Here is a 57,671-nt window from a genome sequence, read left to right on the forward strand (position 1 = left end):
TTCATAGCTGATCGTATAGGTGCCAGCAGGGGTGCCCGCAGGGACATCGAGCAGACCCGTGGCCGGATCGAGCACCGGAACCGGCGCGCCAGGGCGAACCGGAACCGCAGGGCTGGTGATGGTTGCGGTGATATCGGCTGTATCAACCGGCGCTCCGTTGAGCGTATCATTGGCAAAGACATTGATAATATCATCACCGCCAGCCGCGCCGTTCACCGCAGGGGGTGTTTCAGGGGCAACCACCAGCGCCGATGCCACAACCTCAACGCTGATCGTCGCGGTTTCGCAATTGGCGGGGTTCAATGCCTCGCAGATCTGATACTCAAAACTATACGTCCCAGCAGCCGTACCCGCCGCCACATCGACATTGCCGGTGGCCGGATCAAACGTCAGACCCGAAGGCACGCTCGATCCCGGCGCAACGCTCAGCACCGCATTGGCCGCAGAGGCTGCAACACCATTGATGGTGTCGGAGGTAAACGCATTCACAACCGCTGTCGCACCGCTCGCACCGTTCACACCGCTCGCGCTGTCATCAGAAGCAACAATTACAGCATAGACTGTATCGCTATCGGTAGCGGTGTTGTTGGCTGTATTGGTATCGTTGAAACCCGAGGGAACGGTCACGGTCGCCGTATTCTGCGCTGTTTGCGCGGATGCCGCGGAAGCCATGCTCACGGCCAAAAACGGCAGGGCGCTGCAAAGCATACCCTTCTTGAAAGCAGAAGACTGGGCAAATTGTTCGTTACTAAAAGGCATGATCAATCCACTTCGCAGGAATATGTCAGAGTGAGAGCGTCACCATTTTCCAGTGTACCCAGCGTGATCCCGCCAGAGGTCAAATTACCGACGGTGAATGTACCCGCCGGAACGCCATCGCCTGCAAGCGTAACCGGGTTTGCCGCAGGACATGTGAGGCCTGTGCCGGGGGTGTCTGTCACCACAGCGCCGGTGACCGCTTCTGGTCCGCTATTGGTGACAGTCACCGTGTAGGTTGTTGATGTACCGCTGGTGAGAATGTCGTTGGGTTGATCGACCTCGCCATTGGTGCCCGGTGTGTTTGTTTTGGTCAGCACCAGATTAACCTGCGGCTGCGTAATGGCCACGATGTGATCCTCTACTTCGCCGTCAGGCGCAGCGGATACGGCATCAAGTCCGGATGCGCTGGAGAAACGCAAGCGGACAAGCCGGTTGCCTATCATTGCGGTATTGGGGACATTGGCGGTGATGCCGATAACTCCGAGAGCTGCCGAGGCATCCTGGGCGGAACCATCGGTCAGATCGCTGGCAATGCGTTCGCCCGCAGCGAAAACGCCATCACCGTTCCAGTCGACCCAGGCCTGCATCCGGCCTGTACCGGGAACGGGCTCTGTCACAGCGACGTCAATAATTTTGCTTTGGGTGGTTTTAAGGCCGGTGAAAACCACGCCGTCCTCGTCATCGGCAGCGGGTCCGAACGTATCATCACCAGTTGCGCCAGCGCCGGACCGGGGGCCTGCATCGGCGTCAATTGTTGGCCCGATCAAAAACTGGCCGGCCGCGGGCACAAGTCCCAGACCCGCAGTATTGGGCACTTGTTGAAAACTATGCACAGGGGTTCCTGCGCTGGCCGGGCCATCAGAATAGTCGCACGGCAGGATAATGCCCAATGCGACTGCTTGAATCCCGCCATTTGTCGTAATGTAAATATGCGTTCTTGTGGCGCCAAAACTTCCAACCACCGGGGCATGACTTGGCTGAAAACTTTTCGTCAATGAAAAGCCAAGATTACCGAAGCCGCTAGTGGTGTAATTGGATCCGTTGATATTCTCTATCAATGCCCACGGGCCGCCATTGGTTACAACGCCAACCGCTTCACCGGGTCCGGTCGCTTCTCCATCAAGAAAGACCAGATCAAGCGGCCTCGACACGCCGTCCAGAGTGTAAGCCCATGTGATAACGAAATTCACGTTACCGGTGGTTCCGCTGTACAGGCTTTCCCCGTTTCGTGGTCCGTTATAGCCCTGGTAAACGGCATTGCCGGAAAAATTGTTGAGATCGCGCGGACGGATATTGTTCCCGATACCGGGGTCTGACATTTGGCTGAAGGTGGCGGTGATGGAGCCGCGCCCTGCACGGCAGGTTGGCAGAGCGAAATTGACGACATCGCCGTTCTGTATCCCGTCGCTCAGCGACGAGCCTTCCCAATCGAACAGCGCGAGACTGCCCTTGTTCACGCCGTTACCGCTATTGGCATAAGTGATCGTGCCGGTGCCTGTTGTCTGTGCCTGGACAGCCACACAGGGACCAAAGGTTGCAGCCACCGCTGCTCCGGTCGCCAGCAATAGACGCATCGTCTTTTGAACCTCTGCAAATCCCAGTGGTTCGCGGGCGTCTGGACGCGCATGACGAGAGATTACTGTATCAGTGGCGATTGCTGACGGGTTCACGTTCAATTCTCCTTTGTAGGGCGTATTTGGGCCCTCGCTTGAAAGAATTGGTAACGGAGGTTGGTTAATTTTTTGCTAAATTTGCCCGTAGCACGGGGGAGTGCGGCAGGTTTTACTACTTGTTACAAAGCGGGCTTTCCCGATTGGCAAATCCGCGTGTCTGGCGTTAATTTTTACCCGCGCGCTGGCCGGCCGGGGCGTCTCGTATTGCGCAAAGCGTTAAATAATCAGGGCGTTCAGCAATCACGGTGTTGCCCGGGCGGTATCGGAGGCCTGAAACCTCGAACATACCATGCCGCGCGGTTCGACCGGAGGGTTCGCCAATGTCGCTGCCAGTACCCGCCCACTGGCAAACGGCGGGGTGTTACCCGCACTGACTTAATCTGCGACCCGGTTGGCCCGGTTCAAAGCTGCGGGGGTATCTATATCAATCAGGGTTTCTGGCGGGGCCGCAACCCATGCGGCGCGGCGCAGCATTGCGCGGGCACCAATATCGCCCGAAATGCGCGCCAATTGGGGCAGAAGGGCATATCCAAAAATGGCCGGAGGCATCGGCTGACCGTTTTGACCAGCGCGTGTGGCCGTTACAGAAAGAGCATCTGCCCCGTCTGACTGCGCGATGAGCGCGCGAAAATGTGTCTGCGTGACTAATGGCATATCTGCCAGACAGATCAACAACCGGCGCGCGTTAACGGAACTGGCCAACTCTGCAGCCTTCGCCACCGAGGTGCCCATGCCGCTCTCGGCATTATTGTTCACTGCGAGAGTGAAGCCGGCCCGTTGCCAGGCAGGGCGGCATGCATGCGCATGTGATGCGGTGATGACCCACCGGTGGGCAAATGACAAAGTGGATAGGGTGCGGCACACCTGCACGCCGAGCATTTCCCCGCGAAATTTCGCTGCGAGCTTATCCTGCATACCGAACCGCCGGGAATGCCCCGCTGCAAGGACAGCCACCGAAACCGGGCCGGGCTCAACCATATTCATCGGCAAAATCACATTGCTGATAGGTGCCGATGATTTTGGCGAGAACAGACAATGCAAGCGTATCGGGGTTTCGGGCTGAGTGGAACATGCCCGCAGGTCCATCAATTGTGGAGACAGCTTCGGGCGAAAGACCGGCACGGTGTAAGTGCTCGCACCGTGCGGCGTGAGCGGCGCGGCTTCCCATCGCGCCGATATAGAAGCCGGGCATTTCCAGCGCGCGCGCCATCAACTGCGCTTCCCACTCGTGATCATGAAACAGGAAAATCGTGGCTGTCCACGGGTCGGATGCGAGCAGGTGCGTATCGGCAGTCATCTGCAAGACGGCGACCTGGGCTGACTGGCTTTCCAATCGCTTGGCCAGCAGAACGTCAGGCGTGAGAATCCGTGACGGCATATGCATTGCGCCCGCCAGCCGCGCTAGCGATTCTACTGCTGCGCCGTGCCCGATGATCTGCAACCGGGCGCATGGCCAGTGCCCGATGGTTGCGGTCTGTTGCCGCGCATCAAAGGCTGTCGCTTGCCAGTGCGATGCAAATTCCATGTCAGCGCCGCGTGCGGGGATGGTGAGCGAGAAAGGGGTGCGGCGTGACAGAGCCTTGCGGCACTGCGCAGCGAGACTGTTTTCGCTCAGCGGTTGAAAATGAATATCGAGCCCGCCGCCGCATGGCAATCTGATATCCAAAAATCGAGAGCCTGCGCCGAAGCGGGTGATGCGCGGTTTGCCATCGGCCAATGTTGCCATAGCTTCTGCCACCACCGCATTTTCAATACAGCCCCCCGATAATGATCCGGTGAAGCGGCCATCTCTGCCCACTGCCACATGGGCACCCGGATCGCGCATGGAGGTACCCTCCACCGCAAGCACAGTTACCAATACGCAATCCTCGCCTCTGGCCAAATGTCCGATCAGGAATTCAAAAATGCGCTCTCGGTCCATTGATATACATCTGTGCAGTGCGGATTAGTATGACTGTGCAGGGGCGGCATTTGCGCCCTCTGGGGCCGGGCTGGATGCGCCGGGTTGCGGCGTTGCCCGCGGTATCGGGGCCGGGGCCGGTTCCCTCACCACAATCTGCTCAACCGGCGCTTGCGCGCTAGAGTCGCAGGCGGCGAGGGCCAGGAGCCCCATGAACCCCATGAACAATATAACGACCGGGAATGTTTGCTTGGTGGACACGGGTGTCACGGCCTTCCAATTCAGCTAAAATGTTTGGCAACGGGCAATTCGCGGATGCGCTGGCCGGTTGCGGCGAAAATGGCGTTGGTGAGCGCCGGGGCTGCGGGCGGAAGCCCCGGTTCGCCCCCGCCGCCCAGAGTGTCAGGCGCACCATTGATGATCCGGGTTTGGATCTCCGGCGCATCGTCCATCCGCATCATTGGATAATCGTGGAAATTGCTTTGCATTACTGCGCCATCTTTCAAAGTGATCGCGTTATAGAGCGCGGCAGTCAGGCCGTAGATAATTCCGCTTTCCATTTGTGCGATCAGACCATCCGGGTTCATCGCAAAGCCGGCATCAACGCAGCAATATACTTTGGTAACGCGCGGCATTGTGCCTGTCATATCGACGTCCGCGACCTGTGCCACGATGGACCCGAATGACCGCGCAGTGGCGATGCCTCGCCCATGCCCCTGGGGAAGCGAGCTGCGCCAATTGGCCATCTGTGCTGCGCCTTCCAGAACCGCGCGGTGGCGCGGGGACTTGTGGAGCAGCTGGCGGCGGAATTCAAACGGATCGGCGCCTGCCGCATGCGCCAGTTCATCCACGAAGCTCTCCACGAAAAACCCATGCTGGCTGTGCCCGACAGAGCGCCAACTGCCAAACCGCAGCGGCGATGGAACATCCACACTGCGGATGGACACATCGGGGATATCGTAGAATTCTATTAACGGCGCCTCGCCAGGCTCGTCATTCGTGCAATGGAGATTGTTCCAGCTTACCGCTTTGCCGCTATTATCCAAACCACCGGAGAAGCGGCTGATATCTGCGGGCCGGTAGTAATCATGCGCGGTGTCCTGCTCGCGCGACCAGATCATTTTCACAGGATAACCGGCGGCTTTCGCGATGCGCGCAGCCTGCAATACATAATCATTTTCTAGCCGCCGCCCGAACCCGCCGCCAACCATGCTGATATGGACGGTAACATCCTCCGCGCTGACTCCGGCGCCTTCAGCCGCAGCTTTGCGTGCAAGCAGAGGCATCTGTGTGCTGGTCCAGATATCGCATCGCCCATCGCGCACCCATGCGGTGCAGTTCATTGGCTCCATCGTCGCATGGGCGAGGTAGGGCACGCGGTATTCGGCGTCGATTACGGTTGCGGCATTGGCAAGAGCGGCGCTGGCATTGCCCCGGCTCATTTTGGTGTTGCCGCCATCCATTCCCGCATCATCCAATGCAGCGGTAAAGCGGGCGAACACAGCCTCGCTATCCAACGCATCATTGTCAGTCGCGGTATACGTCGTTTCTATCGATCTCAGCGCCTGTTCTGCGTGCCAGTAACTGTCTGCGATGACCGCAATGAAATCCCCCATGTTGAGGATTTGCAATACACCGCGCATGGACCGGGCAGCCGTTGCATCCATGCTAGCCACCTGCGCACCGCTGACAGGGGCGGCCCTGATCGCGGCATATTGCACCGGCATGTCAGCTGGACCGCCGTCAATTCCGTATTGCGCTGTGCCATCGACTTTCGGCGGAATGTCTTTCCGCAATGCCGATTTGCCCATGAGCTGAAAATCTTCAGCGCGTTTGAGCCGCGGGTTGACCGGAAGATCCTGTTCCGCCGCCGCTGCGGCGAAATCGGCATAACGCGCCGACCGGCCGCTGGCAGTGTGGCTGAGCATGCTGCGCGCGGTCGTGATTTCACCAGGAGACACATTCCAGGCCCTGGCGGCGGCGGCAATAAGCATTTCGCGCGCTGCTGCACCGGCCACACGCATGCCGCGTTGTCCGGTGGCCCTGACTGATGAACTGCCGCCAGTTACATAGGCATCCGCGAGACGGGAAATTTGGGTGAACAGCCCGTCATATGTCGGCTCCATCATCTCGCTGCCTTCAAGCCCGGGCGCGATGAAGACACGCACTGCTTCATGCGACACGTAATTGCCGTCCGCAGGTGCACTGATCATTTTGACCTGCTCCCAATTGGCATCCATCTCGTCGGCCAGCATCTGCGCAATCGTGGACATCGCGCCTTGCCCCATTTCGATATGCGGAATGATCGCGGTAATAACATTGTCAACGCCGATTTTTATCCAGCTATTGACCAATATTTCGCCGGGCCCGTCTGCAACCACCGGGCCGAGCCTATCGACCGGATTACCGGTGCGCACGCCAACGCCGATCAACAAAGCGCCCCCTGCCACCACCCCGGCGCCGATAAAGCCGCGGCGCGTCCATTTGGCGGCTGTGCTGCGCTGCGGCCCGGTTTGCGGAGTGCCGCTCATGCACTGTCTCCGCCCGCAGAGGTGCCGATCCCGGCGGCGATTTTTATGGCCTTGCGAATGCGCCCATACATGCCGCAGCGGCACACATTGCCGCGCATGGCGGTGGTAATCTGGTCATCGGTCGGACGCGGCGTGTCGCGCAACAAAGCAGCGGCGGACATGATCTGGCCCGATTGACAGTATCCGCATTGCGGCACCTGTTCGCTGATCCACGCCCGTTGCAGATTGCCCGGCGTTCCCTCCGCGTCTGCAAGACCCTCAATCGTCGTGATCGATTTGCCGCCTGCTTCGGAAATCGGAACCGAGCAGCTGCGGATCGGGGCACCGTCCAGATGGACCGTGCAGGCGCCGCATTGCGCTATACCGCAGCCAAATTTGGTACCGTTCAAGGCCAGCTTTTCGCGTAAGACCCACAGGATCGGCATGGCTGGATCGGCATCGACCTCTACCGGCTTGCCGTTTACAGTCAGAGAAATCATCAAAGCCATCGTGGTTGCGCCTTTGCATAGCTGTGCAGCCCTTATGCCATAACGGTAAAGCAAATCCAGCCAGCGAATGTGTGAAGCGGACGGCGACTGACCGCTATTGACTCATGTTTCTTTCAAGTCTTTGTAACATTTTGGCGGCAGGCAAGGGGGGTGCATTGTCTGGAAATCTGAAGGAAGGCGCGGCGCCGCAAAGCCGGTTTCGCGCATTTTTGAGTTACAGCCACGCCGATCAAGCGGCGGCGCAAAGGCTGCACCGCAAGCTGGAATCCTACCGGTTGCCGCGCCATCTTCGTGGTGCAGTCAGCAATCTGACACACGATGGCCGGATCGGCGCGATTTTTCGGGACCGCGAAGATTTGCCCGCCGCACAGGATTTGACTGCCAGTGTGAAAGAGGCGCTGGCGGCTTCGGAAACCTTAGTGGTGGTGTGCTCTCCCGATGCCAAAGCCTCGGTCTGGGTCGCGCGCGAGATCGCCTTTTTCCGGGATATCCACCCGGACCGGCCAATCCTGGCGGCGTTGCTGCGCGGCGACCCGGAGGACGCCTTTCCTGAACCATTACTTCATGGCCGCGAACCGTTGGCCGCGGATTTGCGCAAGGAAGGTGACGGCGCGCGGCTCGGCTTTCTAAAAGTGGTTGCTGGAATTGCCGGGGTGCCGCTGGACGCGCTGATCAACCGTGATGCCCAGCGCCGCGTCCGCCGTGTGACCGCGATCACAGTCGCTGCGATCGCCGCAATGATAGTGATGGCTTTGATGACGACATTTGCAATCCAATCCCGCGATCAGGCTGTAGAGGCGCAAATGCGTGCACAAGCGCAGGCGGAAACCACGCAGCAACTCAATCGCTTTTTCGTGAACGATTTCCGCAGGTCCTTATTGGGGCATGGGCGCATAGATATTGCAATGGAGTTTTATCCTAAAGTGCTGGAATATTGCACCAAGCAAAACCTGCAAAATATTGGTGGCCAAACCGGCCCAGCAAACTGCGCAGAGATCATGCAGATCATGGGCGCAGACTATGTCCAGTCAGGTGATCTCAAACTGGCGCGGAAATTTTTTAACCAGTCGCATAGATGGACCGCCAGCCAGCTTGCTGCGCGGCCATCCAACAGTCGGGATCTGTTTAATCACGCCATGAGCGAGAACAGACTGGGCTTATTGTCTGTCGCCGAGGGCGCGCGGCGACAGGCCATCGAAGAATTTACCCGGGCGCGGGAGCTTTTGGAGCAGGGTGGCCGCAGCACGAGAGCCACCAGAAAATGGCTCCAGCAGATTGCGTATGTGCATGGAAATCTGGGATCCAACATTCTGCAGATAGGCGGAGATCCCAAGCAGGCACTCGTTCATTTGCGCAAGGCAACACAGGCGAATGAGCAATTACTGTCTGTGCACCCTGACAACACGTGGACTTTATATGACCAGAGTTTTCAGCTCCAATGGCTGGCCGATGCATTGTTTAGAACCGGTGCAAATCGCGCAGCACGCAGCGCCACCCGGCAGTATTTTATCATCAATCAAAAGCTGGTTGCTGGCGACCCGGACAACGCACAGTGGCAGGAACAGGAAATGCAGCTGCTCGTCCGGCATGTTGAAATCTTGGATAGGGAGGGGCTGGACGGTGACCGGCAAAGCTTACTCGCGCGGGCAGATGCGATAGCTAGAAAATTATCTGCGCATGACCCCGGCAATGCGGCCTGGTCTAACTATGCGGCGAAAATCGCGACACTGAAAAAGGAACAAATCTGATGGCAAAATCACAAAGCAACGGCGCTCGCGGCGAGAAAATCTACGTCTTCAAAATCGATTGGGCCCACGCGACGGGAACGGTTCATTACACCTCCGCTTTGGTGTCCCAGTCGCAGGATGTGTCCAAAATTGAGCGTCAACTTAATGCAAATTATGATTTTGCAGACGGTCTCGTGCCAGCCGAGGATGTGACGGTGGGCTTCAATACGGCTCATGACCGACAATTGGATATCAAGATTGATAAACCTTCTGATAAGATGCGCTTTATTTTCCAATTGCCGCCATCCGGGGAATTTGACCTTAGATTTTTCAAATCCTCGTCGTTTTCTGCCGTGCGCACCCGGCCGCGTCTCAAAATGCGCAAAGTTTTTCAGGATGTTCGTACTTCAAATGACCGCAAGACGGCTTCATTCCTCTTGAATATAAAGGCGCTGAAAAAAACGAGGCTGTGCAAGCAAGTGGAGCGCGAAATGTCCTCACACAGAGACAGAATAGCACTACACGAGAAGCCTTCCATTGCATTGCCTTTGGGGTTTGATCTGGTCGAGGATAAGACTGGCCTGACCGGATGGGTTTTGCCGCGTGACAGCCACAACAAGTCAATACTGGTTCATGGCGGACCTCACCCGCCAACGTCTGCATTCATCACGATCCCGCTAAACGCTTAGCACGGTGCGTATGAACCCATACCCCGCCATCATTCGTCTTGCGCGCTCGGGTTCGCCCGGGCGCGCTTGGTCGATGATGAAGGAGCACGGGCTGCTCGATGCCGATGCCGACCCGCGCGCGCTGACATTGCAGGCCCGGTTGGTGAAAGATCGCGCAAAACATGCAGAAGCCGGCGAACGCGCACGCCTATATGCTGATGCGGCTGCGCTGTATGCAAAGGCGGGGGCGCTGGATAATGCCAGCTATCCGTTGATCAATGCTGCGTCACTGTCTTTACTCGCGGGAAAAACGGATCAGTCAGTGAAACTGGCGCGCGATGTTCTGGCGGCGCTTGATGCCAATCCTGATGAGGCCGAAACGCCCTATTGGCGCGAGGCGACGCGGGCGGAAGCTTTGCTGCTGCACGGTGATGAAGTGGGCGCGCGCACGGCGTTGCGACGGGCGGTGGCGAAACAGCCTGCCGCTTATGAGGATCATGCCGCGACCATAGGCCAGTTCGAACTGCTATGCGAAGAAATGGGTTTTGAGGCGGGCTGGCTCAATCAAATCCGGCCGCCAAATGCGGTGCAGTTTGCAGGATTGATGCACACGGCCATGTCGGAACAGCCCGCCCAGCGTGCCATTGCCGATTGGCTGGAGCGTGAAAATATCGGTTTTGGCTATGGCGCGCTCGCCGCCGGAGCGGATATTTGGATTTCGGAAGCGTTGGCCGAACGCGGTGCCAAATTGCATGTCATCCTACCGTGTGAGCTGACCGCCTTTCGTGATCTGTCCGTGACCCGTCTGGATTTTGGCTGGGGTGACCGGTTCGACCGGTTGATGAGCGCGGCGAGCGATATCACCGTTCTAAATGACGCAGCTGCGCCGAGTGGTGCTGCGGTACAGCGCGGTGATGAAGTCGCGCTGGGGATGGCAAAGCGTCACGCCGCAGCGTTGCGGTCTGAGGCCAAACGGCTGCGGATCGTAGGCGCTGGCGATGCACGCACGCCCCCGGCCCCTGACATGTCGGCACCCACGGCGATCGTGACCGCCACCCGCCAGCCGCCAAAAAGGCACCAGCCTTCCATGTCCGGCGGCGCGCTGCGCTGGTGCGTTGCCAGCGGCGGCAATATCGGCATATTCAAAACACCGGCAGAGGCGCTCTTGGCAGCAAAACGTTCCGCGACAGCTGTTGCAATCGACTACGCTGTCGCCGCTTCGGGGGATATCGCGCCGCTAGTTGAGCAGCGTGTGACCGCGATGGTGGATTGCGCAGAACAGGGACAATGCCTGGCCACACAGGAAGCCGCTTTCGCGCTATATGCTGCCAGCACCGAAATGCGTGTCGAAGTTGCAGGAGAGATGCGGTGGAGCGGCGGAGCGGTGCCGCTGTTCGCCATTATCTGACGCCTAGATAATTTCCTGCTCCAGCATCCGCAGCGATGTAACAGTCCAGTGACTTTTGGATTTCTGCAACAATCCGCGTTCTTGCAGTTTACTAATCGCGCGGGATGCCGTTTCGCGTGCCGTTTGTGCCTTCACGCCCAAAGCGGTCACCACCGGGGCAGGCGTTATCCTGCCTGAAGGATCGGCTTGATCGAGCAATTCCTGATACACTCTGCCATTGGCAGTTAGCGTAACCCGCGCGGCCATACGGCCCAGAACATTGCTCAATTGCCGCGCGAAAAGCGCCGCGAGACCTGAACCGATGGCGGCACGGGACTGCGCCAATGCGTGTATTTGGGCAGTGCCGATGACGATCATCTCGACCGCGTCTTGCGCGATAACTTCCACATCATGGGGCGCATCGAACGGGAAGGCACCGAAAATTTCGCCCGGCTCAACTGTGGCAATTTGCGTATATTGGCCGTCCTCACTCAATGCGCGCAGCGCGACTGCGCCGGAAATGACGAATTGGCAATGCGATGATATGTCGCCCTGATAGGCAAGCGTTGTGGCAGGCTGCTCGGTAACTATCCGTGTATTGTGATACAGCTCTTCGGCATCGTCCGGCCCGCAGCCAAGCAGTGCTTGCAAAACCGATATGTGTTCTGACTGGTCCAAGATACCCCCTCTGGCCGGCAGACCGACAATGAGCGGATGGAATGACAAGCGTCAACCGGAAAGCATATTGGCGGCGCCATGTTTATGCCTATTGACCGCGTGCAATTGTCAGGCACAAGCATGCGCATGACCAACGCGCATAATTCGGTACCGTCCAGCCCCAGCCATCCTGCGATATTTGTGCCAAGCGGTAACGTGAATCTGGCAGAATTCCTGTCGGTCAATCAAGATCTAATCGCTGAAGGTTTGGAGGCCAAGGGCGCGGTACTGTTTCGCGGATTTGCCGTAGCTGATGCAATCGCATTCGATGCCGCAATTGGCGGTTACGGCGGCGAGAATTTCTCTTATGAGCAATCGCTGTCCAACGCTGTGCGGGTGAATGTCACTGCGCGCGTATTCACGGCCAATGAGGCCCCGCCGACGACCGAGATTTTTCTTCATCACGAAATGGCGCAGACGCCGGTTTACCCCTCCAAACTGTTTTTCTATTGCGAAGCTGCAGCAGAACAGGGCGGGGCGACCCCGCTGTGCCGGTCCGATTTATTGTTGGAGCGGATGCAAGCAGAATTGCCTGGTCCAGTGGCGGAATTTGCAGATAAAGGGGTACGTTATTCCAACACGATGCCTGCCGATGATGATGCGGTATCCGGCCAGGGTCGCAGCTGGAAATCGACACTGAGCGTGAATGACCGGTCCGGGGCCGAGGCGCGCTTGTCCCAGCTCGGCTATAGCTGGCAATGGCAAAATGATGGCGCGCTGCGAGTGACAACGCCGCGACTGGAGGCCATGCGCCAGACAGCGGATGGCCGCAGCACATTTTTCAATCAGCTGATCGCCGCCTATCGCGGCTGGTCGGATGGCCGCAATGCGGCCTCGCGTTCAATTACCTTTGGCGATGGCGGTGTGATTGACCATGACGCAATGCTGCACGTTATCAGCATTGCAGACGATCTTACCTATGATCACAACTGGCAGACAGGTGACGTGGTGCTGGTGGATAATTATCTGGTCATGCACGGCCGCCGGCCTTTTCGGGGTCAACGGCGCGTCTTGGCTTCGCTACTGCGATAATGCCGTCAGGGCCCTGTCTCTAGGGAAGCTGCTGCCCCATTGCGGCTTGCAGCACATCATACCAGGCGGTGCGGGTCCAGGTGACTGTATGAATGTCGCGGGCATCGGCGATACGGGCCGGTGTCTGACTGCCGATGATCGGGATTGGCCGGGCAGGATGCGCCGCGATCCAAGCGAATGCGACGGCGGCGCGCGATACGCCGAAGGTCTCGGCCACAGTGTCCAACGCGGATGCAATCGTTTTTTCGCGATCCGTTGCTGGGTCTGCAATCCGCCCGCCGCCGAGCGGTGACCATGCCAGAACCGCCATGCCGTGCTGCATCGCGGCATCGAATTGACCGTTCAAAAGCGGATCCAAACATAATGGCGAATATTCCGGCTGTGTGCTGACCAGCGGTATGTCCATCGCGCTGCGCAGGGCGTCTGTCTGCGCGGGGGTGAAATTGGACACGCCGACTGCGCCCACTTTGCCCGATGCCACAGCAGTTTGCAGTGCCTCTGACAATTCGCCGGGATGCGTCAGCATATCGGGCCGGTGGACCTGCCACAGATCAATATGCTCTACGCCCAAGCGAATTAGGGAGGCGTCAATTGCGCCAGCAATATAATCGCGTGAGGAATTATACGGCGTGCCCAGCACAATCCCGCCTTTAGATGCGAGTACCATTTGATCGCGCAGTGCAGGGGCATCAGCCAGGATCTGTCCCAGTAAATGTTCCGAATGCCCGAAACCACCGGGCATGTCGCAGCCATAAATATCTGCTGTGTCAAACAGAGTAATCCCCGCCTCAAACGCAGCATCTACGCGCGCTCTGGCGGTTTTGAGATCAACATTCCCGAACCGCCACATCCCCCATGCGACGCAGGATATTTCGGGTCCGCCAGCATAGAGCGGCCGAGTTGCGGGCAAAGTGGGCAGAATAGCGTCAGTCATGCAAAAACATCCGGATCACAGAAAGTATCAAACAATGCGGCAAACGGACTACCCTTGCGATAAAATACAGGCGGCGCACCTAGCGGAGCGTCAATAGTCAGCCACGTGCCGCCCGCATAGGAGCGTGCGGACCATAGATGCAACCAATCATCGCCTTCCGGCAGATAGACCGGCCATTCTTCGGTCTGCGGCTCGATCACCGGAACCACGAGCACATCGCGGCCGAGCAGATAATGGAACTGTAAATCGAGGCAATTGAGGTCCTGCGGATAATGCAGGAATAATGGCCGCTGTAATGGCAGCCCGCTATCTGACGCTTCATCACATAGCGCGCGCATATATGGTGCCAAGGCGGCATGCACCCGTGTCATATAGGCGAAGTGAGACAGGATTTCCGGTGTGCTGTCCACTTGCAGATTCTCTTCAGGCCGATTGCCCTCATGGCTGCGCATGACCGGTGTAAAGGCGGACAGCTCCGCCCATCGCATAATCAGTTCTGCGCTGCGTATATTGCCATTCAGACTGGTATACCCGCCAATATCGCTATGGTGGTATGCATTGCCGAGAAGGCCAGCAGACAAGGCCGCGCAGATCGCGGTGCCGATCCCGTCATGGCGCGAAAAATCAACTGACTGATCGCCTGCCCACAGCAGAGGGCAATGCGCACCAATACCGCTATGTCCGGCGCGCATGAAGAACAGCCTATCGCCAGCATTACCCGCCTGAGCGATGGCGCGCGCATTGGTTTGCGCCCACAGAACCGGCCATTCATTATGCGCAAGCAACGGGTCTGATCCGTTAGCAAGGCGCGCATCGGCAGGCAGATACTCGCCAAAATCAGCCATCCAGCCGGACATACCTGCATCCAGCATTTCACGCTGCAGAATACGGTCGATAAACCAGTCGCTTGCGGCCTGATGGGTAAGGTCGATCATCGCGCAAGTGAATTCGCCAAAATCGACCAGATAAGGCTCGTCGCGGGTCTGGTGTAATACCAGATGGCCAAGCTGTCTGGCACGTTCATACAGCGGGCCATCAATGGCGAGATAGGGATTGACGTAGCCCAGGAAACGGATGCCGCGCCCACGCAACTGTACGATCCGCTTGGCCAAATCAGGATAGCGGGTGTCATTCACCTGCCAATCCCAGAACAGCCGCTTTCCAAAACTGGTTTCGCGAATGCCAGCCCAATCTTCGCACCACAGGCCCGTAACCGCCACGCCCGCATCGATCATCGCATCCAAGCGGGTAAAACTGTTGGTGCCATCCTTCAGGCCGACAATGACACCCGATATTGCCCAGTCAGGCAGCGGCGGCTGTTTGCCAAACCGATCCGCCAACTGGCTGACAAGGCCGGTCAGCGCAGGCGCAGAAAACAGTTCCAGCCGGGCCGGAACATCCCATATTTCGAGCAGGTGACGATCCGGCGCAGTAAAATCGAATTCTGCATAGGCGCGGCTATCTGCGTGCAGCGCGTAGCGGCGCGATGATAGAAATGTCGGCTGCGGATAATAGGTTGTCCAGTAATCGCCCATATGCGCGGCCGTGGTCAGGCTTTCGCCGCGCGCGGCCACCGGATCGCGCCCGACGCCGGGCTCGCCCGTCCACAATGGAAAGCGCCGCCCGCGTAAATTGAGGTAGGACATCTGCTCGCCGCAGCCCCACACGCTTTCATCACGCTCCGCCTCCAGTGCCAGCCACAGGCGGTTGATCGCAGGATCATGGCTTGCGAGCGCAATGTGGCCGCGGTGAATACGCAGTGTCAATGCGGGATCGGATGCAGCGTCATGCGCCAGAACGATAGCGTGGCCGGATACGTCGGCGTGACGCAGCGGAATTGTTCTGGTGACAGTGTCGGACAATGCGAAATGGCCGCGATCCGATCCGATATCGGGCGTTCCCTCGCCAATTGTGAAAGCCGGCCGGTAACAGCGGTGCGCAATCAGGACCACATCGCCCAGCACAATATCAAACCCGTCTGCCTGGGCAACGATCTTGATCAAGCAGCGGGCCGCCATTGATCGCGTTTGACCATAATTTCGGTAAACAGCTCTGATGCCATCTGGCGATCGAGCCAATCGCGTAATTTCGGCAGCGGCTGTCGGTCAAACCAGGCGCGGTCGGTTGCCGCGAATTGCCGGATAAAGGGCATGATCGCGGCATCGGTAAGCGTGAGCCTATCACCGCACAGAAACGTGCTCGCTTCCAGCCGCCTTTCCAAGTTCAGCAGAATCTGCGATGCGGCAGCTCTGTGTTCTTCGGCATCGGTGCCGTGGCGTGAGGCGTATTTGTAGCGGTCTAGATGGTGTTTGAACGGGCCGTCATTGGCAGCGATAATTTCTGCATCGTCGCCGGCCAGCCAGCCATCGGGATCATTCGTAGCCAACACCCACCGCATCACATCAATGCTTTCGTCGATGACTGTCCCGTCTTGGAGAACGAGCACAGGCACTGTCCCCTTGGGTGAAGCGTCGAGCATTGCCTGAGGCTTTTCGCGCAGTTTCACCTCGCGCATCTCGCAGCGCGTACCGCTTACCGCAAAAGCCATCCGCGCGCGCATGGCATAGGGGCACCGGCGGAAAGTATAGAGTACCGGTTCAGTCATGGCCGCCGGAAACAGTGTCTGATGCGGGTTTCGGCTTTTTGACCGGCTTGACCCCGATATGCCCTACGCCGCGCTGCCTGGCGAGCAACGCCTGTTTTTGCCGTTCGGCATAACGGGCACGCTGAGCGGCGGTCCGTTCGCCGTGGCATGCAGGACAGGTCACGCCGCGCTGGTAGAGATCGGATGCCATATCGGCGTCGGTCAGGGGAATCCGGCAGGCGCGGCATAGCTGATACGATCCCGGTTTCAGACCGTGTGTGACGCTAACCCGTTCATCGAAAACGAAGCATTCGCCTTCCCAGCGGCTTTCATCCTCCGGGACCTGCTCGAGATAGGACAGGATGCCGCCTTTCAGGTGATACACCTCGTCCAGGCCTTCGCTTTTAAGAAAGGCGGTCGATTTTTCACAGCGAATGCCTCCGGTGCAGAACATTGCAATTTTAGGTGTCCTGCCATCTGCTTCAAACTCGCTGCGCCTGGCGCGGAACCAAGCGGGAAAATCGCGAAAGCTGGATGTTTTGGGGTCAATCGCACCAGCAAATGTACCGATGGCGACCTCATAATCATTGCGTGTGTCAATCACGATAACATCGGGGTCGTCAATCAGCGCATTCCAGTCATGGGGTGCAACATAGGTTCCGACATCGCCTACCGGATCAAGATCGGGCTGGCCCATCGTTACGATCTCCTGCTTGATCCGCACTTTCATCCGGTAGAAGGGCATAGACGGTGCGCGCGATTCTTTTATCTCGATGCTGTTGCAACCAGGCAAGTCACGAATGTGATCCAGCACTGCTTCAACCCCGGCATCACCGCCCGCAATCGTACCGTTGATGCCTTCGGATGCGAGCAGTAGCGTGCCTTTGATGCCGGATTTTTCGCATAATTCCGCCAGGGGTTCCTGGATGGCCGCCGGATCAGCAAAGGGGGTAAACTGATACAGCGCAGCGACCCGAAATGGCAGAATATCAGTCGGGGTGGTCATGGCAGACAATATTACGGGTTCTGGCCTTCAATGCCGATCAGTTCGATGGTGAACAACAATGTCGCGCCGCCCGGTATTGGCCCCTTACCGCGCGGGCCGTAAGCCAGATCGGATGGGGTAGCGATTTCGATTGTATCACCCACACCCATTTTCGGCACAGCCAATTGCCATGCAGGGATCAGGGCGCCGAGCGGAAATGTTGCTGGCTGACCGCGCTTGAATGAACTGTCAAACTCTGTGCCGTCAATCAGGGTGCCGGCATAATGCAGCGTCACAGTATCGCGCACTGTCGGTTTTGCGCCGCTGCCATCGCCTTTTACCCGGCGCCACATCAGCCCGCCTTCGATCCAGCTCCAGCCATCGCTCGCCTGGAGAGAGGCCAGAGCAGCCTGCTGGGCGTTGTGCCACGCCGCTGTCTGTTCGGGTCGCTCGGGCTGCGTGGCTGCCAATGCGGCAACCGAAATACCCGCCAATGCCAATGCAGCGAAGGTGATTTTGATATGATTTTGCACGTGTATCTGCCCTTAATTAATTGAGCCATTTCTTTGCGCAGCGCGCTCGTAAAATGCAAGGAAAGGCTTGGCTGGCATTTTCCGATGTACAAAAACCGTCCTTGCACACGCGGCGGCTTGGCTGTCATATATACGGCAAAGCACAGCCAGCGCAAAAGACTGCGCATGAGAGGACTTCTGCCATGACCGAATTCGTCAAGCGCCCGCAAACCGACCATGTCACGCATTGTTCCGGCGAACGCTATGCTGCGCTGTACGAACACTCTATTGCAGATCCTGATGCATTCTGGCTGGAGCAGGCGCAGCGACTGGACTGGTATGAGGTCCCCACCAAGGGCGGTGAGTGGAGTTTCGATCCGGCAGATATTGCCTGGTTCGCCGATGGTTCGCTGAACCTGTGCTATAATGCGGTTGACCGCCACCTGGCCGAACGCGCTGACGATATTGCGCTGATTTTTGAGCCTGATGATCCTGCTGATGGCGGCCGTTCACTGACATATGGTGAGTTGCACCGTGAAGTGACCGGCATGGCCAATGCCCTGAAAGCACTCGGCGTGACCAAGGGCGAACGCGTGACGGTTTATATGCCGATGATTGTCGAAGGCGTCTTGGCGATGCTCGCCTGTGCGCGGATCGGGGCGATCCATTCGGTCGTTTTTGGCGGCTTCTCGCCAGAGGCTCTGGCGGGCCGGCTGATTGATTGCGGCAGCCGCTTTGTTATCACAGCAGATGGCGGTTTGCGCGGCAATAAACCGGTTCGGTTGAAGGCCAATGTCGATGCGGCTCTGGAGCATAAGGATGTCAGCGTTGCCGGAGTGCTTGTGGTCAAGCACACTGGCAGCGATGTCACAATGATTGGTGAGCGCGATCATTGGTATCATGATCTGGTCAGCGATGCGGAATGTCCGTGCGCGCCGATGAACGCCGAAGACCCGTTATTCATTCTCTATACCTCCGGGTCCACGGGAACACCCAAGGGGGTGCTGCATACCACTGGCGGTTACGGCGTATGGACCGCCGCCACGTTCCATTATACGTTTGATTACCAACCGGGCGAGATTTACTGGTGCACTGCTGATATTGGCTGGGTCACAGGCCACAGTTATATCGTCTACGGCCCGCTGATGAACGGCGCGACGAGCGTCATTTTCGAAGGTGTACCCCACTTTCCTGATCATGGCCGGTTCTGGGATGTGGTGGACAAGCACCATGTCAATATCCTCTATACCGCGCCAACCGCCATTCGTGCCCTGATGCGCGAAGGCGATGAGCACGTGACGCGCCGCGAGCGGTCATCGCTTCGGCTGCTTGGCAGCGTGGGCGAGCCGATTAATCCCGAAGCCTGGCGATGGTATTTCGATGTGGTGGGGGACAAGCGTTGCCCGACTGTCGATACTTGGTGGCAAACCGAAACTGGCGGCGTGATGATCACAACCTTGCCCGGTGCGCATGATATGAAGCCGGGATCAGCAGGGTTGCCGTTCTTTGGTATTACGCCGCAACTGGTCGATAATGACGGCACTGTTTTGGCAGGAGCGGGCGAGGGTAATCTGTGCCTGACCAGCAGTTGGCCGGGCCAGGCGCGCAGTGTCTACGGTGATCATCCGCGGTTCGAGCAGACATATTTCAGCACATATAAAGGCAAATATTTCACCGGTGATGGCTGCAGACGTGATGCTGATGGCTATTACTGGATCACCGGACGGGTGGATGATGTGATCAACGTGTCAGGGCACCGTATGGGGACTGCCGAGGTTGAAAGCGCGCTCGTGTTGCATGATCTCGTCGCCGAAGCGGCTGTGGTGGGTTACCCGCATGATATTAAGGGTCAGGGTATCTATTGTTACGTTACGTTAAATGCCGGTGTGGACAGTTCAGAGGAACTTCATGCTGAACTGCGCCAGCATGTGCGCAAGGAAATCGGCCCGATTGCCACGCCTGACCATCTGCAGTTCACTGACGGCCTTCCCAAAACCCGGTCGGGAAAGATCATGCGGCGGATATTGCGCAAGATTGCCGAGAATGATTTTAGCTCTCTGGGAGATACATCAACGCTGGCTGACCCGTCACTGGTGGAACGGCTGATCGAAAATCGTCAGAACAGTTAGGCCCGATGGCTTGGCTGGCGCGGCGGGCGGGGCACCAGTATCGGAGTTTTCCGGCGATATTCCTGATACGCTGGATCATCGCCCCACCGGTTTTTGGCTGATTTATCGAGCAGCGGAATGCCGCTTACTTTGGTCAGTAGCAGAGTGACGAATATGGGCGATAGCAATACCAGCCAGCCCCAGCCAGACAGAAGCGGCAGCGCGATGATCGTAATGCCGGTCCACAGCATGATCTCGCCAAAATAATTGGGGTGCTGTGACCATGCCCAGAGGCCGGACTGGATAAATCTGCCAGTGTTGCCGGGGTTTTTGCGAAACGCATGTTTCTGGCGGTCGGCGATGGTTTCTATCGCGAACCCGCCTGCCCAGACCAGCGTGCCGATCCAGAAAAACAGGTCCAGCGTGCCGCGATCCGCTGCGGTGATTATCGCGAGCGCGGCAGCGGCGGTAAAAATCGCCCAAAGTGCCTGCAAACTCCATGCGACCAGAAACCGCGCCGGGTTCACTTTAATCTGGTCAAAGCGCGAATCATGGCCGCTCTGCTGGATGCGGATGAACAGAAAACTGCCCAGCCGGATACACCATATAGCGACCATCACAGCGGCGATGATGGCTTTGATCTCGAGCGGGCCTGACAGTATCACAGCGGTTGTAATAACTGCCAGATAGGTAAGCGAACCGACAAAGTCGTAATATTTCTCAGTTCGGGCAAGCGCGGAAGGAATATAAGCGAGCCAGTTCACCGCAAATGCGACCAGCGCGCACAAATAGAGCACCGGATATCCGTTCCATTGCGCTCCGCCCGTTCCGGCGAACCAGGAAAAAGCCAGTCCCAGAACTGTCACGATCAGAACGATAACCATGCTGATGAGCGAGCGTTTGGCGTTGGTCATGAAACATCCCTGTGCAGTGCGGCGGGAATTCCTATGGACCTACCGGTCCGAACGGCAATATCCCAGCGGCGTCAGCTTCCCAACGGCGCCAGAACCGTCCGGTTCCGCCGCCCGGTCAGGGGCTGCGCAGCTTGGCGGTCTGCAGGAAGCGGGCCAACGGCCTGCCAGAGTGCGACATGATGCTGTCTATGGCCCATAATTGGCAAGCATGCGCTCCCACGCTCCCTATGCGGCACGCCCGCCACCGGCAGTTTCTGCCAATGGCGGGCTGCGGTGTTTACAGACCGGCGCGTGAAGGCTGATAAACCCAGCGAACCGTCAGGTCGCGGATAGGGCAACGTGCCGTTTCATATGATGGTCGACATTCCCCAATTCGGAATCGAAAACGGTCAGCCGTTTGAAATAGCTGCCAATTGCCAGCTCATCGGTCATTCCCATTCCGCCGTGAATCTGGATCGCGTCCTGGCCGATCCGCTGGGCCGCTTGACCCAGACGGACTTTTGCAGCCGAAATCGCGCGTTTGCGCTCGTCGGGTTCTGCATCCAGTTTCAGCGTTGCCAGATAGGTCATCGATACCGACTGTTCATATTCAATGAACATGTCGACCATGCGGTGCTGCAGCACCTGGAATTTGCCAATCGGCGAGCCGAACTGCTTGCGCTGGCGTGAATATTCCACAGTCATTTCATATGCGCATTTCATTGCGCCGCACGCCTCAGCGCACTGCGCGGCAATGACTTCATCGGTAACGCGCTCTATCAGGGGTAACGCCTTGCCTTCTTCACCAATCAATCCATTGGCCGGAACGCGAACATTTTCGAAATAGATTTCTGATGCGCGGCGGCCATCGACCGTTGGATAATCGCGCGTGACGACCCCGTCTGTATTCTTGTCCAGCACAAATACTGAAATACCGTCAGAATCGCGGCGTTCGCCCGATGTCCGCGCGGTGACGATCAAATGCGTTGCCCAAGGTGCAGCGATGACGACAGCCTTGTGGCCATTGAGCATGTAATGGCCACCGTCCTTCTTGGCTGTGGTTTCAATATCAGCAAGGTCATAGCGGCCGCGCGGTTCGGCATAGGCGCAGGCATAGATCCGGCTGCCATCGACGATGCCGCCAATATGATCTTCTTTTTGCTCGGGCGTGCCGGCATGTTTGAAAAAGCCGCCAGCACAAACGACGGTGGAGACGTAAGGTTCGACCACCAGGCCGCGGCCGAACTCCTCCATAACAATCAGCGAGTCGATGGCGCCGCCGCCAAAGCCGCCATCGGCTTCCGAGAAGGGCATGCCAAGGAGGCCAAGTTCTGCGAGCTGTTCCCACAATTCGGGCCGCCAGCCGCTGTCGCTTGCCACCACCGAACGCCGCGTTTCCCAATCGTAATTCTCGCGCACAAGCCGCGTCAGGCTGTCGCGCACCATTGTCTGTTCTTCGGTAAAGTTAAAATCCATCACTTCTCTCCGGTTCGGCGGTGACCCGCCCCGTATTCAGCCGCTATTACAGACCCAGGATCATCTTGGTAATAATGTTACGCTGAATCTCATTGGATCCGCCATAGATCGATGTCTTGCGCATATTGAAATAGGATGCAGCAGCGTGCTGCGCATAATCCGGCCCGATCGGGTAATCATTCGATCCGGCATCGCTGACGCTGCGGTAATAGGGTGTCCCGTAATGGCCCACGGCTTCCAGCGTCAGTTCGGTCAGCCGCTGTTGGATTTCGGTACCCTTGATTTTCAGGATTGAGCTTTCCGGACCGGGGCCGCGGCCAGCCTCCTCGCTTGCCAAAGTCCGCAGTTCGGTGATCTCGAGCGCGGCCAGATCAATATCCAGCTGGCTGACTTTGCGCGCGAAATCAAAGTCCTTGATCAGCGGTTTGTCATCGAGGAGTTCCCGGCCGGCTATCTCGCGCAGTTGTTCAACGCCGCGCTTTGACCGCGCTACCCCGGCGATGCCTGACCGTTCGTGGGCGAGCAGGAACTTGGCATAGGTCCACCCCTGATTTTCTGAACCGACCAGATTTTCGACCGGCACTCGCACATCGGTCAGCCAGGTCTCATTGACCTCATACCCGCCATCAATTAGCTTGATCGGGCGCACTTCAATGCCCGGCGTTTTCATATCGATCAGGATAAAACTGATGCCCTCTTGCGGTTTGGCGGCATCGGGATCAGTCCGGCACAGGAAAAACCCCCAATCGGCATGCTGCGCCAGTGTGGTCCAGGTTTTCTGCCCGTTAATGATGTAGTGATCGCCATCGCGCACAGCAGTGGTCTGCAGGGATGCCAGATCGGATCCTGCGCCGGGCTCGCTATAGCCCTGGCACCACCATGTTTCGCCGCTGCGGATGCCGGGCAGATGCTGGGCTTTCTGGTCTTCGCTGCCGAATGTGTAAATTACAGGTCCCACCATAGAGACGCCAAAAGGTAATGGCATAACCGCATTTACCCGGGCATTTTCTTCAGACCAGATATAACGCTGGGTCGGGGTCCAGTCGGTGCCGCCATATTCTTTAGGCCAGGCTGGAACGGACCACCCTTTATCGCCAAGAATTTTGTGCCACGCTACCAGATCTTCAGGCGCCATGTCATCGCGCAGACCAGTTTCGGCGGCCTGCTGCGGATAATTCTCGGCAATAAATTTTCGCACCTCATCACGAAAAGCAATTTCTTCAGGGCTGAATTCCAGATTCATGGGGCGACTCTCCTAAGATACATGGCAAGCTACTTACACAACTGTCAGGAGCTGAAAAGGTCCCAAATACTGCCGCAGCGGGGATCGACAAAACCTGCGGCGTGTGGTGAATTGCACAGATGCCAGCGGACACATTACTTCAGGCCATTGACGGGCTTAAGAGCGAGTTGTCCGCGCGCTCCACTGAAATTGAGGATGCGCGCCGCTTGCCTGCGGATATAGCGGGCAAGCTGGCCGTTGCGGGCCTGTTCAATATGCTGAAGCCAGCAGCACTGGGCGGGCTGCAAGTGTCCCCGCAAGATATGTCACGCGCGTTGATGCACATAGCCGCCGCGAATGCTTCGGCGGGATGGTGCGTAATGATCGGCACCACATCGACCTTGGCGGGCGCCTATCTGGACCGGGCGGCAGCTGATGCGGTTTATGGCGAGCCGCTAGATATTCATGGCGGAGTGTTTGCGCCAATGGGCAGGGCGGAGGATATGGGCAGCCATTATCTGCTCAATGGTACATGGCAATGGGGATCAGGCTCTGCCAATTGCGCGTGGCTCAGCGGCGGCGCGATGATTTTCAAAGATGGCGAATTACAGCGCAGCGATAGCGGCGCACCCAGGCACCGAATGATGTTCTTTCCCGCAGACCAGGCCGAATGTATCGACACCTGGCATGTTGCGGGGCTGGGCGGAACAGGCTCGGGCGATTTCAAGGTCACGAATGTGCGCATTCCCAAAGACCGTAGTGTATCCTTCATTGACGATAGCCCGCGTGATCCCGCACCGCTTTACAAGTTCCCGCTATTCGGTTTGCTGTCTTTGGGCGTGGCTTCGGTGACGCTCGGCAATGCCAGGGGAGCGTTGGATGAAAGTGTTGCACTGCTTAAGGCCAAACGTACCGCTGGCGGTGCGCGCAGCCAGTCGCAACGAGCGACAGTTCAGGCTGACATTGCCTGGGCGACGGCAGCCTTGCACGGTGCGCAAGCATGGCTGGAAAAGACCGTCGATGAGGCCTGGCGGGAAGCCCTGAGCGACGCGCCTATCTCGGTCGCGGCGCGTGGGCGGCTACGTCTGGCCTGTGCCACTATGTCGGAGGTTGCGGCGGATGTATGCAAAACCGCCTATACGCTTGGCGGCGGCAGCTCGGTGTATCTGGCCAGCAGTTTGCAACGCCGTTTCCGCGATGCCCATGTGATGACGCAGCATCTGGCCGTGTCATCCGCCACCTTCGAACTCGCCGGCCGCGTGCTGCTGGACGAGCCTGTCGATACAGCAATGCTGTGATAAGCCCGTCGGGCTATTGTCGCTTAGCTATTTGTAATTTTCCCGCCGGTCGCCAAACTGGCGCACGCGTTTGCGCCACGTGCGATAGCTGGATGGTTTGAGAGTTCTGCGCATCAAAGATTTCACATCGCTGTCAGACAGACCGTACTCCTGCTCGATAGTGGCGAAGCTGGTATGATCGCTCAGCGCCATTTCAATTATTGCGCTGATATCCGCATCGCTGAGCTGCCGGTTTGCAGCCATTATGCGGCGCTTTCTGCCACTGCCTGTTTTGGTGCCAGTTCCGGTTCTGCTTCTGGCGCACTGGCGAACATGCGCTTGAGCCTGTCCACTGCCCGCATTTGGAGGATTGCGAGTGCAGGGATCAGCAACACCAGCAGCACGGTGCCGAATAAAACGCCGAACCCCAGACTGGCTGACATCGGGATCAGGAATTGCGCCTGCAGGCTGGTTTCGAAAGTAATTGGCGCAACGCCCAAGAACGTCGTGATCGCGGTCAGCATGATTGGGCGGAAACGCGATTTGGCAGCCTCGACAACCGCTTCACCTCGTTCCATGCCGGAATCCAGATTTTCATTCATAAAATCGATCAGCACCAGCGCACCGTTGATGATGACGCCGGACAAGGCGATGATGCCAAACATCGAAAGAATGCCGAGCGGTATGTTCAAAATAAGATGGCCCAAAAGTGCGCCGATTATGCCAAACGGGATTGCGGCCATTATTATGAGAGGTTGAACATAGGACCGGAAGGGTACAGCGAGCAAACCATAGATCACCACCAGCGCCAGCAAAAATGCGCTACCCAAAGCGCCAAAGCTCTCGGCCTGCTCCTCCTGCTCTCCGCCAAAGCTGTATTGTAACGAGGGGTAATCTGCGGCGATCGCTGGCATGATCTCGTTGTCCAGCAACTCGGCGGCCTCCTGGCTGGTGACCACTTCATCATCCAGATCAGCGATGACTGTGGCCACGCGCCGTCCGGCTTCGCGGCGGATAACCGCAGGCGCTTCGGAAAACGATACATCTGCAAGACTGCTGAGAGGCGCTTGCCCGCCCGGAACGCGCAGCTGATAGCGTTCGATATCGGCAATCGAATTGCGTTCCTGTTCCGGCAGACGGACATAAACGCGCACATCTTCGCGGCCGCGCTGCACCCGCACGGCTTCGGCGCCGAAGAACGCCGCGCGTACCTGGCTGGCAACGTCCTGCAAGGATACGCCCAACGTCTGGGCTGACGGTTTCAACCGCAATTCAATCTCCTGCATGCCTTCATCCTGATCGCTCTCAATATCGAACACGCCGCTTACCCGGCCCAGTGCACTCATCAGCTGTGCCGAGGCGCGGTCCAGCGTTTCCTGTTCGGGATGTGATAATTGCACATTGACCGGATCACCTGCTGACAGCAGCGAGGATGAAATCGCCATCGAACGCGCTTCGGGTACCGGGCCCAGCTCTTCGCGCCATGCTTCCTCGATTGCAGCGGAAGAGACATCACGTTCGTTGGCTGATACCAGACTTAGTTGAACATTCGCGAGGTTGGGCCGGAAAGTCTCGCTAAACCCGTCAGGGCCGCCGCCCCCGCTGGCTAGCCCGATGGTCGTGTATGTTGCTTTTAGGAAGGCGGCATCTTGTGCCTCCCCATCGGTGAAACGCTCCAGCGCGCGTTCGGCGGCTGCTTCGATCCGTTCGGTCACTTCGGCAGTGCGTTCAACCGTGGTGCCCGCTGGCATTTCCAGCGACGCAGACACCGTGTCCGCCTCTATATTGGGGAAGAAGGCGAATTTGATAATGCCGCCCGGCAGCATGGCGACCACCACGATCAGCAAGGCGACCCCGGCTGACAGGACAAAATAGGGTGCCGCGACGGTAAAGCGCAAAGCCCGGTCAAGCGGGCCGTTTACAAATGCTTTGAACCGGCGGTCAACCGCGCGCTGAATACCTTCGATCTTGGACAGGATGCGGTTTTTGGATCGTGTGCCCACTTCGGGCAGATGGCTGAGGTGATAGGGGAGCACCAGCAATGCCTCGATCAGAGACAGGCCGAGCACAGCGATCACCACGAGCGGTATATCCGCCAGAACCTTGCCGATCGTACCGCCTACCGCCAGCAGCGGAGCAAATGCGGTGACAGTGGTTGCGACCGCGAAAAACACCGGCACTTTCACCCGCTGTCCGCCCGCAATGGCCGCGCCGGTCCCGCTGCGCCCGCGTTCCCGCTCGGCATAGATATTTTCACCAACGACAACCGCATCATCAACGACCAGCCCCAACGCCAATATGAAGCCGAACAGCGAGAACATGTTGATGCTTGACCCGGCCCATTCAAGGATGAAAATCGCGCCAATGAAAGTCGCGCCAATACCAATGGCAGTCCACATGGCCAGGCGAAGATCGAGAAACAGTGTCAGCGCAACGAGCACCAGGACCAGCCCCATTGCCGCATTTTTGAGCAACAGGCTCAACCGGTCATTGAGCAATTCGGAATTGTCGTCCCACACAGCATATTCAATACCTGGCGGCGTTTGGTAATCATTCTCCAGCAACGCCAGAACCGCTTCGGAAACATCCAGAACCCGCTCGTCGCTGGTGCGGTATACATCCACAAACGCCACCGGTTTTCCGTTAAAGCGGGTGATCAGGTCGGTATCTGCAAACCCATCTTCAACCGTGGCAATATCGCCAAGCCGGACAATATCACCATCGCGGCTGGTGAGGACGACGATATTTTCGAAATCCTGCTGGTCATAATTCTGGCCAACCGTGCGGACACGCACTTCTTCGGAATTGGTATCGATCGCCCCGGCTGGGCTATCCAGGCTATTGGCCGCGACGATCCGCGAGATATCGGTTAGCGACAGCCCGAGCGCGCGCAATTTGTCCTGCGGCACATCGGCAAATATCTGATAATCGCGCACCGCACTTGTCTGTACATAGCTGACATCGGGCAGGGCCGAAATCGCATCTTCCAGTTCATATGCAGTTTCCTTCAGCGTGGCTTCGGGAACATCGCCATATAGCGCGAGCCGTAATACAATCTGGCGGGTGGTTAATTCGCGGACATCGGGCTCTTCGGCTTCACCCGGGAACGTCTGAATCTGGTCAATTTCGGATTTCACATCGTCGAGCGCGCGGTCGATATCCGTACCGAGTTCCAGCTCGACATTGACAGTCCCGACACCCTCTGATGCAGTAGCGGTAATTTCTTTGGTACCCTCGATCGCCTCGACCGCTTCCTCGATTTTCTGGACGATGGACTCTTCTATCTCTTCCGGCGTTGCCCCGGGATAAGCGACGGAGACAGATATCGTGTCGAGACTGCTTTCAGGAAAAACTTCCTGCGTGATAGTGGTGAACGACATATAGCCCGCGACCAGCATGGCGAGCATCAAGAGATTGGCGGCAACGCCGTTCTTGGCCATGAAGGCAATGACCCCGGAACGGTCGCGCGCACGGTCTGCGCTGGCATTGCCAAAGCGGTCTCGGGCTGCGTTGCCGCCGGAGGAGGCTTCAGCTTGGCCCGGATCACTCACCAGATGAACCTTCAGCCGCTGAGCGCGGCGCAACTTCATTCACCCGGACCTCCATACCATCCACCGGCGCGCGCAAATTACTGGTGACCAGCCGCCCGCCCTGGGCCAGGGTGGGGGTGGTAATATACGCCGTATCATCGCCGCGCTGGATTACCCGCACCGGCAGAATACGCAGCTTTCCATCCCGAACCACCCATATCTGGTTGCCGGTTTTTAAATATTCGGACGGGATCGCGGCGTAGGAGGCGATGCTCGCGCCGGTAATGTCCGCACGCACGAAGCTGCCCAGCAATAAAGGCGGCGCGCGCCCGGTGGTGATGTCGCCATCAACAGGTGCGCCGCCGCGTAACGGGTTAGGCACGCGCAGGAAAACATCGATCGTCCGCGTTTCAGGGTCAAGGATATTGCTGGCGCGATCGATATAGGCGTCCCAGCGATAGGTCAGCCCGCCAAAGTCGGAATAGACACTGGCCGGAATGCGCGCGCTACTGTCTTCCAGCACTCCGGGGATCAGCGCCGCTTCTGCTTCAGATAGTGAAATGCGTACTTCGTAGGACGAGGTTGCTACGATGCTGCCGAGCACTTGGCCCGGCTGTACCAAAGTGCCCGTGGCAGCGGTCTCGCTGCGGACAATGCCGGTGAAAGGTGCGGTAACCCGGGTCCGCAATAAAGACAGGCGGGCCGTCGCCAGATTGGCTGCAGCACGCTCGCGGGCAGCCTTGGCAGAGCGCAATTGCGGCTCGCGCGTGGCGAGATTGCTGGGGCTGGGCAGCGCCTGCGCGCGGGCCCGCGGCGCGGTGACAGCCTCAGCCAATTGTCTGGGCGGCAAAATCCGGGACGCATAGTCATCCGGATCAATGACACTGCTAAGCGCGCTGCCGCGCTCGCTGCGTCCGGCAAAGCGTTGCAATTCAGCCTCGGCGATCGAAACTTCCTGGCGGGCCTGCAATACGGCCACCTCCTGTGCAGCCACATCGGCGCGCGCGGTACGGACCTGATTTTCAAAATCGGACGTATCGACGCGGAACAGGACCGTGCCCGCACCAACTACGCTACCTTCGCGGAAATTACTGCTGACGAAGGTCAACCGGCCGCCCACCTCTGCACCTATGGCCACTTCCTCACGCGGTTGGACGGTACCCGATCCGCGCACCTGAATGGGACCCGATGCCTGCTCGAATGCGATAGTTTCCACCAGCGGAGCCTGTTCAACCTTTTCCTCTTCCGCCGGTTCTGGGCGCAGAACGATCATCAAAGCCGCGACAATCGCTGCACCAATCAGCAGACCAATGGCCCAGAGTGCTTGCCGGTTCATCGCATATTTCCTTCGGCTGCCGCAGATATATCAGTGGCGGTTTGTGCAGGCATCGTTTCTGGTGGAGCAAATGATGTATCGCCGATTTCGGCTGTCCAGTCACCGCCCAACGCGCGGTGAACACCCAGTCTTGAGATTGCGACATCGCGTGCTGCGCCGGATAGGCCCGATTCCACCTGATAGACCGCGCGCAGCGCATCAAGATAGGCAGTATAGCTGCCGACGCCTGCTGCAAACCGGTTTGCCTGCACATCAAGCGACGCCTCTGCCTCGGCCAATTGGCGCGCGATTAACCCATATCGCTGGCGCCGCTCCTCATACGCGTCAATCGCGACATCGACTTCGCGATAGGCGGTCAGCACGGCTCTGGCATAGGCTGCCGCTTGCTGGTCATAGCGCGCCCGGGCAGCGCGGATATTGGCGGTAATACGCCCAGCGTCAAACAATGGCGCGACCAGGCTGGACCCAAGCGAGAGCAGCCATGTGTCGGCGATATCAAACACGGAGACAGGCTCTCCCGCTTGGCTACCGAGCGAGGCCGTCAATTGTAGACTGGGAAAGCGTTCTGCCCTGCGCGCACCAATGCGTTGCCGTGCAGCTTCCAACCGCGCCCAGGCAGCCGCGACATCAGGGCGCTGCGACAACAGATCGGCGGGCAGGCCGGCAGGTACGGGCTCGAACACCAATTGCGGGGTCAATGACGTATCGAGCCGTCGTTTCAACGGCGCGGGGTACATCCCGACCAGTGTCGCGATCCGGCCATTGGCTGAGGTGAGCGCCGCCTCCAGGCTGGGCAGACTGGCCTGCGCGTTGCGCAAATCCTGCCGCACCTGATACAGTTCAAAACTATCCGCCAAACCGCGCAAATACCGGTCATTGGTGCGCTCTGCGCGGTCAGACAACAATTCCGCCGTCTTCACGGTGAGGGCAATCTGGGTGCGGGTATCGACGATGTCGAAATATGTGCTGATTGTTTCTGCTGCGGCCGCCAATTGCACACTGCGAAAATCATATTCTGCGGCAATCGCATCGTTGCGCGCAGCCGCCAGATCACCGCGTACTCTGCCAAACAGGTCAAGCTCATATGCGGCACCAAGGCTTACTGAATATGTTTCATTAGCGATCCGGTCGATAGTTTGCCCGCCAAATCCGCCAAAGGCACTGCCAGCGAGCGGGCTGTCGGAATAGCTGGTGCTGGCGGTGGCGGATAGTGCCGGAAATAACGCTGAACGGGCAATGCGGGCTTCCGCGCTGGCTTGCTCAACCCGGGCGGCCGCTTCTGCGATGTCGAGATTGTTACGCAGCGCATCGTTTACCAAACTATCGAGCACAGGATCGGAAAATTGCACCCACCAGTTTGCCGGGCGGTAGGTCCCGTCGATGTCAGTCGCAGAATAGCGTTCGGGAATATTTTCTGCGATTTTCGGTTGCTCGGCCAGCGGCGCCAGCGATATGCAAGCATTTAAAGGAAGCGTAGCCGCCAGGATCGCAAAAAGCCCAAGCCGTCCCATCACGCTCCCTCCAACGCAGCGCGCACAATGCGCCTGAGCCGGTCTATCAGCCGCTCTTGGAGTTCTGCATCAATCGCGTCCACGTCCATTAACAGACCAAGCGATGCCCGGGCATGCCGCAGGGTTACGGCCATTCCAAACAGGAACAGCGTCGTCGCGCGTATATCGGTCTGGTCAAGGTCAGGCCGCACGAGAGCGATTTGGCGCGTGAGCGGGTGAATCGTAAGTTCCATATGATTGCGCATCAGCTGACTCACCAACGGGGAGGGGGATTGCTGTTCCCGGGAAATAAACAATGCAAAAGCCGCCGATTCCTCCTGCAACATGAATGCCGCAGCTTTGCCAAGCATGTCGCAGATCCCGTCGATCCTTAGTTCATCAGGCGCATCGCCGGGCAGAGCGGGCAGTGGCGGGCTGGACAGGACGGTATGCAGATGCGTAAATATATGTTCTGCGGCAGCTTGATAGAGCCCCTCCTTACCGCCAAAATGATAAGTGATGGAACTCATCGCCGTGTTGGCTGCTGCGGCGATGTCGCGTGTGCTTGCCCCATCAAGGCCATGCGCGCCAAACTTCTCAATAGCTGTCTGGATAAGTCGGTCGCGCATTTGCCCTTTGTATTGTTCGTTCGAACGAATGCAATCGCAAAGCGCAGATTTCTGTGGAGCAGCTCGCGGGCTGGCATACTTATGTCCATCAGCACGCGTGTTTGAGCGGGCGATTGAACCGGCCCGTCGCTATCGTTCAGTGTACCGGGATGGCCAGCTCCCCCAAAACGCTATCGATCGCCTTTCTGACGCCGAAAAATCCGGCTTTGGCAAACGGCCATGTGGCACGGTCGAGATCGGGCAGGCACTGTTTCAAGCGGCCTTCTGCCGCACAAGCTGCCAGCTCCGGCCACAATGCGTCACGGGTCCATCCGGTGGGCAGATAGGGGGCAGCCAGGTGAGTAATATTCGCGCCTTCCAATATCGCCGCCAAGCTATCGTCTTTATTCCATATCTGGGCATCGCATTGAAAATGTGCGCTGGCCTCTTCCACACCTGCGGCCACGGCACCGCGCGCAAAATCCCCTGCCAGGGCGCCGATCCCGGCGTTGCTTCTGAATTCGGGACGGGCTGCTACGATGATCAACGCCGGTGACTGATCGAGGCTGAGCGGTTGGTGATGTGCACCTTCGTCATGCAGCAAAAGCGCGTACGGCTTCTGCACATCTTTGCCCGGGCCGGCACGTCCATCCGGTGCGGGAAGATCAAGCGGCTGGCGGCCATGCTGCGTATCCTCGGTCAGCGCGTCTGTCTCGCTCGCCAACCCATTGACCGATAACGGGCCGTCAGGATGGTTGGCGGTATAGCGGGTGATGTTGCCCGCCCTCGCAGTGTAGGTTTTGCCCTTGCTATGCAGCCCGCCAACCCACCGCCAGCTCAGCGTGTTGGATGCTGCATCGCCATCTATCAAATGGCGCAGAAAGAAATCCGCGCCCAAATGCCAATCAAGCCTGAGTGTGAAAATCCAGATGCTGGCAAACCACATCCGCGCATGGTTGTGCAGATATCCCGTCTCGGCCAATTCCTGCGCCCAGTGGTCGAATGCGGGAATACTGGTCTTTCCCTGTATCGCCCGTTCATACGCAGTGCGCAGGCCCGAATTGTTTGCGATGGCATCAACAGCCGCATCACGGCCTTGCGTGTAAGAATACCAGATGGTTGGCCGCTGTTCGAGATACCCCTTGAAATATATGCGCCAAAAGATTTCGCTGATGAATTTGTCAGCGGTTTTCAGGCTATGCTGCGCCAGTGCCGCCTGCAGCACCTCGGTCTCCTTGATGATCCCTGCATGGAGCCACGGTGATAGCTGCGACACATTGCTGCGGCTGGTGCCATCATCGTAATTGCGTGTGCGCTCATATTTCCGCCCTGCCGACGGTATGAACTCCTCCAGTTGGGCGAGCGCGGCGGCGCGAGTGGGTATCCAGTGCATGGCTTTGTAACGGCACGTGGGTAAACCGGTTCCGGCGTTGAGCTATTGTTCTGTCGGGGGTCCCGCCCGGCAGTTTCTATGGCCGGGGCCGGGCACCGCGTGCCGCCAAGACGCAAGTGGCCCGCAGATCGTACCGCGATGACGGCAATCAGGCAACGCGGTGTGCTGAATGCGAAACACCAAGCTTGCTATAGCCTGAAATTGTGCGACTATAAAGAAATATTTGTCTGCCTGATTGCAGTGTATAAAGCGTGTATCGAGCGTGTATCGAGCGTGTATTTCGGCGGTATTTAAAGGCAGCGTTATTTTGCCGGGTGGAGACAATAAAATGCATTCGCTGATCTATGTCAGCTCGGTTCGTGCCGAATTTGGCCCTGCCGAGCTTGAGACGTTGACCGCGCAAGCTGCACGCAAAAATGCGCGGCGCGAGATTACCGGCATGCTGGCATTTAATGGCAAGAGTTTTATGCAATTGCTAGAAGGCGAACAGAACCAAATAGAAGCATTGGTTGAAAAGATCAGCAAAGACCCCCGTCACCGCGATCTGATTGTGATACGCCGCCGCGATATTGAGGTGCGCGAATGCCCGGATTGGACTATGCGCAGTTTTGTTGTTCCGCTGGACCGGGCGGGGGATGCAAAACGGTTTTCAATGGCGTTGCCGGACGGTTTTGATCTTGATACGCGGTTGCTGTTTACCAGTTTCGGTTCTCTGGTAAGGCAGCAGCCCAAAGTTTAGGCTTACCATTCACTGCTTTGGACATGCTGATGACCCGCCGATTGCATATTGTATCCGTTCTCGCTTCCGGCTGTTTGCTGGCTTCTTTAAGCGGATGCCAGCGCGGTCCAGCCGATGGTACGGTAACTGCCGATAACGCAGAAGCTTACTCCGGTATTGCGGCCGATGAAGTGTTGCGTTTTGGCGGGAACGAACCGTTCTGGGGCGGAGAGGTGGCTGGAGAGACGCTTATCTATACCACCCCTGAAAACCCTGATGGCGCAGCGATTGCCGTTAAGCGGTTCGCGGGCATGAATGGCCTTGGCTATAGCGGAACACTCGGCGGGCAGGCTTTCGACATGGTTGTCACACCGGCAACATGCAGCGACACGATGGCCGATCGGACATATCCGTTCGCCATCACCCTGAGTATCGGCGAACAGGTGCGCAATGGTTGCGGCTGGACTGATCGGCAGCCAGCCACAGGCGACCAGAACCCGTGATGTTGAGTATAATTAGGCGAATCCCCTATGCCGTGCTAGGAGATACGGGCTGACGTCGAAAATTGCGACGGACTTCGGTACTATGACTACGAAACCGGATGGGAAACCACCGGTTTCCTACATTGGCGACGACTTCCTTTCATTTCACGAACTGATGCATACCCCCGCGCGCGGCAGTTCCGCCGGGCAGGGACAATCGTTCTCGAAAGGAACGCTATAATGACTACCGGTACAGTAAAATTTTTCAACGCAGACAAAGGGTATGGCTTTATCCAACCTGAAGATGGCGGCGATGATGCATTCGTGCACATTACAGCTGTCCACGCTGCGGGCATGCAGACGCTGGATAAGGAACAGCGCGTCAATTACGAATTAGAAACGGGCCGTAATGGCAAGACATCGGCTGTAAATCTGACTGCTGCATAACGCATTGGGACCCGGGTGCTGCATGCCATAACGGCAGCGCATCCGGGACTTCAATGTCATTTGCAGGAGACAGGTTTTGAGCCAGAATTACGAATTTTACAACACCCGCGCCAAAGAAGCGGCTGCTGAAGCTGCCAAGGCCACTCTCGATAATGTCCGCGAGCGCGCTTTGCGATCGGAAACCGCATGGCGCGAAATGGCTGATCGCGCGCTCCAGATGGAGCAGGAACGCGAGGTTGCGAAAGAAGAACGTGAAAAACGCCAGGCGGAGGCTGCTGAACTGGCCGCTGCACAGACGGCTGCCGAGCCCGAAGCGGTCGCCGGATAGGGTGCGGCATACCCATCCCCGGCCCGGGCGGCTGGAATAATCTGAATGGCGGGCTGACGGAAAGCGTTTGAGCCCGCCTTTTCTATCCCGCCTTTTCTATGGGGCCGGATACGGTGCACCAATACTGCTAAATGGCACCTGCCGCACAGATTACTTCGGAACCACCAAAGCGCGCACGCATTGGTCTGTTATGCGTGCCGCTCCTGTGGTTCGGCATATCCCCCGACGTGATTTAAAGGATTAGACTTATGAAAATGTTTGTAATTCCAGTAATGGCTTCCGCACTTGCGCTCGCGGCTTGCGGTGAAACAACTGAAGAAGCCGTTCCAAGCGACACAGCCGATATGGCGGAAACAGACGCTGCTGCTGATGTTGGCACCATTGTCGATGTCGCTTCAGGAAACGAAGATTTCTCCACTCTGGTAACCGCCGTCCAGGCAGCAGAACTGGTCGAGACGCTTAGCGGTGATGGCCCGTTCACAGTGTTTGCGCCAACCAATGCGGCTTTCACGAAATTGCCCGAAGGTACCTTGGAAGAGCTGACCAAGCCGGAAAACAAAGCCGCTTTGGTTGGTATCCTGACATATCATGTCGTGGCTGGCGAAACCTCTGCTGAACAGCTCATCGCTGCGATCGAGGCGGGCGACGGTTCGACCGAATTGAGCACCGTCAACGGTACGAAGCTGACCGCGACGCTGGTCGGCGAAGCCGTGGTATTGAGAGATGCCGCAGGCAATGCCTCGACTGTGACAGCGACAGACATTGATGCGTCAAACGGTGTCGTCCACGTCATCGATACAGTTGTGATGCCTGGCTGATCGACGGTATTACAGTATACTATGGATAATGGGCGGCTCGGCTTAGGCAGGGCCGCCCTTTCCATATTTGTCAAGCGGCGGATTAACGCTTGATGCCGGCAGATTCCAGTTCCCGGTCCAGACGGCCGGTGATCCACATGAAGTACATTTTGAAATCTGCGCCCAGCGACCACAGCGGATAGGTGAATGTCGCCGGCCGGTTCTTCTCAATTGTAAAGTGCGCCACCCAGGCGAAAAAATATCCGGCAACGGGCATCCCGATCAGCCACCACCAGGTACCATTATTTACGCCTTGCCAGATGGCGACACCGGCAATCGCGAGTACCAGGGTTGAGCCGACATAATGCAACGCCCGTGTTTCAGGCAAGGAATGCTCACGCAGATAAAACGGCCAGAATTCGGCAAATGTGGTATAGGTTTTGATCATTTTTCGGAACGCCTCTGTTGCGCGCAAGCTGACGGCACGCGGAACGTCTGGTTCAATACAGGCCGGGTATCTCGCGCTGCACGGCGCTGGGCGCGGCGGGCTGCAGCAATTCGCGCCGCTCCTGCACGCTTTGCAGGCCTTGCACGCCAGCGGTCCCGGCAATTGCGGTACAGGCGGAAGCGCCGCTGCGCAGGAACGCCAGTGCGGTGGCCACAGAATCTTCTGCCGGATTACCCAGCGCGTTCGTGATGTCGTCCTCTGCCCGGCAGGTATTGGGCACCACGCCCGCCAGACCGTTAAAATACTCGCCATTACCATCAGCGTTGACTGTCTGGAATGTCACGGCCCTGATCCGGTCATCGCATGCAGCAAGGTCAAAACCGAACTGGCCAACAGGCTTGCCCGATGTATTCGCCCCAACCAGCGCGAAATTATCGCCCACATAAGGTAGGAACGCATTGGCAACCAATTCGCTGGCAGAGGCCGTACCGTCCCGGCCGATCACTGCCATTTTCGTGACATTTATTGACGGAATGGCGACCGCTGCTGATGTGCCCGAAAAGCTTGCTGTGCTGCGGAACAGGCGGGTGGAGTTCTCACTCGATTTGCTGGGCCGCAAAACCGTGCGACTAAATACCTCGCCAGTATTATTTCCCCGCATCAGGTCACCCATCAGTTCGGCAATACGGACCAGCCCCCCGCCATTATATCGGAAGTCGAGAATGATCTCGGTTACGCCTTGGTCGGAAAAGTTCTGAAAGGCGGCTTGCAGGTCGCGGTCCGCCGATGCGACGATAAATGTTCGCAGATTGAGATAGCCCACCTGTTTGCCATTATCATTGATAATCTGCGCGCCGTAACGATCAGACACTGCGTCGAGCGCATAATCCGCTTTGGTAACTGTAACCTGCCGTTCGGTACTGTCCTGCTGGCGGATAACAAAAGTGCGCTGAAGCCCGGCGGTGGAGGCGCCCAGCCTGCTGATGACGCCGCTCGGCCCCTCGGCCGCCATGATGGAGGAAATCGATTCCAGCGTAGCGGCATTGGTGCCAAGCTGGATCAGTTCAACACCGCGATCGAACCCTTGCGGAAAAGCAGGCGCGTTTTCGAACGCTTCAATCACGAAGACGCGATTGGCCGCCGTGTCATATGCCAGCCGAATGCCAAACCCGGCGCTCGATCCATTCGCGATCAGATCATTTTCTTCCTCTATCGAGGTGATGAATGTGAAGCCTTTATCCTGCCCAGCAGCGCGTGCCGGGGCAACCAGTGCATCAAGATAGGATTGGACGGTCGTGAAATTGTTCTTGTTGACGGTGCGGTCGAGCAGATCAGGAAATAGATACCATTCATCCAGTACAGCAAAGGCAAAATCCTGCCGCGCTGAAAGCGAGCACGTCCCGGTCGATGGTGTCGGGGTCGGCGTACCGCCGCCGCCGCCGCCAATCGGTCCTTGGGGGCTGTCACCGCCGCATGCGACCAGTGAAGCGGCAAGAGTGATTGAAATAATGTTGCGGCCGATACTCATGAATTTTTGCTCCAAATGAACTTCCGGCGACACCCGCCGTGACAGTCCCCCTTCTGTGAATGATGCCGCCATCGCGCCTCATCGGCAAGCGAGTCGGGCAAGATTTTACCTGTCTAGTCCGTAAAGCGGACGAAATAGCCCGTAAAATTCTGCCGCAATGGTGGAAAACCCGCAATTTAGCCGTATTTTATCGGCTCGCACTCTCGCGGCCTGCGGCCAAGCGGCGTAGACCCATCATCTAAGGGAGAAAATTCGTAATGTCTGCAGACATACCCGCTTGGCTGAAGGCTGCACTGGAGAAATCCGGTGGAGCATTGCCCAGCCATGCAGCCAGCCTGCTGATTGCCGAATTGGCCGATGAGCGCAGCATTGCGCGCGGCGGATTCTCTTTTTCCAGCCCGGCATTTGATGATGGTCAGCAACTTGACCCGTGTTTTACCGCTGATGAAGAAGATGCAGTGGCCCCGCCGCTGGAATGGTCCGCGCCGCCGCCCGGCACTCAGGAAATTGTGATTATTGTTGAAGACGCAGATGCCAATGGTGATGCGCCAACGCTCCATTGGGCGGTTTGGGGATTGCCCGGCCAGAAGGGCAAGCTGCTGGAAGGCGAGGCGCCGCCGCGTGTGGGCAAAAACGCCCAGCGCAATTCGGAATGGCTGTTGCCGCAGCCGCCCGAGGATGACGCGCCGCATCGTTACGTGTTTCAGATTTTCGCACTCGACCTGCCAATGACTTTGATGCCCGGCTCTTCAATTGCCGATCTTGTTAAATCAATGAAAGGTCATGTCACCGCCGCCAATATACTGATCGGAACATATGAAAGAGAAGTATGGGATGATGACGATGGTGGCGATGACCTGCCGTAAGGCAGGATGAAGAGGCCGACACTTTTGAATATTAACGCCAATCTGGAAAGGATATAATTATGGCTGGCAAAAACAATGCACTTCAGAAACCTGTGACTTTGTCGGGTGAACTTGAGAACGTAATCGGCAAGGGTCCGATGACACGGGCGCAAGTAACATCCAAGATCTGGGAGTATATCAAAGGCAATGATCTGCAGGACAGCAAGGACAAGCGTCAGATCAACCCGGACGCGAAATTGAGCGCGGTGATCGGCAAAGATCAGATTTCCATGTTCAAAATGACTGCTGCGGTATCAAAGCACCTGACATAGGATTACTCAGGATTTGGGGCGGAACGGCCAGTCGGTCGTTCCGCTCACCCATAATGCCAGCCAGATGATCACCGGCTGAGCCATCATCCGGGGGATGTGATAGACGAGATTCGATCCGCCCTCCGCGCCCCAATCCAGCATCATGTGGTGAATATTCGCTGGCCAGACGCATAGGGCGTATAGCGCCAGACCCATGCCTGCTGCCATACGCAATCGCGGGCTCCAGGGTTGCATCAACCCGATCGCACCAAGCAGTTCAGCCACGCCGGTAAGATAGACGATCTGCAACGCAAAGGGCACCCATGCTGGCATGATCCGCATGAAGAATTCCGGCGATGCAAGATGGGCATAACCCGCAAAGGCGTATAAGATCGCCAGAATCCAAAGCAAAACCGTGCGCACCATCGCGGCATTCCTCCCTTAAACATTGCGGCTATTTCAACTGCGATTATTTGCGGTAAAGCGCCAGTAAAGAACCTTAGGCATGTGTTCTGGAGATCGTAAATGAAAAAGCCCGTAACCCTCTCGTTTTTGACACTCGTTCCGGCGCTGATGCTCGGCGCGGGGCCGGTATTGGCGGACACGCCGGAAGAAACCGCTGCAGCGGCACTGGCGGCAGCGCCGGTATGGGACGGTCACAATGACGTACCGATCCAATTGCGTGCACGGTTTGGCAATACCATCAACGACTTCGATTTTGAGGATACAACCGGGACCGGTGCGGACCATCCGGAGGGCCGGACGATGCACACGGACCTGACCCGGCTTCGTGCGGGCAAGGTTGGGGCGCAGTGGTGGTCTGTCTATGTCAGTCCTTCGCTTAGCGAACCCGAGGCTGTGCAGGCGGTGATTGAACAGATTGATGTGACCAAGCGATTGATCGGCCGCTATCCCGCCGATCTGGAACTGGCGCTGACGGCTGATGATGTGGAGGCCGTTATGGCGAAAGGCAAGATCGCTTCCTTGCTGGGTATGGAAGGTGGCCACTCAGTCGGTTCCAGTCTCGCCGTGCTGCGCCAAACCTACGATCTGGGTGCGCGCTACATGACTTTGACTCACTCGCGTAATACTCCGTGGGCTGACAGCGCGACAGATACCCCCGAACATGACGGTCTGACCGATTTCGGGAGGGACTTGGTGCGCGAAATGAACCGGATCGGCATGCTGGTTGACCTTAGTCATGTGAGCGAGGCGGCGATGCATGATGCGCTGGATGTCACGCAAGCTCCAGTGATTTTCAGCCACTCTTCAGCGCGCGCCATCAATGGACACGCGCGCAATGTGCCCGATGGCGTATTGCAACGCTTGCCCGCCAATGGTGGGATTATCATGATCACCGCAGTGCCGGGCTTTCTCAGCGAGCCAGCGAGGCAATGGAATGCGAACCGTGCCGCAGAAAAAGCCAGATTGGAAGCCATGTGGCAAGGACAACCTGGCGCTGTGACCGAGCGGCTGGATCTTTGGGATGCGGCAAATCCGCTGCCGGTGGCCGATATTGGCGATATGGCAGACCATATCGACCATGTGCGCAGCATCGCGGGCGTTGGCAGTATTGGCATAGGCGGTGATTATGATGGCATCCCCTTCGCACCTGAAGGGCTTGAGGATGTATCCACCTATCCCGCGCTGTTTACCGAACTGGCACGGCGAGGTTACACCCAGTCCGAACTGGAACAGATATCTTTCGGTAACATGATGCGGGTGATGCGCGCGGCGGAAACATTCAAAGCCAGCGCGTCGGGCGCGGTGCCAATAGAAACGCCGGCGCCGTAATCCGGTGCCGGCGCTTGTTTCACCGAGGCTGGCCCGGCTTAGTCCTGTGCTTTGAGCTCCGATCCGCGCTTGAGCACTTCATCTCCGTCATCCTGTTTGATCAGATAGGCAGGGTTGTCACTGTCACCGTCTTTGGTGACTTCGGTGCCTTGCAGCGTCCGGGTTACTTCGCGTTCGAACCGTTCGGTAATCTGGCCTTTTCCTTCACCATTACCCCAGTTCCATTTAACATATTGGCGTGTTTGAAAACTGTTGGAATTGGCCATGATTTAAGACGCCAGTGCCGGAATGATCCACACGGCCGACATCGCAATGACCGCCAGCGTCAGACTGATTCCCAATACCCACCGCATCGCGCCGACTTTGCGGCCGCCGCTTGCCTCGGTTTCGTTCACTCTCACTTGATCGCCATTTTTATTCATAATACCTCCAAAAATTCTTGGACCTTTACCCAATCAATCGACCTGACCGTGCAAGGTTCCAAGAAGCGGGCCCCGTTTATTGCCGCTGCGGATGCGCTTAATCGCGGAGAAGTTCGTTAATTGCGGTTTTGGAACGCGTCTGCGCATCGACGGTTTTTACAATTACCGCGCATGCAAGCGATGGCCCGGGCGTGCCGTCAGGCAGCGGTTTGCCGGGCAGCGCGCCGGGTACAACCACGCTGTATGGCGGAAGATGGCCAGTGATAATCTCGCCCGTATCACGGTTCACAATTTTGGTTGATCCGGTGATAAAGACGCCCATCGCCACAACGCAGCCTTCACCCACAATTACCCCCTCAACAATTTCAGACCGCGCCCCGATGAAGCAATTATCGCCTATGATGGTCGGGTTGGCCTGCATCGGTTCAAGCACGCCGCCAATGCCTGTGCCTGCCGAAATATGGCAGTTTTTGCCAATCTGGGCGCAGCTGCCAACCGATGCCCAGGTATCGATCATGGTACCATCGCCGACATAGGCACCGATATTCACGAAGCTGGGCATCAAAACCACGTTTTTGCCAATGAAGCTTCCGTGCCGCGCAATGGCTCCAGGTACGACGCGAAAACCGGCATCTCGGAACTGCGTATCACTCCAGCCGGAAAATTTGGAGGGCACCTTGTCAAATCCTGGCGCTCCCGCAGAGCCGCCGTCGATCACTACATTGTCGTTCAGGCGGAACGACAGCAGCACCGCCTTTTTCAGCCATTGGTTAACAATCCATCCGCCATTGCCATCCGGCTGCGCGACCCGCGCCGTGCCAACATCGATCATCGTCAGCGCCGCATCGACCGCTTCGCGTATATCGGCGCGGTCTTGCGAAATACTGGCCCGGTCTTCCCAAGCGGCGTTAATGGCGGTTTCAAGAGTGCTGGTCATAATGCGGTCCGTCTTTTGAAGAAATCCATGCCCGGCTGCTAGCCGCAGAAGCGGGCAGCGGCAAGCAGCCAGCGATCAGGCCCCATGACCTGGCCCCATGACCTGGCCCCATGACCGGGCCCCATGATTGGGCTCAAATATCAGGGTCAGGACCTATCAATCCCCGCAGCGTGGTTTGCAGCGATTGGTCAAATCGCACCGGGTCGTCAGAATTGGTTCGATCTTAGGCAGAACTGCCCCTGATACGGCAACCAGCCTTTCCGGCGGGCATTGACGCCCAATATCATCGTTACTGTGACGCCGCGGCTAACGGATAAATAGCTCCTGATCCTGACGCGGAGGCCGGAATTGTAAAAGCTGCTGTATGGTTAAGCCTGATTGGCAAGCAAGCCTTTACCCGCTTGGTCAATTGTGACTATGGTGCCTGTGGTGGGCGGAATTGCGAAAGTATAGCTATGAACGGTCCCCGCTCGTCCCAGATCAGTTTCAAGATTGCTGCATGTCTCGCTGCGCTGACCATGCTGTCAGCCTGCGGCGGCGGCAGTTCTGGATCAACCGGCGGCCCGATCAGCGCGCCTCCACCGCCGCCGCCGCCGCCTCCACCTCCACCACCTCCCCCGCCGCCACCTCCGCCGCCTCCCTCAATCACGGATTTCAATACCGCTGAATTCAGGCGGTCAGACGGGCCGAGCTTCCACAATGCCGTCAGCGCATGGCAGAATAATATCACTGGCAGCGGCGCGACAATTGCGATCATTGATACGGGGATTGATCTCGACAGCCCTGAATTTGTCGGGCGTATTCATCCTGACTCGACCTATGTCGCCGGGACCGGATCGGCTGAGGCAGAGGATGATCACGGCACTAATGTCGCGCTTGTCGCTGCCGGCGCGCGCGACAATTCGGGTGTAGTGGGGATTGCGTTTGACGCACAGATTCTGGCTCTGCGGAGTGATCAGCCGGGCAGCTGCGCGACCGAAACCGACGCCGCGCTGGATGGCTGCCGGTTTGGTGACCGCGACATCGCGCGCGGCGTCGACCAGGCGGTATCCTCCGGCGCGACTGTAATTAATCTCAGCCTTGGCGGCAGCACACCAACGCGTATTTTGCGAGAGGCGATCGCGCGGGCCGCGGCAGCCGGGCTGGTGATCGTAGTTTCGGCTGGAAATGATGGCGATTCAACCGATGCCGGGATTGACCCGGATCAGCCCGATCCGTTTGCAGCCGGATTGCTGGCCGCAGGGGGCGGCAATGTCATCATTGTCGGATCTGTTGATGAAGACGGCAACTTTTCCGACTTCAGCAACCGGGCCGGCGACCTCTCATCCTCCTTTCTTTCAGCACGCGGCGAGGCGATTTGCTGTATTTACGAAGATGGCGAATTGCGGGTTACAACCGACGAGAATGGCGCCCGTTTCGTTACCCTGTTTTCGGGCACCAGCTTTTCCGCACCGCAAGTCGCGGGTGCAGCGGCCTTGCTGGCACAGGCATTTCCCAATCTTACAGGGGCGCAAATCGTGTCGATCTTGCTCGACAGTGCGCGCGATGCCGGTGCCGCCGGACGCGACGGTGTTTTTGGCAGAGGTATTTTGGATATCGCAGCAGCACTTGCGCCGGGCTCCGCCACGTCTCTTGGTGGTTCCACCACCGCGCTCGCGCTGACTGACGATACAGCGATCGCCTCCTCGCCGATGGGTGATGCCTTGACCAATGTCCAGCTCGGCGCGGTAATTACCGACCAATATGGGCGGGCCTACAGCTATGATGTCGGCAGCAGGTTCCGCAGCGCATCGATACAACCGCGCCTGCTCGGCGTGATAGAACCACAGGGCCGCCGGGTGCGCGCTGGCGGTGAAAATATCGCGCTGGCATTCACCGTGGGCGATAATCGCGGTTCTGCGCCTCTATCCCCGTTACGGCTCAGCCCTCAACAGGCGGAGCAGGCACGGGTTATCGCCGGTACAATCGCGGTTAAACTGTCGCCTGGCACCGATATTGCGTTTGGTTTTGCCGAAGGTGCCGCCGGACTGGTGGGGCAATTGCAGGATCAAAGCCGTCCGGCGTTTCTCGTCGCGCGCGCTGCAGGCGGCGATACAGGCTTCTTGCGTAGCAATGACGCCGCGCTCGCACTGCGCCGCGAGATCGGTAGCTGGGGCCTGACGTTGAGCGCCGAGACCGGTGACGCTGTGCTGGGCGAATTTCGGGTTGCAAACGGGCTGGCGCAGCGCCGCCGTGATCGCCGCCGGGTTGACAGCGTCGGCATTGCGGCTGACCGCCGTTTCGGGTCGCTGGAAACCGCTCTGGGCCTGACAGTGATGCTTGAACAGCGTACACTGCTTGGCGCCTATTTCCACGAATCCTTTGGCGGGGGCGGGGCAAATACCGCCTTTATCGATGCCAGTGCGGCTTACTCGCCCGCCAATAAGTGGCGGATTGGCGCATCATTGCGGCGCGGCTTCACATCGGCGGAACGGGCTGGCTTTGTTGTCGCTGGTTCCGATTTCCAGTCTCAGGCATGGGCATTTGACATAAGCCGCCGCAATGTTGTGGCAACGGGCGACAGTCTGGGATTCCGCCTGTCACAGCCGCTGCGCGTTTCCGGCGGCGGCTTGCTGATCGATCTGCCGGTTGCTTATGATTATAGCACGGGCAGCGCGACTTTGGGTGAGCGGTTTGTTGCGCTGTCACCCGGTGGCCGCGAAATGATGGGCGAATTGGCTTGGAGCGGCCATGCCTTTGGCGGCGCAGCCTACGCCAGTGTGTTTTACCGTCAGCAACCAGGCCATGTGGCCGGTACACCCGGTGATGCGGGCGTGGCAGTCAAATGGAGCGCCGGTTTCTAGGCGGCTGTCACAGGCCAGCCTCCCTGGCGTAGTGATAGGCCCTCTCGACTAGCGGAATCACGCGGTCGGACATTGTTTTGGCGTGGGCGCTGGATGCGGTCCCATCGATGACGCGTTTCTTGATACCCTGAATAATGCCCGCGAGCCGGAACAGGTTGAAAGCAAAGTACCAATCCATTGGCGGAATGGGGTATCCGGTTCGCGCAACATAGCGTTCAACGGCTTGCTCCATTGTGGGAATGCCCAGCGCTGCGTGATCGAGCCCGCCAATGCCTGCGCGGCCATCAACCGGACTGATCCAGTTCAGCATCAGATAGGAAAAATCGCTGACCGGATCGCCCAGGGTGGACAATTCCCAGTCAAGCACTGCGATCACGCGCGGTTCGGTGCTGTGAAAAATCATATTGTCGAGTCGGTAATCACCGTGCACGATGCTGCTGGCGTGCTGATCGGGAATGGTCGTCGGCAGCCATTCGATCAGCGCGTCCATTTCCGGAATCACTTCGGTTTCAGACAATTTATACTGCTTTGACCAGCGGGCGATTTGCCGCGCGCAGTAATCGGTTGGCTTGCCAAAATTACGCATCCCGATGGCATCGACATCGGCAAGATGCAGATCGGCCATCGTATCGATCATGGCATTGTAAATTCGGGTCCGTTCGGCCGGGTCCGAAGCGGGCAAGGCCCCGTCCCACAGGCTGCGTCCCTCCGCCATGCTCATGACGAAAAACATCGATCCGATAACGTCCCGATCTTCGCACAGGCCATAGGCCGCCGGTACCGGAAAACCTGTCGGGCCGAGCGCGGCCATCGCCATATATTCGCGGTCGACCGCATGCGCTGAAGGCAACAATTTGCCAAATGGCTGGCGGCGCAGAACATAGGAAGCGGCCGGCGTATCAATCCGGTATGTCGGGTTTGACTGGCCGCCTTTGAACTTGGATAGAGTCAGCGGGCCGGCAAAGCCCGCGACATTGGCCGCCATCCAGTCAGCCAGTTTGGCTTCATCCAATTTATCGGCATCGGGCACAGCGACAGTGCCGACCATTTCCTTTTCGTAATCCATGATCATTCCTCAGCCAAAAACGATGACAGAACGTGCTGCATTGCCAGCGCGCATGGTGTCGAAACCGGCATTGATATCATCAAGCGTGATCCGTTCGGCAATCAGCGTATCGAGATCAAGCAGCCCGCGCAGGTAGAAATTGACCAGACGCGGCAAATCAACGGGAAAGTGGTTTTCGCCCATGATCGCGCCCTGCAATTTCTTACCGCCGAGCAAGTCCATCGCGCCCAGCCCGACTTTGCAATCGAGCGGCATCATACCCAGAATAATCGCCGTGCCGCCGCGCCGCAGAGACGCTACAGCCAGATCGGCAGAGGCTTGCCGTCCGACAGCCTCAATCGCATAATGCGCGCCGCCACCGGTCAGCGTGAGGATCTGCTTTGCGGCATCATCGGCCAGCGCGTCAACCGTATGCGTTGCGCCCAGCACGCTGGCGAGTTCACGTTTTTCTTTGAGCGGATCGGCGGCGATGACCATGCCGGCCCCGGCGATTTTCGCGGCATTGATCGCAGCAAGGCCCACGCCGCCGCAGCCGACCACGAGTACGGTTTCACCCGGCGTGACATTGGCGGCATTGAAAATAGTGCCAGCACCGGTGGTTACTGCGCAGCCGAGCAGGGCCGCACGGTCCATCGGCATGTCTTTATCGATCGACACGCAGGCATTTTCGTGGATCAACATCTGTTCGCTGAAGGCAGACAGGTTGAGCATTTGATTGACTGTCTGGCCGCCGTCACGCGTAATCCGCGGCACAGCATCGCTGCCGCGCCGTGTGGCACCGCCCAGACACAGCGCAAGCCGCCCGGTGACGCAAAATTCGCATTGCCCGCAAAAGGCAGACAGGCACGATACCACATGATCACCCGGCTTTACCGAGCGCACTTCACTGCCCACAGCGCGGACAATGCCGGCGGCCTCATGGCCCGGTATACACGGCAAGGCATGCGGGTATGACCCGTCGATAAAATGCAAATCCGAATGGCACAGGCCGCATGCCTTGGTGTCAATCAGGACTTCATGCGGGGCCGGGTCAGCCAGTTCGACATCGGCTATAACCAGGCCCTGTCTAGGCTGTTCGAGAATGGCTGCTTTTGCCAAATGTTCCTCCTGTGGTTTCTCTGCGATATCGGTGCGATGCCGCAGAGAATATGCAGATTAGCGCGTCGCGCCCATCTCGCCAGAGCTTAACGCATCGGTTTCGCTCGGCACGACCGTGTGCTTGGCAAATTCCATCCGTGCGATAGAGCGTGCGTGCACTTCATCAGGCCCATCCGCCAACCGCAAAGTGCGCTGGTGCGCGTAAGCATTAGCGAGGCCGAAATCATTTGACACGCCGCCCCCGCCATGCGCCTGGATCGCGTCATCAATGATTTTCAGCGCCATATTGGGGGCCTGAACCTTGATCATCGCAATCTCCTGCTTGGCCGATTTGTTACCAACCTTATCCATCATATCGGCCGCTTTCAGGCACAGCAGACGGGTCATATCAATATCGATCCGGGCGCGTGCAACACGTTCTTCCCATACCGAATATTGATAGATTGGCTTGCCAAATGCGACACGCGATTGAAGGCGCTGGCACATTTTCTCCAGCGCCTCTTCTGCCACACCGATCGTGCGCATGCAGTGGTGAATGCGGCCAGGACCAAGGCGCCCCTGGGCGATCTCGAACCCGCGTCCTTCGCCCAGCAGCAAATTGGAGGCAGGCACGCGAACGTCCTTCATTTCCACTTCCATATGGCCGTGCGGCGCATCGTCATATCCGAATACCGGCAAGTGACGGATAATGTTCACGCCCGGTGCGTCATTCGGCATCAGGATCATGCTCTGCTGCGCATGGCGTTTGGCCTCGAAATCGGTTTTGCCCATCACGATGGAGACGGCGCAGCGCGGATCGCCGAGACCAGAAGACCACCATTTGCGGCCATTAATCACATATTCGTCACCATCGCGTTCGATCCGGGTTTCGATATTGGTCGCGTCCGAGGATGCCACCGCAGGTTCGGTCATCAGGAAGGCGGAACGTATTTCGCCATTCATCAGCTTGCCCAGCCACTGGTCTTTTTGCTCGCGCGTGCCGTAACGGTGGAACACCTCCATATTGCCGGTGTCCGGTGCGGAGCAGTTGAACACTTCGCTGGCCCAGCCAATGCGGCCCATTTCTTCAGCGCACAGCGCGTATTCAAGATTGGTCAGGCCTGGTCCATCAAATTCGAAACTATCATCCACATGGTCCAGCTGGCCCTGCGGCGGCATGAACAGGTTCCAGATACCTTGCGCTTTCGCTTTGGCCTTTTGATCTTCGATGACCTGGATCACTTTCCAGCGGTCGCCCTCGGCATCCTGCGCTTTGTACACATCCATATTGGGACGGATATTGGCTTCGATAAAATTGCGCACACGGTCGCGCCAATGGGTTTGCCGTTCTGTCAGGTCGAAATTCATGGGGTCTTAGTCCTTTCTGATTCGGATAATGGCTTAGGGGTTTGCAGGGGCCGGGTCGACCTCGCCATTATTATTACCGCGGCCGGGGCTGAGGCTGGCAATGCGCGCTTCATGGTCGGCACGGTGGATCGGGAATCGGTTGAGCCAATAGGCGGAGAACAGCGCCAGAATGATCGATACACCGACATATAATATGGTGAAATTATCAAGTATGCGGGAGGCGACTTCGCCGGGCTGCGCGCCGTTTGGGATACCCGCAGCATCAACAATCAGTCCAGACAGGAGAATACCCAGCCCGGTCGCACATTTCTGAATGAACCAGTACCCTGAAAAGAAGGACCCTTCTGCCCGGCGGCCGCTGCGTTCCTCGAATGCCTCGACAATATCTGCGACCATCGATGATGCGGACACCATGACCATCACGGCAAACACATTGCTGCCCAGAACAAATGCATAGACCAGGGCATGTGATGCCGTATCGCCAATTTCCGGCCAGATACCGGCCAACCGCAAAAGATAGGGTGTGGTCCATAGAACCAGAGCGATCAGCGTGGAAACAGCCGCCACCCGGTGCTTGCCAAATCGCCTGTGCAGCGGGCCGAGTGTCAAAAAGACTATCACCACGCTGAGGAACAGTACGATCGGGTAAAACACAAAGGCCGCAGCGGAAAATTCCCATACGAAATTATAGAGATACAGCTTCATGGAAAACGTCATGCCCTGGCTGATAAAGGCACCGATCGCGCCGGCGGCCAAAAACAGAAATGCGCGCTCTGAGAAGGCTTCAATAATTTCCGAAAACGTGCCTTTGACGGTAAACGGGCCAGGCTTGATAGCGGGCAAGTGGGCGACGCGGCGGTGCTGGCCAAGCGCCGAGGCCATCACCGAGATAAAAATGAGTGCCCCGCCGAAGAGCCCGAAACTGGCATAGCCCTGCGGCTGCAATTGCGCATCACCGGGCAGGAATACGGTATAGGCCAGCAATATCATGGTTAGGCCGCCCGCCCAGCCAAACAGGAACCGGTAACGGAACAAGGTTGTCCGCTCGTCATAATCTTTGGTCAGTTCAGGAACCAGCGCGGTCGAAGGGACTTCGCACGCCGAAAGCAGCAGTCGCACCAGTATCGCAATACCCAGAAGGCCCCAGAAGCTGGGCGTTCCGTTCACCGGCGGCGCCCATAATATGGCCCATACCACCGCCAGCGGCAGAGCGGCGCAATAGAGCCACGGCAGGCGCCGCCCCCAGCGTGTATAGGTCCGGTCCCCCAGATTGCCGATCAATGGATCGACTATCCCGTCAACCAATAGCGCAAGAAACAGCGCCAGACTGACCAATGTGGCCGGCATCCCAAGCACCTGGTTGTAATAGAGCAGCAGGAAAACCGAAAATCCGGTATCTTTCACGCCAAAGGCAACCGCGCCAAAACCGTTGGCCAGCTTGATCTGCAGCGGCAGCGCGCGGCTCGGCACGGTGCCGCTCACGGCTTAATCTGCTCCGCCATAGCGCGCAGCGCTTCGAACATGTCGGGCTCGTTGGCATCCCAGGAATATTTCGGGCCGATCGTGATCCCGCCATCAACCACGATCGAGGTCCCGTTTATGAAGGAGGCTTCCTCACTCGCCAGAAACGCCACTGCATTGGCGATATCTTCCGCCTGTCCGCCGCGGTTGACAGGCTGCGCTCCCGCAGACATCGCAGCAATCGCCGCTTTACCCATTTCGGCATGTTCGCCGGTCAGTTCGAGCGAGGATGTAAAGATGTTGGTATTGATGAAGCCGGGTTGGACAGCATTGACGCGAATCTGGTGCCTGGCCAGATCCGCAGCAGACATTTTGGTGAGATGTAGCACGCCCGCTTTGGCCACGGCATAGGCAGTAGGCGAATATCCCGGACCGGCCGCGGCGACACTGGCGGTATTGATAATGCTAGCCCCCTGTCGCCCGGTCATATGCGGCACGGCATAACGGATACCGAAGGCAACCGAGCGCAGCAGCAGGTCCATTGTCCGATCCCAGCCTGCAGGCTCAATCTCGTCAATCGGCGCACCGTCACCGCCGGCACCGGCATTGTTAAAGACGATGTCGATCCCGCCAGTATCCGCAGCGGCGCGGTCCATCAGGGCTTTGATGTCCTCCGTCGAAGTGACGTCGCATCGCTGGAATATAACCGCGCCATTCGACCGCTTGACCAGCTCTGCGCCGCCTTCCTCGTCAATGTCGGCGGCGTATACGGTTGCCCCTTCACTCGCCAGAAGCAAACCTGATGCCTCGCCAATTCCCGACGCTGCACCGGTGACCACTGCGGTCTTGCCAGAGAATCGCATCACCCTCTCCATATGCTGTTTTTATGCGCGCAGCTTACGGGAGGGGGGAGGCGCGTCAACGCCTGTCTGCCGTGCGCTGCTGCCTGACGCTACGGAAAGGCAGGGCAGGAAAATTTTGCTCGTGCATACCATTGCATGATGCCGGTTTTTGCCCTTAACGTAAACGGCAATCCACCAGGGCAGTGCAACCAGAAGACTGAACAGCACATTGAATCGAGAGGAACCGAAATGGCCGATCTAGAGACTTTTCGCAGCGAAACCCGCGCCTGGCTGGAGGCACATTGCCCCGCCGAAATGCGCGAGCCCGTTCGCGATGAAGAGGACATCTACTGGGGCGGCCGCAACGCCGAGTTCAAAAATGCCGCCCAGAAAGCGTGGTTTCAAGCCTGCGTCGATAAAGGCTATACCGTGCCATCCTGGCCCAAAGCCTATGGCGGTGCCGGATTGTCGCCTGCCGAGGAAAAGATCCTGCGGCAGGAAATGGCTGCGATCGGGGCGCGCCTGCCGCTGTCCAGCTTTGGCATCTGGATGCTTGGCCCGGCACTGCTGAAATTCGGCACTGAAGAACAGAAGGTCAAATTCCTGAATGAAATCGCGCGCGGTGAAATCCGCTGGTGTCAGGGATACTCGGAGCCCGGATCGGGCAGCGATCTGGTTTCGATGCAGACCTTTGGCGAAGACAGGGGCGACCACTGGGAAGTCAGCGGACAGAAAATCTGGACATCCTATGCCGATCAGGCCGACTGGATTTTCTGCCTTGTGCGAACTGACAAGAGCAACAAATATCAGGGCATCACATTCATGCTGTTCGATATGGAAAGCGAAGGTGTCTCGACCAAGCCGATCCTGCTCATCAGCGGCAATAGTCCGTTTTGCGAGACATTCTTCGACAATGTCAAAGTCCCCAAAGATCAATTCGTCGGTGAGGTTAATCGCGGGTGGGATGTCGCAAAATATCTGCTGGGTCACGAGCGCGAGATGATTTCGGGTGCAGATGGCGGTGACCGCACATCGGCGATTGGTGCCGCAATGCTGCGCCATACCCGCAAAGATGGCGGCGAGCTTGATCCAGTATTCCGTTCAGAGCTGGCGATGTTCGATGTCGATGCGCTGGCCTACGGCGCGATGGGCGAAAAATTTCTCGATGAAATGAAAGCGGGCAAGGGCCATCCCGCGCAGCCGAACATGATGAAATATGTCGGCACCGAATTGAACAAACGCCGCCACGAATTGATGATGAGTGCGGGCGGTTCGCGCAGTCTGGAATGGGACAGCGAAGAAACCAGCGGCGGCAAACCGGCGCGCGGCTGGCTGCGCACCAAAGCCAATTCCATCGAAGGCGGCACCAGCGAAGTGATGCTGAATGTTGTGGCCAAACGCATTCTCGACCTGCCGGGAGCCTGATTGATGCCGCTTTATCATGATGACGATCAGGCCATGCTGGCCGATAGTGCCGCGCAATTTATGGCGGAGGAAGGCTCGATCAAGAAACAGCTGCGCCATTGGCGCGATACTGGCTGTAAAGACGGTTTTGGCCATGCTTTGTGGAAACAGTTTGCCGAAATGGGGTTCACCGGAATTCTGGTGGGCGAGGATGATGGCGGCATGGGTATGGGCACTGTCGAGGCGGGCATCGTGCTCGAACAGATCGGCCGCAATCTTACCCCGTCGCCGTTCCTGACCAGTGCTGTTGTGGCAGCGACTGCGCTGAATAATGCCAGCGCCGATTTGCGCGGACGCTATCTGCCCGGTCTGCTGTCGGGCGATAGCGTGTTTGCTGTCGCGATTGATGAAGGCGGCAAACACCGGCCCGAGCGGGTCCGGACCAGGGCGGAAAAATCGGGCAACGGTTTCAAGCTGTCGGGTCAGAAAGATTTCGTCATTCACGGCTCCAGCGCCGATATGATCATCGTTGCCGCGCGGACATCGGGCGATGCGGACGACGATGACGGCATCACTCTGTTTGCGGTTCCCAAGGATGCCGCCGGTCTGGACCAGGAAGCGGTCAGGCTGGTCGATAGCTCTGTCGCGACACACATGAAAATAGACGGTGTCGAGCTGGATGGTGACGCGGTTATTGGCGAGGTTGATGGCGGCCGTGAAGTGCTCAACAAAATTCTCAATGCGGGCCGGGTCGGTGCCGCTGCCGAGGGTTGCGGCGTGGCTGGCGGCGCGATGGATATGACGATTGATTACCTCAAACAGCGCAAGCAGTTTGGCAAATTTATCGGCGAGTTTCAGGCTTTGCAGCACCGCGCTGCGCATCTCTATTCTGAGGTGGAGATTGCCCGCGCGGTGACCATCAAAGCCAGTCAGTTGCTGGATGGCGGCAGTGACAAGGCCGACATGATGGTTTCCGTTGCCAAAGCCAAGGTCGCAAAAGCGGCGGGCCTTGCGGTGAAGGAAGGCGTGCAAATGCATGGCGGCATCGGCATGACCGATGAATATGATATCGGCCTGTTCATGAAGCGCGACCGCGCGCTGCAGGAATTCCTCGGCGATGCCTATTACCATGCTGGCCGGGTCGCCGTCATGAGCGGTTATTAAGGGAACCGGCCCGGCTGACAGCCGGGCCGCAGGGCTGGCTGGCTGCTGGCCATTTGGCCGCCCCTCCAAGGCTTTTGGTGCAACCGATATGCCGTCAAAGAAAAGGAACGCAGTATGATGAATTTGAAGGACCTGTTCGGCCTGGAGGGCAAAGTGGCACTGGTCACTGGCGGGTCGCGCGGGATTGGCAAAATGATCGTCGAAGGCCTGCTGGAGGCGGGCTGCGCAAGGGTCTACATCGTTGCGCGCAAGAAAGACCAAGTCGATGCCACCGCCGCTGAACTGGGCGACAAGGTGATCGGCATGACCGGCGATCTGTCGCAATTGGACGGCATCCAGAAATTGGCAGATGATCTGGCAGCGCGCGAGTACAGGCTTGATCTGCTGGTCAATAATGCCGGTGCCGCATGGGGCGAACCGTTCAAGGACTTCTCCGAAGCGGGCTGGGACCGGACGATGGACCTCAATGTCAAAACCCCGTTCTTCCTGACGCAAAAATTGCACGGGCTTCTGAAAGCCGCCGCAACGCCCGAGCGCCCCGCAAAAGTGCTGATGATTGCCAGCATTGACGGGATGAAAAGCAACCCGTGGCCAACCTATCCCTACCAAGCATCCAAAGCGGGCCTGATCCATCTGACCCGGCGGATGGCGGCGGAACTGATCGGCGATAATATCATCGTCAACGGCATCGGCCCCGGCGCATTCCCCAGCGACATGAACAGGGCCGCGCGCGATAATGAGGAACTGGTCAAACGCGGCATCCCCTCGCGCCGTGTGGGCGTGACCGAGGATATGGCGGCAGGCGCGATCTATCTGCTCAGCCGCGCGGGCGATTACGTAGTGGGCACAACAATACCTATTGACGGGGGCGTGGTAAATGCAAATATCGGCGCAGGAAACTTCGTCGATCCATCGGGTCAATAGAGAACCCCGACGGCCCGATGGGCCTATAGATGAGGAAGGGCCGCCGGAGCAATCTGGCGGCCTTTTTTGTTGGCTCTGCTTGACACTTGCTTGACACAATTGACACTGTGTCAAGCGCAGTTCTTGAAGATTTATTTCATTATATCATAGAGTTACGTGAATTTCGAATATACAGACACGCAAGGGAGGGGCCGGGGGCCTGTTGCGGGTATTGCCTTCACCGATCCATCAATATGCCATCCACCCTAGATTCCCGCCTACGCAGGAATGACGAAGAGTGACGGCGGCATCCATCGACAATGTGAAAGAACGCCCACGCCCTATCGTAAAGGATTTAAGTAGGAAAATGGTTGTGTGTTTATCGGCAGGCAGCGCACCGACCGCTTTTGTGATCAGGAATATGACACAGAATGACTGAAATTGGGGTGGAAGTTGAAGGACTGCTCTTGGGCGTCTGGACCAGCAATTTCACACCCCTTACCAAGGACGTTTCAAAACGCCCGCCACTGATTGTAGAAAAGCTCCTCTACCGGAACGTCGAAGAACGCAGCTAAGCGGTATGCCATCGGTAACGAGGGATCGTATTTATCTGCCTCCATCGCAATAATCGATTGCCGCGTCACTTCGATTGCATCGGCCAGCTCAAGCTGGCTTAAACCCAGCTTTTTCCTGTAGCTGCGCAAACAGTTCTTCATTCTCCCGAACTGAAGCTGAAACCCCGCCCCTTTAGCCACCAAAATGCGTAAAAGATCAAAGAGCACGCGAGCTGCATAACCATTAGTGTTGCCACCCCTAACGTGAATTCACTTTTGGCTAGCCCTGTTGCGCTGATAATGAGTGCGGTAACAGCCAAGCCGCCTATGCCGCCCCAGTACCAGCTGGTCGCATGACCTTGGCGTTGCATATCGTCGAGGCCTTTCCAAATGCGCGAGCCTACCAAGAATACAGCGGCAAAACCGACAACAATACAGCCGATGGCAAGCCAACCTCCGTCATCCACGCCCAATGCTCTGAACCCCGTTTTCATTGCGATCGCGACGCCAGCGAGCGCAAGAATGGATGCGGCCATCAAAACAGCACGGCGTGACTGTTTCTCGGAATAGGTTTTCGACATGCGAATACTCCTCTGCGATGTAAGACCCTCTTTACATTGCATGAGAGGTGTTAAAACTTCTTTACATCGCAAAGATTGTCTAGGGCATTGGGTAGTGTCTCAGTTTGAATTTTTCTTCTTGTAAGGTCCGCGCTTCGCAGGAGCCGGAGCCATCTCGTCAATCTTAGCAATCACATCATCACCGCCATTGGGAACGGCAGCAAAGTCCCAATTGCAGCCGTTAAGAGCCAAATGGACACGTGGCCGCTTTCAGGAAGTGGCAGGTCGCAACCGAACGGCAGGAATGGGGTCGTTACGAGACTGTCTGCTTTTCTCCCAAACCCTACCCCATCAATTCGCGCACAAACGGGATTAACCCGGTCTGCCGCGTCCGTTTGCGGCGTTCGGCGTGCAAAATCTCGCGCACTTTGACGAAGCATTGATCGACATCGTCATTGACCACCACATAATCATATTCGGCCCAGTGGCTGATTTCCGCCTGCGCGCGGCTCATGCGGTCATCGATCGTGCTCTGGCTGTCTTGCCCACGGCTTTCGAGGCGGCGGCGTAATTCGGGCAGGCTGGGCGGCAGAATGAACACGCTGACCGCGTCCTGCTGATCCTTCTGGTAGAGTTGCTGCGTGCCTTGCCAGTCAATGTCGAACAGGAAATCCTGCCCGTCTTTCAGACCTTTACGGATATAGCCCTTGGGCGTGCCGTAGCGGTAATTGAACACCGGGGCCCATTCGTAAAATTCATCCTTTTCGATCATCGCATCAAACTGCGCATCGCTGACGAAGTGATAATCAACCCCGTCAATCTCGCCCGGACGTTTCGCCCGGGTAGTGGCCGAGACGGAAAGTTTCACCTGCTCGTCCGCGGTCAGCAGCATCCGCGACATGGTGGTCTTGCCCGCGCCTGATGGCGAGGAGAGGATGAACATCAGGCCGCGTCTTTCCAGATCGGGGCGGCTCTTACCGGGGTGCGAATGCATGTCTGTTTCGGCCATGCGTGATCATGGCGCAGGGGAGGGTAAAAAATCAAGAGCGCGGCTGCATTGGGCACACTTCTGCTGTACCCCGTTTATCCGCCACGTACTATTCGTCCTGCGCGCGCTCCAGCAGTTTTCGGTCCGCTTCGCGTTTGCGCTGGTTACGGCGTCCGCCGCGATCAAAAATGATCTTGGTGAGTATCACCCCGCCGACAAGCGCCGCACCGACGGGCGATTTCGCCGCGACTTTTCCGGCGGCCAGACTGGCGGCCTTGTGCGCGATGCCCCTGTTCTGGACCATCGCCCTTGCCTCTTGCGAGCCGTAGCGTTTCTTCAGCATTTTGCGTTCGATCACATCGCGCAGCAGATAGGAGCCTGCGCGCATCGCGATATCGGCCAATAGCAGATTGGATGTCGGCAGGGGGCTTGGCCCGGGCACGGATCGATCACTCTGTGCGCGGCTTACCTGCGGCCCGTCATCAAGGGTTTCTGCCGTCGGGGTCGGGTCGGTCATGCGCGTTCCTTGTGCCGGGGCTGCGCGCGAAGCGCGGACGCAGCAGTGATTATATGCGCTGCTTACTTCTTGCGGCCAAAATCTACCGAGACGACGTTGGAGCCGTCTTCGTTATCTATAACGGCTTCATGCGCGCGCCGTTCCCCGTTACTATCCAAACCGTCATTTTCCGCATCATCATGCGGCTGCGGCGCCATATCGGCAACCGTGGCCTGAAACTGCAATCCGAAATCCACCGCCGGATCGACAAAGGCGGTAATCGCGGAAAACGGGATATCCAGCTTGGCCGGGATCGCGTTGAACGTAAGGCCGACAGTGAAGCCGTGCTCATCCACGCCCAGATCCCAGAATTTGTTCTGCAACACTATCGTCATTTCATCGGGAAACCGCTCACGCAGATTGTCCGGGATCGACACGCCCGCCGCGGCGGTTTTGAACGTGATGTAGAAATGATGATTGCCGGGCAATTCGCTGCCCGCATCGACAATTTCATTCAGCACGCGGCCGACCACGGCCCGCAGCGCCTCCTGCACAATATCATCATAGGGGATCAGGCTGTCGGCTGTTTCTTCGGTCATAACGTTACGCTAGGTGGCGGGCCAAATGCGCGGGGTCAAGCGGCAAAACCTTGCACCTG

The 57,671-nt window shown here is 57.8% G+C and carries 55 protein-coding genes; 18 read left to right on the top strand and 37 right to left on the bottom strand.

Annotated features, from left to right (window positions below):
• From WA922_RS00005 to WA922_RS00030, 6 genes are all read right to left on the bottom strand, one after another.
• On the bottom strand, positions 1-672 hold a 672-nt coding region (locus tag WA922_RS00005; protein ID WP_424769622.1), incomplete at its 3' end, for a hypothetical protein.
• A gap of 89 nt (positions 673-761) precedes the next feature.
• Positions 762-2,429, bottom strand: a complete 1,668-nt coding sequence (locus WA922_RS00010) for a CshA/CshB family fibrillar adhesin-related protein (protein ID WP_424769623.1) — start codon at positions 2,427-2,429, stop codon at positions 762-764.
• 378 nt (positions 2,430-2,807) lie between these two features.
• Entirely contained in the window at positions 2,808-3,416 is a 609-nt protein-coding gene (locus tag WA922_RS00015) for a nucleotidyltransferase family protein (RefSeq protein ID WP_424769624.1), read from the bottom strand.
• A complete protein-coding gene (locus tag WA922_RS00020) occupies positions 3,403-4,353 on the bottom strand; it encodes an XdhC family protein (RefSeq protein ID WP_424769625.1) in 951 nt (316 codons plus the stop codon). Before WA922_RS00020 ends, WA922_RS00015 begins: the two co-directional genes overlap by 14 nt.
• A gap of 260 nt (positions 4,354-4,613) precedes the next feature.
• A complete protein-coding gene (locus tag WA922_RS00025; RefSeq protein ID WP_424769626.1) occupies positions 4,614-6,863 on the bottom strand; it encodes a xanthine dehydrogenase family protein molybdopterin-binding subunit in 2,250 nt (749 codons plus the stop codon).
• Complete coding sequence (locus WA922_RS00030; protein ID WP_424769683.1) at positions 6,860-7,342, bottom strand: (2Fe-2S)-binding protein; 483 nt, start codon at positions 7,340-7,342, stop codon at positions 6,860-6,862. Before WA922_RS00030 ends, WA922_RS00025 begins: the two co-directional genes overlap by 4 nt.
• A gap of 164 nt (positions 7,343-7,506) precedes the next feature.
• On the opposite strand from WA922_RS00030, the gene WA922_RS00035 reads away from it, so the two are divergent.
• The 3 genes from WA922_RS00035 to WA922_RS00045 are packed head-to-tail and all read left to right on the top strand — an operon-like array spanning position 7,507 to position 11,154.
• Positions 7,507-9,099 (top strand): TIR domain-containing protein, encoded by a 1,593-nt coding sequence (locus WA922_RS00035; RefSeq protein WP_424769627.1) that lies wholly within the window; start codon positions 7,507-7,509, stop codon positions 9,097-9,099.
• Positions 9,099-9,767, top strand: a complete 669-nt coding sequence (locus WA922_RS00040) for a hypothetical protein (RefSeq protein ID WP_424769628.1) — start codon at positions 9,099-9,101, stop codon at positions 9,765-9,767. The genes WA922_RS00035 and WA922_RS00040 overlap by 1 nt, the downstream gene beginning before the upstream one ends.
• 10 nt (positions 9,768-9,777) lie before the next feature.
• A complete protein-coding gene (locus WA922_RS00045; protein ID WP_424769629.1) occupies positions 9,778-11,154 on the top strand; it encodes a tetratricopeptide repeat-containing protein in 1,377 nt (458 codons plus the stop codon).
• Between the two features lie 3 nt (positions 11,155-11,157).
• Here WA922_RS00045 and WA922_RS00050 read toward each other — a convergent pair whose 3' ends face one another.
• A complete protein-coding gene (locus tag WA922_RS00050; RefSeq protein WP_424769630.1) occupies positions 11,158-11,811 on the bottom strand; it encodes a Crp/Fnr family transcriptional regulator in 654 nt (217 codons plus the stop codon).
• Between the two features lie 78 nt (positions 11,812-11,889).
• Between WA922_RS00050 and WA922_RS00055 the strand changes: the two genes are divergently transcribed.
• Positions 11,890-12,882, top strand: coding sequence for a TauD/TfdA family dioxygenase (locus WA922_RS00055; protein ID WP_424769631.1), 993 nt, complete (start codon positions 11,890-11,892; stop codon positions 12,880-12,882).
• A gap of 19 nt (positions 12,883-12,901) precedes the next feature.
• Here the strand turns inward: WA922_RS00055 and WA922_RS00060 are convergent, their stop codons facing one another.
• From WA922_RS00060 to WA922_RS00080, 5 genes are read right to left on the bottom strand one after another with little or no spacing between them, the layout of a single operon-like run.
• Positions 12,902-13,816, bottom strand: coding sequence for an aldo/keto reductase (locus WA922_RS00060; protein WP_424769632.1), 915 nt, complete (start codon positions 13,814-13,816; stop codon positions 12,902-12,904).
• Positions 13,813-15,834 carry an alpha-glucosidase gene (locus WA922_RS00065; protein WP_424769633.1) on the bottom strand — a complete coding sequence of 674 codons (2,022 nt, stop codon included), beginning with the start codon at positions 15,832-15,834 and terminating at the stop codon, positions 13,813-13,815. The genes WA922_RS00060 and WA922_RS00065 overlap by 4 nt, the downstream gene beginning before the upstream one ends.
• Entirely contained in the window at positions 15,816-16,421 is a 606-nt protein-coding gene (locus WA922_RS00070) for a glutathione S-transferase (RefSeq protein WP_424769634.1), read from the bottom strand. The genes WA922_RS00065 and WA922_RS00070 overlap by 19 nt, the downstream gene beginning before the upstream one ends.
• A complete protein-coding gene (locus WA922_RS00075; protein ID WP_424769635.1) occupies positions 16,414-17,406 on the bottom strand; it encodes a rhodanese-related sulfurtransferase in 993 nt (330 codons plus the stop codon). Before WA922_RS00075 ends, WA922_RS00070 begins: the two co-directional genes overlap by 8 nt.
• A gap of 11 nt (positions 17,407-17,417) precedes the next feature.
• Positions 17,418-17,918, bottom strand: a complete 501-nt coding sequence (locus WA922_RS00080; RefSeq protein ID WP_424769636.1) for an FKBP-type peptidyl-prolyl cis-trans isomerase — start codon at positions 17,916-17,918, stop codon at positions 17,418-17,420.
• Positions 17,919-18,100: 182 nt separating this feature from the next.
• Between WA922_RS00080 and acs the strand changes: the two genes are divergently transcribed.
• On the top strand, positions 18,101-20,026 hold the full coding sequence (gene acs / locus WA922_RS00085) for an acetate--CoA ligase (protein WP_424769637.1): 1,926 nt from the start codon (positions 18,101-18,103) through the stop codon (positions 20,024-20,026).
• Here the strand turns inward: acs and WA922_RS00090 are convergent.
• The 3 genes from WA922_RS00090 to WA922_RS00100 form a co-directional block, all read right to left on the bottom strand.
• Positions 20,023-20,919: a DUF1295 domain-containing protein gene (locus WA922_RS00090; RefSeq protein ID WP_424769638.1), complete on the bottom strand. Its 897-nt coding sequence runs from the start codon at positions 20,917-20,919 to the stop codon at positions 20,023-20,025. The two genes, acs and WA922_RS00090, sit on opposite strands and share 4 nt — an antisense overlap.
• Before the next feature lie 318 nt (positions 20,920-21,237).
• On the bottom strand, positions 21,238-22,374 hold the full coding sequence (locus WA922_RS00095; protein WP_424769639.1) for an acyl-CoA dehydrogenase family protein: 1,137 nt from the start codon (positions 22,372-22,374) through the stop codon (positions 21,238-21,240).
• A gap of 46 nt (positions 22,375-22,420) precedes the next feature.
• Positions 22,421-23,617, bottom strand: a complete 1,197-nt coding sequence (locus tag WA922_RS00100; protein ID WP_424769640.1) for an acyl-CoA dehydrogenase family protein — start codon at positions 23,615-23,617, stop codon at positions 22,421-22,423.
• A gap of 119 nt (positions 23,618-23,736) precedes the next feature.
• On the opposite strand from WA922_RS00100, the gene WA922_RS00105 reads away from it, so the two are divergent.
• Positions 23,737-24,894 carry an acyl-CoA dehydrogenase family protein gene (locus WA922_RS00105; RefSeq protein WP_424769641.1) on the top strand — a complete coding sequence of 386 codons (1,158 nt, stop codon included), beginning with the start codon at positions 23,737-23,739 and terminating at the stop codon, positions 24,892-24,894.
• Between the two features lie 27 nt (positions 24,895-24,921).
• Here WA922_RS00105 and WA922_RS00110 read toward each other — a convergent pair whose 3' ends face one another.
• The 6 genes from WA922_RS00110 to WA922_RS00135 all read right to left on the bottom strand — a co-directional run bounded on the left by WA922_RS00110 (position 24,922) and on the right by WA922_RS00135 (position 33,230).
• Positions 24,922-25,137, bottom strand: a complete 216-nt coding sequence (locus WA922_RS00110) for a TIGR03643 family protein (RefSeq protein WP_424769642.1) — start codon at positions 25,135-25,137, stop codon at positions 24,922-24,924.
• Positions 25,137-28,463 carry an efflux RND transporter permease subunit gene (locus tag WA922_RS00115; protein ID WP_424769643.1) on the bottom strand — a complete coding sequence of 1,109 codons (3,327 nt, stop codon included), beginning with the start codon at positions 28,461-28,463 and terminating at the stop codon, positions 25,137-25,139. Before WA922_RS00115 ends, WA922_RS00110 begins: the two co-directional genes overlap by 1 nt.
• Positions 28,417-29,739, bottom strand: coding sequence for an efflux RND transporter periplasmic adaptor subunit (locus WA922_RS00120; RefSeq protein ID WP_424769644.1), 1,323 nt, complete (start codon positions 29,737-29,739; stop codon positions 28,417-28,419). The genes WA922_RS00115 and WA922_RS00120 overlap by 47 nt, the downstream gene beginning before the upstream one ends.
• Positions 29,736-31,250, bottom strand: a complete 1,515-nt coding sequence (locus tag WA922_RS00125; RefSeq protein ID WP_424769684.1) for an efflux transporter outer membrane subunit — start codon at positions 31,248-31,250, stop codon at positions 29,736-29,738. The genes WA922_RS00120 and WA922_RS00125 overlap by 4 nt, the downstream gene beginning before the upstream one ends.
• Positions 31,250-31,858: a CerR family C-terminal domain-containing protein gene (locus tag WA922_RS00130; protein ID WP_424769645.1), complete on the bottom strand. Its 609-nt coding sequence runs from the start codon at positions 31,856-31,858 to the stop codon at positions 31,250-31,252. Before WA922_RS00130 ends, WA922_RS00125 begins: the two co-directional genes overlap by 1 nt.
• Positions 31,859-31,994: 136 nt before the next feature.
• Entirely contained in the window at positions 31,995-33,230 is a 1,236-nt protein-coding gene (locus WA922_RS00135) for an FAD-binding domain-containing protein (protein WP_424769646.1), read from the bottom strand.
• A 328-nt stretch (positions 33,231-33,558) separates the two neighbouring features.
• Between WA922_RS00135 and WA922_RS00140 the strand changes: the two genes are divergently transcribed.
• The 5 genes from WA922_RS00140 to WA922_RS00160 all read left to right on the top strand — a co-directional run bounded on the left by WA922_RS00140 (position 33,559) and on the right by WA922_RS00160 (position 36,023).
• Positions 33,559-33,969, top strand: a complete 411-nt coding sequence (locus tag WA922_RS00140) for a BLUF domain-containing protein (RefSeq protein WP_424769647.1) — start codon at positions 33,559-33,561, stop codon at positions 33,967-33,969.
• Positions 33,970-33,998: 29 nt separating this feature from the next.
• On the top strand, positions 33,999-34,451 hold the full coding sequence (locus WA922_RS00145) for a COG3650 family protein (protein WP_424769648.1): 453 nt from the start codon (positions 33,999-34,001) through the stop codon (positions 34,449-34,451).
• 219 nt (positions 34,452-34,670) lie between these two features.
• Positions 34,671-34,877, top strand: a complete 207-nt coding sequence (locus WA922_RS00150; RefSeq protein WP_160605718.1) for a cold-shock protein — start codon at positions 34,671-34,673, stop codon at positions 34,875-34,877.
• A 76-nt stretch (positions 34,878-34,953) separates the two neighbouring features.
• On the top strand, positions 34,954-35,205 hold the full coding sequence (locus WA922_RS00155) for a hypothetical protein (protein ID WP_424769649.1): 252 nt from the start codon (positions 34,954-34,956) through the stop codon (positions 35,203-35,205).
• Between the two features lie 248 nt (positions 35,206-35,453).
• Positions 35,454-36,023, top strand: coding sequence for a fasciclin domain-containing protein (locus WA922_RS00160; RefSeq protein ID WP_424769650.1), 570 nt, complete (start codon positions 35,454-35,456; stop codon positions 36,021-36,023).
• An 82-nt stretch (positions 36,024-36,105) separates the two neighbouring features.
• On the opposite strand, the gene WA922_RS00165 is transcribed toward WA922_RS00160, so the two are convergent.
• On the bottom strand, positions 36,106-36,450 hold the full coding sequence (locus WA922_RS00165) for an Mpo1-like protein (protein WP_424769651.1): 345 nt from the start codon (positions 36,448-36,450) through the stop codon (positions 36,106-36,108).
• A gap of 52 nt (positions 36,451-36,502) precedes the next feature.
• Positions 36,503-37,978, bottom strand: a complete 1,476-nt coding sequence (locus tag WA922_RS00170) for a S41 family peptidase (protein WP_424769652.1) — start codon at positions 37,976-37,978, stop codon at positions 36,503-36,505.
• Between the two features lie 257 nt (positions 37,979-38,235).
• On the opposite strand from WA922_RS00170, the gene WA922_RS00175 reads away from it, so the two are divergent.
• Positions 38,236-38,844, top strand: a complete 609-nt coding sequence (locus tag WA922_RS00175) for a YbhB/YbcL family Raf kinase inhibitor-like protein (protein ID WP_424769653.1) — start codon at positions 38,236-38,238, stop codon at positions 38,842-38,844.
• A gap of 59 nt (positions 38,845-38,903) precedes the next feature.
• Positions 38,904-39,155, top strand: a complete 252-nt coding sequence (locus tag WA922_RS00180; protein WP_424769654.1) for an SWIB/MDM2 domain-containing protein — start codon at positions 38,904-38,906, stop codon at positions 39,153-39,155.
• A gap of 6 nt (positions 39,156-39,161) precedes the next feature.
• Here the strand turns inward: WA922_RS00180 and WA922_RS00185 are convergent, their stop codons facing one another.
• On the bottom strand, positions 39,162-39,560 hold the full coding sequence (locus WA922_RS00185; protein WP_424769655.1) for a DoxX family protein: 399 nt from the start codon (positions 39,558-39,560) through the stop codon (positions 39,162-39,164).
• Between the two features lie 99 nt (positions 39,561-39,659).
• Here WA922_RS00185 and WA922_RS00190 point away from each other — a divergent pair, with 99 nt between their 5' ends.
• Entirely contained in the window at positions 39,660-40,928 is a 1,269-nt protein-coding gene (locus WA922_RS00190; RefSeq protein ID WP_424769656.1) for a dipeptidase, read from the top strand.
• A 38-nt stretch (positions 40,929-40,966) separates the two neighbouring features.
• Here the strand turns inward: WA922_RS00190 and WA922_RS00195 are convergent, their stop codons facing one another.
• From WA922_RS00195 to dapD, 3 genes are all read right to left on the bottom strand, one after another.
• The gene (locus WA922_RS00195) at positions 40,967-41,194 is read right to left on the bottom strand and encodes a DUF2945 domain-containing protein (RefSeq protein ID WP_424769657.1); all 228 of its coding nucleotides are present in this window, start codon (positions 41,192-41,194) and stop codon (positions 40,967-40,969) included.
• Between the two features lie 3 nt (positions 41,195-41,197).
• Positions 41,198-41,350 (bottom strand): hypothetical protein, encoded by a 153-nt coding sequence (locus WA922_RS00200; protein WP_424769658.1) that lies wholly within the window; start codon positions 41,348-41,350, stop codon positions 41,198-41,200.
• Positions 41,351-41,447: 97 nt separating this feature from the next.
• Positions 41,448-42,287 (bottom strand): 2,3,4,5-tetrahydropyridine-2,6-dicarboxylate N-succinyltransferase, encoded by an 840-nt coding sequence (gene dapD, locus WA922_RS00205; RefSeq protein WP_424769659.1) that lies wholly within the window; start codon positions 42,285-42,287, stop codon positions 41,448-41,450.
• Positions 42,288-42,742: 455 nt separating this feature from the next.
• On the opposite strand from dapD, the gene WA922_RS00210 reads away from it, so the two are divergent.
• Positions 42,743-45,130 carry a S8 family peptidase gene (locus tag WA922_RS00210; RefSeq protein ID WP_424769660.1) on the top strand — a complete coding sequence of 796 codons (2,388 nt, stop codon included), beginning with the start codon at positions 42,743-42,745 and terminating at the stop codon, positions 45,128-45,130.
• 7 nt (positions 45,131-45,137) lie between these two features.
• Here WA922_RS00210 and WA922_RS00215 read toward each other — a convergent pair whose 3' ends face one another.
• The 5 genes from WA922_RS00215 to WA922_RS00235 are packed head-to-tail and all read right to left on the bottom strand — an operon-like array spanning position 45,138 to position 50,965.
• Positions 45,138-46,202, bottom strand: a complete 1,065-nt coding sequence (locus WA922_RS00215) for a phosphotransferase family protein (protein ID WP_424769661.1) — start codon at positions 46,200-46,202, stop codon at positions 45,138-45,140.
• A gap of 3 nt (positions 46,203-46,205) precedes the next feature.
• Positions 46,206-47,294 carry a Zn-dependent alcohol dehydrogenase gene (locus tag WA922_RS00220; RefSeq protein ID WP_424769662.1) on the bottom strand — a complete coding sequence of 363 codons (1,089 nt, stop codon included), beginning with the start codon at positions 47,292-47,294 and terminating at the stop codon, positions 46,206-46,208.
• A gap of 57 nt (positions 47,295-47,351) precedes the next feature.
• Positions 47,352-48,641, bottom strand: a complete 1,290-nt coding sequence (locus WA922_RS00225; protein WP_424769663.1) for an acyl-CoA dehydrogenase family protein — start codon at positions 48,639-48,641, stop codon at positions 47,352-47,354.
• Between the two features lie 33 nt (positions 48,642-48,674).
• Positions 48,675-50,123: an MFS transporter gene (locus WA922_RS00230; RefSeq protein ID WP_424769664.1), complete on the bottom strand. Its 1,449-nt coding sequence runs from the start codon at positions 50,121-50,123 to the stop codon at positions 48,675-48,677.
• Positions 50,120-50,965, bottom strand: a complete 846-nt coding sequence (locus WA922_RS00235) for an SDR family NAD(P)-dependent oxidoreductase (protein ID WP_424769665.1) — start codon at positions 50,963-50,965, stop codon at positions 50,120-50,122. The genes WA922_RS00230 and WA922_RS00235 overlap by 4 nt, the downstream gene beginning before the upstream one ends.
• Before the next feature lie 228 nt (positions 50,966-51,193).
• Between WA922_RS00235 and WA922_RS00240 the strand changes: the two genes are divergently transcribed.
• The 3 genes from WA922_RS00240 (at position 51,194) to WA922_RS00250 (ending at position 54,436) form a co-directional block, all read left to right on the top strand.
• Complete coding sequence (locus WA922_RS00240; RefSeq protein ID WP_424769666.1) at positions 51,194-52,369, top strand: acyl-CoA dehydrogenase family protein; 1,176 nt, start codon at positions 51,194-51,196, stop codon at positions 52,367-52,369.
• 3 nt (positions 52,370-52,372) lie between these two features.
• Positions 52,373-53,512 carry an acyl-CoA dehydrogenase family protein gene (locus WA922_RS00245; protein ID WP_424769667.1) on the top strand — a complete coding sequence of 380 codons (1,140 nt, stop codon included), beginning with the start codon at positions 52,373-52,375 and terminating at the stop codon, positions 53,510-53,512.
• A gap of 117 nt (positions 53,513-53,629) precedes the next feature.
• Positions 53,630-54,436, top strand: coding sequence for an SDR family NAD(P)-dependent oxidoreductase (locus WA922_RS00250; protein WP_424769685.1), 807 nt, complete (start codon positions 53,630-53,632; stop codon positions 54,434-54,436).
• 491 nt (positions 54,437-54,927) lie between these two features.
• Here WA922_RS00250 and WA922_RS00255 read toward each other — a convergent pair whose 3' ends face one another.
• The 5 genes from WA922_RS00255 to WA922_RS00275 form a co-directional block, all read right to left on the bottom strand.
• Positions 54,928-55,131 (bottom strand): helix-turn-helix transcriptional regulator, encoded by a 204-nt coding sequence (locus tag WA922_RS00255; RefSeq protein WP_424769668.1) that lies wholly within the window; start codon positions 55,129-55,131, stop codon positions 54,928-54,930.
• Positions 55,128-55,550, bottom strand: a complete 423-nt coding sequence (locus WA922_RS00260; RefSeq protein ID WP_424769669.1) for a hypothetical protein — start codon at positions 55,548-55,550, stop codon at positions 55,128-55,130. The genes WA922_RS00255 and WA922_RS00260 overlap by 4 nt, the downstream gene beginning before the upstream one ends.
• A gap of 322 nt (positions 55,551-55,872) precedes the next feature.
• On the bottom strand, positions 55,873-56,538 hold the full coding sequence (gmk, locus tag WA922_RS00265; RefSeq protein WP_424769670.1) for a guanylate kinase: 666 nt from the start codon (positions 56,536-56,538) through the stop codon (positions 55,873-55,875).
• Between the two features lie 88 nt (positions 56,539-56,626).
• Complete coding sequence (locus WA922_RS00270) at positions 56,627-57,034, bottom strand: hypothetical protein (protein WP_424769671.1); 408 nt, start codon at positions 57,032-57,034, stop codon at positions 56,627-56,629.
• Between the two features lie 62 nt (positions 57,035-57,096).
• Positions 57,097-57,612 carry an SspB family protein gene (locus WA922_RS00275; RefSeq protein WP_424769672.1) on the bottom strand — a complete coding sequence of 172 codons (516 nt, stop codon included), beginning with the start codon at positions 57,610-57,612 and terminating at the stop codon, positions 57,097-57,099.
• Positions 57,613-57,671: the final 59 nt, after the last annotated feature.

It is taken from the genome of Pontixanthobacter sp. (assembly GCF_049682855.1).
Taxonomy (GTDB): Bacteria; Pseudomonadota; Alphaproteobacteria; order Sphingomonadales; family Sphingomonadaceae; genus Pontixanthobacter.

Coding starts and splice junctions, on each gene's coding strand:
- WA922_RS00015 (WP_424769624.1), bottom strand. CDS start 3,416: ATGAATATGGTTGAGCCCGGCCCGGTTTCGGTGGCTGTCCTTGCAGCG.
- WA922_RS00020 (WP_424769625.1), bottom strand. CDS start 4,353: ATGGACCGAGAGCGCATTTTTGAATTCCTGATCGGACATTTGGCCAGA.
- WA922_RS00025 (WP_424769626.1), bottom strand. CDS start 6,863: ATGAGCGGCACTCCGCAAACCGGGCCGCAGCGCAGCACAGCCGCCAAA.
- WA922_RS00030 (WP_424769683.1), bottom strand. CDS start 7,342: ATGATTTCTCTGACTGTAAACGGCAAGCCGGTAGAGGTCGATGCCGAT.
- WA922_RS00040 (WP_424769628.1), top strand. CDS start 9,099: ATGGCAAAATCACAAAGCAACGGCGCTCGCGGCGAGAAAATCTACGTC.
- WA922_RS00045 (WP_424769629.1), top strand. CDS start 9,778: ATGAACCCATACCCCGCCATCATTCGTCTTGCGCGCTCGGGTTCGCCC.
- WA922_RS00055 (WP_424769631.1), top strand. CDS start 11,890: ATGTTTATGCCTATTGACCGCGTGCAATTGTCAGGCACAAGCATGCGC.
- WA922_RS00060 (WP_424769632.1), bottom strand. CDS start 13,816: ATGACTGACGCTATTCTGCCCACTTTGCCCGCAACTCGGCCGCTCTAT.
- WA922_RS00065 (WP_424769633.1), bottom strand. CDS start 15,834: ATGGCGGCCCGCTGCTTGATCAAGATCGTTGCCCAGGCAGACGGGTTT.
- WA922_RS00070 (WP_424769634.1), bottom strand. CDS start 16,421: ATGACTGAACCGGTACTCTATACTTTCCGCCGGTGCCCCTATGCCATG.
- WA922_RS00075 (WP_424769635.1), bottom strand. CDS start 17,406: ATGACCACCCCGACTGATATTCTGCCATTTCGGGTCGCTGCGCTGTAT.
- acs (WP_424769637.1), top strand. CDS start 18,101: ATGACCGAATTCGTCAAGCGCCCGCAAACCGACCATGTCACGCATTGT.
- WA922_RS00090 (WP_424769638.1), bottom strand. CDS start 20,919: ATGACCAACGCCAAACGCTCGCTCATCAGCATGGTTATCGTTCTGATC.
- WA922_RS00095 (WP_424769639.1), bottom strand. CDS start 22,374: ATGGATTTTAACTTTACCGAAGAACAGACAATGGTGCGCGACAGCCTG.
- WA922_RS00100 (WP_424769640.1), bottom strand. CDS start 23,617: ATGAATCTGGAATTCAGCCCTGAAGAAATTGCTTTTCGTGATGAGGTG.
- WA922_RS00105 (WP_424769641.1), top strand. CDS start 23,737: ATGCCAGCGGACACATTACTTCAGGCCATTGACGGGCTTAAGAGCGAG.
- WA922_RS00110 (WP_424769642.1), bottom strand. CDS start 25,137: ATGGCTGCAAACCGGCAGCTCAGCGATGCGGATATCAGCGCAATAATT.
- WA922_RS00115 (WP_424769643.1), bottom strand. CDS start 28,463: ATGAAGTTGCGCCGCGCTCAGCGGCTGAAGGTTCATCTGGTGAGTGAT.
- WA922_RS00120 (WP_424769644.1), bottom strand. CDS start 29,739: ATGAACCGGCAAGCACTCTGGGCCATTGGTCTGCTGATTGGTGCAGCG.
- WA922_RS00125 (WP_424769684.1), bottom strand. CDS start 31,250: ATGGGACGGCTTGGGCTTTTTGCGATCCTGGCGGCTACGCTTCCTTTA.
- WA922_RS00130 (WP_424769645.1), bottom strand. CDS start 31,858: ATGCGCGACCGACTTATCCAGACAGCTATTGAGAAGTTTGGCGCGCAT.
- WA922_RS00135 (WP_424769646.1), bottom strand. CDS start 33,230: ATGCACTGGATACCCACTCGCGCCGCCGCGCTCGCCCAACTGGAGGAG.
- WA922_RS00140 (WP_424769647.1), top strand. CDS start 33,559: ATGCATTCGCTGATCTATGTCAGCTCGGTTCGTGCCGAATTTGGCCCT.
- WA922_RS00145 (WP_424769648.1), top strand. CDS start 33,999: ATGACCCGCCGATTGCATATTGTATCCGTTCTCGCTTCCGGCTGTTTG.
- WA922_RS00150 (WP_160605718.1), top strand. CDS start 34,671: ATGACTACCGGTACAGTAAAATTTTTCAACGCAGACAAAGGGTATGGC.
- WA922_RS00160 (WP_424769650.1), top strand. CDS start 35,454: ATGAAAATGTTTGTAATTCCAGTAATGGCTTCCGCACTTGCGCTCGCG.
- WA922_RS00165 (WP_424769651.1), bottom strand. CDS start 36,450: ATGATCAAAACCTATACCACATTTGCCGAATTCTGGCCGTTTTATCTG.
- WA922_RS00170 (WP_424769652.1), bottom strand. CDS start 37,978: ATGAGTATCGGCCGCAACATTATTTCAATCACTCTTGCCGCTTCACTG.
- WA922_RS00175 (WP_424769653.1), top strand. CDS start 38,236: ATGTCTGCAGACATACCCGCTTGGCTGAAGGCTGCACTGGAGAAATCC.
- WA922_RS00180 (WP_424769654.1), top strand. CDS start 38,904: ATGGCTGGCAAAAACAATGCACTTCAGAAACCTGTGACTTTGTCGGGT.
- WA922_RS00185 (WP_424769655.1), bottom strand. CDS start 39,560: ATGGTGCGCACGGTTTTGCTTTGGATTCTGGCGATCTTATACGCCTTT.
- WA922_RS00190 (WP_424769656.1), top strand. CDS start 39,660: ATGAAAAAGCCCGTAACCCTCTCGTTTTTGACACTCGTTCCGGCGCTG.
- WA922_RS00195 (WP_424769657.1), bottom strand. CDS start 41,194: ATGGCCAATTCCAACAGTTTTCAAACACGCCAATATGTTAAATGGAAC.
- WA922_RS00200 (WP_424769658.1), bottom strand. CDS start 41,350: ATGAATAAAAATGGCGATCAAGTGAGAGTGAACGAAACCGAGGCAAGC.
- dapD (WP_424769659.1), bottom strand. CDS start 42,287: ATGACCAGCACTCTTGAAACCGCCATTAACGCCGCTTGGGAAGACCGG.
- WA922_RS00210 (WP_424769660.1), top strand. CDS start 42,743: ATGAACGGTCCCCGCTCGTCCCAGATCAGTTTCAAGATTGCTGCATGT.
- WA922_RS00215 (WP_424769661.1), bottom strand. CDS start 46,202: ATGATCATGGATTACGAAAAGGAAATGGTCGGCACTGTCGCTGTGCCC.
- WA922_RS00225 (WP_424769663.1), bottom strand. CDS start 48,641: ATGAATTTCGACCTGACAGAACGGCAAACCCATTGGCGCGACCGTGTG.
- WA922_RS00235 (WP_424769665.1), bottom strand. CDS start 50,965: ATGCGATTCTCTGGCAAGACCGCAGTGGTCACCGGTGCAGCGTCGGGA.
- WA922_RS00240 (WP_424769666.1), top strand. CDS start 51,194: ATGGCCGATCTAGAGACTTTTCGCAGCGAAACCCGCGCCTGGCTGGAG.
- WA922_RS00245 (WP_424769667.1), top strand. CDS start 52,373: ATGCCGCTTTATCATGATGACGATCAGGCCATGCTGGCCGATAGTGCC.
- WA922_RS00250 (WP_424769685.1), top strand. CDS start 53,630: ATGAATTTGAAGGACCTGTTCGGCCTGGAGGGCAAAGTGGCACTGGTC.
- WA922_RS00255 (WP_424769668.1), bottom strand. CDS start 55,131: ATGAAGAACTGTTTGCGCAGCTACAGGAAAAAGCTGGGTTTAAGCCAG.
- WA922_RS00260 (WP_424769669.1), bottom strand. CDS start 55,550: ATGTCGAAAACCTATTCCGAGAAACAGTCACGCCGTGCTGTTTTGATG.
- gmk (WP_424769670.1), bottom strand. CDS start 56,538: ATGGCCGAAACAGACATGCATTCGCACCCCGGTAAGAGCCGCCCCGAT.
- WA922_RS00270 (WP_424769671.1), bottom strand. CDS start 57,034: ATGACCGACCCGACCCCGACGGCAGAAACCCTTGATGACGGGCCGCAG.
- WA922_RS00275 (WP_424769672.1), bottom strand. CDS start 57,612: ATGACCGAAGAAACAGCCGACAGCCTGATCCCCTATGATGATATTGTG.